Raw genomic sequence first — 55400 nt, 5'->3', positions numbered from 1 at the left:
GGGCTCGGCTTACATCGTCATGGAACTCGTTCCCGGCGAGCCGCTCTCGACCATTATCGAACGCGAGGGCAAGTTACCCCCCAACCGCGTTCTCGGCATCGTTGCCCAAACCGCGATGGCACTGCAGGCCGCGCACGATGCTGGCCTCGTGCACCGCGACATCAAACCCGGCAACCTGCTCATCACCCCAGACGGGCGAGTCAAGATCACCGACTTTGGTATCGCTCGCATCGCCGACCAGGTGCCACTGACCGCGACCGGTCAGGTCATGGGAACGGTACAGTATCTCGCTCCCGAGCAGGCAAGCGGTCACAACGCAACCGCGAAAACCGACGTGTACTCGCTCGGTATCGTCGCCTACGAGTGCCTGAACGGCAAGCGCCCCTTCACCGGCGACTCGCAGGTCGCGATCGCGATGGCACAGATCAATGACAAGCCACCCGCGCTCTCAGAAGAAATCGCCGAGCCCGTACGCAATCTTGTGTTCTCGTGCCTCGAGAAAGATCCTGACCTGCGCCCTGAGACAGCCGGAAAGCTCGCTCTCGCGGCCGCCGCGCTGCACAAGGGCGACATCCAGGCTGCCGCGGGCTACGTTCCCGCTGTTCTCGGTATCAAGCCGACCGAAGACGCTTCAACGACGCTCCTTCCCGCGACGACGGCGATGGATCCAACGACGCAGGTTCTCGGCCAAACCACCGTGCTCGACCCAACCCAGGTCATGCCCGAAGGCGAAGCTGCCGAAGACGTTCCCGAGGAAGAACTCGAAGAAAAGAAAAAGAGCCCGTGGAAGTGGCCCGTCATTATCATCGTGGTGATTCTGCTCATCGTCGGTGGTGGCACTGCATACGCCATTTGGTCTTCCAATCAGCCGAGCGTTGAAAAGGAAGAGAAACCTAAAGAAGAGAAGCCCAAAGAGGAAGAAAAGGAAGAGCCCGAAGAAGAGGCGAGCGCAACGATCTCGGCCAGTGAAATCGAGGGCACGAACATCGACGAGGCTTACGCCTACCTCGAGAGCCTCGGTTTTACGCGCATCCACAAGCAGCCCGGTGGCCCAAGCCCCGACGCCGTGGTCGGTCAGGTGACGAACGTGACTCCGACCGGCGAGAAGGTCAAGCTCACGCAAACGATCACGCTCACCTACAACGTCGCTTACGGCGACGCGACCGCGCCGAGCAACGGCCCTTCGGCTCCCTCTGAGGTCACCGTGGGTGACACCTTCACCGTGCAAGGCATCAGTGCAGGCTCGTGCCCCTCAGGTCTCGCCGAGAACTTCCAGCTCAATCTTGAGCCAAACAACGGCATGGCAATGCTCCTCGGAGCCGTCGACGGCGGATCAGCGCAGGTTCGTGCCGATAAAGCTGGCACCCTCAGTCTCAGCTATACCGTGACCTGTAAGCGCGAGGGTGTCGACCCCCGCATCGTCACGTCACCGGTGACCAGCGTTGTTATCAAGGAAGCTCCGAAACCCGACCCGGTTGATCCGCCAAAGCCAGAAAAGCCTGAAGAGAACACCGATACCGAAGACGATACCGAGTAACCCGATAACAACTCGGCAACACGGGCCAAGTATCGGGGTAACCACACCGACTCTAGAGCTTGCTGTCGCTAGAATTATCAGATGTATCGAAACGAGAGGAGATCGCCGTGACTGAGGCATCTGGCCGGCGTTTACTCGCGGGACGATACGAGGTTGGCGAGTTCATCGGCCAGGGTGGCATGTCGACGGTGTACCGCGGCGTTGATACCAAACTTGGACGCCCCGTCGCCATCAAGATCATGAAGGCGCAGCTCGCTCAGGACAGCGAGTTTCGCGACCGCTTTCGACAGGAAGCCCGGGCCGCCTCGCGCATGGCGCACCCCTCAATCGTGCGTGTCTTCGACGCCGGCGACGAGCTCATCAACCTTGGCACCGAAGTACAGCGTCTGCCGTTCATCGTCATGGAGTATGTGAAGGGGAAGAACCTTCGCGAGATCGTCCAGGAAAAGCCACTCTCGACCTCTGAGATCACTCGTGTTCTCGACGCGGTACTCACCGCGCTCGAGTACTCGCACCGAGCAGGCATCGTTCACCGTGACATCAAGCTCGCAAACATCATGGTGACCGATACCGGCCACGTCAAAGTCATGGACTTTGGTATTGCCAGGGCAGTCTCTGAGACCTCGTCGACGCTGCAACAGACAACCGCCATTCTTGGCACGGCGGCATACTTCTCGCCGGAGCAGGCGAAGGGTGAATCGGTCGACGCACGTACCGACCTGTACTCAGCCGGTGTCGTGCTGTACGAGTTGCTCGTCGGCGACGTGCCTTTTCGGGGTGACTCAGCCGTTGCGGTCGCGTACCAACACGTCAGTGAGCGCCCCGAGCTTCCCAGCACACGCAACCCCGCGATCACCCCTGAGTTCGACCGGGTCGTCATGCACGCCCTTGCGAAAGATCGCGCAAAACGCTTTCAAAATGCCGCCGAGTTTCGCGAGGCGCTGCGGCTCGCGGCAGATGGCAAGATGCCCGAGCTCGCGCTCACAACCGACTCCGGACCGATTCTTTTTTCTAGCGGCGACGAGATCTCAGAGTCTGAGCTCGCACTGCGCCAACTCACCGAATCATCGAGCTCGCCCAAGAGCCAGCCGCGGCCACCGGTCATGTGGACCTGGGCAGCGATTCTCACCGTCGTCGCCGTCGTTGTGGCCGTCATCTTCTGGCTGACACAGCTTGTACCGCCGAACACGTTGATTAACTCGGCTCGCGAGATACCCGACCTCGAGGGCACCACCGAGAAGGTCGCAATGCAAACGCTCGAAGACCTCGACCTCGTGGCCGTTCCCGTGAGCGAACCCAACGACGATATCGCTGCCGAATCAGTCTTCAAGACGTACCCGGCGGCCGGCGAGGTCGTCGAGGTGGGCACCACCGTCAAGGTGTACGTCTCATCAGGTCCTTTCATGGCCACGCTTCCTGATCTCTCGGGCAAGTCGATCGAAGACGCAACCGAAAAGCTCAACGACCTCGGCCTCACGGTCGGCCTCACGAACGAGCTCGACGACCCAAGCATCCCGGGCGGCTCCGTCATCAGTTCAAGCCCCGCCGAGGGCGAGCTCGTGCTCACCGGAAGCGCAGTAGACCTCACCGTTTCAAATGGCAAAGTCACGGTCCCTGATGTGAAGGGTATGTCGATGCCTACCGCGCAAGAGATGCTCGACCCAACGGGTGTGAACATCGAGCAAGAGGGCGACAGCTCATGCGGCCAGATCAACGACCTTCCGGTCATCAATCAGTCGGTCGTGGGCCAGGTTGAGCAGCGCTCGACAGTGACCCTCTTCTACTGCAGCGGTTAAGCAACAACCGGCCGGCTTTTCTTAGCCCTCGGGTGACCCCGTCAAACAGGTTCGCCCGAGAGGTCTTTCCATTGAGGCCGTACGAGCACAGCGTCAAGAAGACTCCGCGAGCGCTAGAGCCTAAGGCCGGCTAAAGGATTCACACGCTGTAGCGCTGAGGCATCATCAAGGGTCGATTCTGGCTCAGGAATCACCGTGTTGACCCACGGATAAATGAACATCATGAGCGCGTAGACGAGCGCGGCCAGGAGTGCAAAGAGCACGATCACGCGAAACCATGCAGGTCCGGGAAAAAATCGCCATACGATTGAAAACATTACTGAGCAGCCTCTCCGGTCTCGGCCAGCGCGGGGTTCAGAGCGAGAAGCTCTTTCGGAATGCCCTCTGAGGTTGGACTGAACGACTCAAACACCGAATAGGTAATCACGCGCTCTGAGATGCCAAGGTTCTTTGGGTGGCACGACGTCATCGTGAGAATGCGCTGCTCGGCAACTCTGCCCTCGATACGCGGGAACGGCGCTAGGACGTCGGTCTCGTTCGGCCAGACATACTCTGAAGACCGGTAGCGATAGGTGTACCAGCCCTCTGGCGTTTGAATAAAGATTGGGTCGCCAACGCGCAGGGCGTCGACCTCACGGAACGGGGCCGTGTAGGCACCCGAGCGGTGCGCTGCGAACGCTGTATTGCCGAGCTCGCCGAGCTCACTCGACTTCGAGTAGCGCCCGATACCCTTCTCGTCGAGGTTCAACACCTGGTGAGCATCGGTTCCCTCGCTGAGGGTGTTCTTGAAGTCGGTTGCGAACGCCGGAATGTAGACGACCGCGAAGTAGTCGCCTTCGGTTGGCTTTGCGACGATGGGCACGACGCCGGGCTCGGGTTCAGACTCTGGCTTCTCCCACTGCGAGACGAGACCCGATGCGAGCTCACGCTGTTCACCCTGCACCACAACGGTTGTGTACCAGGGCTGCCAGACGATATACCCGAGCATGGCAAGACCGAGCACAATGAAGGTCTCACCAATAACCGTGCTGACCCTCAAACGCTTACGTTTGCGCCTCGGTGTGTCGTTTCGTGCCATGGCTTCATTCTATTCAGCCCAGCGGCGTGAAACCTCAAGTAAGATGTGGGTTATGGCAAAGTCAAAAGATCTCAGCAAGAAACAACAGGCTGAAGTGACCTCACAGAACCGCGAGACCCCCTCGGGAGAGCCCGCACCGAACCCAGCATGGTTTAAGCCGGTCATGTTCGGCTTCATGCTCGTTGGCCTCGTGTGGATCGTTCTGTACTACATCACCGCGGCAACCCTCGCTCTGCCCATTCCTCAGCTGGGACAGAACAACATCTTTGTCGGCTTTGGGCTCATTCTCATTGGGTTCTTGATGACCACCAGGTGGCGTTAATAACCACCGCGCACTTATGCACAGGTGTGAATTACAACGGTGTAATTATCACCAGCTGTGTATAGAACTGTTGATAAGTTCCCGTCACTCGTTGCCAACAACGCACATCACGCAGATGAATGCCAGATCACGCAACAGGTAAAGGGAGCACCACAAAATACGATGCTGAGAGCACGACGAGCAGCGCCGCAAGACCAACGAGCATGCTGATACGTTTCGTGCGCTGCCTGGGCCCCTTAAAGTTCACCAGTACCCCCATGACCGCTGCACCGACGAGCATTCCGCCAAGGTGAGCCTGCCACGAGATCTGTGACCCGGGCTGCAATCCGATCGCAAAGTTGATCGCGAGCAGCACGCCGAGCGAGGTCACGTTGACATTCACTGATCTCAGCCCGACGAACATCGCACCCATCACACCGAAGATCGCACCGGAGGCGCCCACGGTAGGCGTCAAAATGGTTTCTGGGTTGACATAGACCCACAGTTGAACGGCCAGCGATCCGCCCCATCCGGCCATCGCGTAGAGCAGGATGTAATTGAGCTTGCCAACCGCGCGTTCAAGCTCTCGACCGAAGATCCACAGAGTGAACATGTTGCCGAGCAGGTGGTAATAGCTGCTCGTTGAGTGGGTAAACATGACCGTCAGCATGCGCCACGGTTCAAAGTACATGGGGGTCGAATACGCGGGCCGGTACCAGAGCGCGTTCGTGACGCTATCGCTCGTGAGCTGCGCGAGAAACACCAGCCCACACAGAATCATGATCGTGTACGTCACGGCCGGGATCTGAGGGTCGGTAAATGCCCGACCGATTTTCGTGCGTGAAGGTTTACTGCGCCGGGATACACCGGGCGAGGTTTCCTTCACGCACGAGGGGCACAACACACCAACGGCCGACTGCACCTGGCAATCAGGGCAAATGTTATTGCCACAACGCTGGCACAGCGTAAAAGTAGGCCGGTTCTTATGTCGGTAGCAAACGTCAGACGGGCCGTAGCTCGCCCGCTCGCCGAACTGCGGCACATTGTGTCCCATGGAGTATGACGAAACTTACTGCTTGATGGTGATCGAGGTGATCACAACGTCTTCAACTGGGCGATCCATAGCGCCGGTAGCAACGCCCTCAATCGCGTCAACGACCTTCTTCGACTCATCGTCGTTGACCTCACCGAAGATGGTGTGGTTGCCGTTGAGCCATGACGGAGCGATCGTGGTGATGAAGAACTGTGAGCCGTTCGTGCCCGCGAGGCGACCGGTGAGGTCGGGGCGCTTGCCAGCGTTCGCCATTGCGAGCTGGTAGGGGCGGTCGAAGGTGAGCTCGGGGTGAATCTCATCGTCGAAGGTATAGCCTGGGCCACCGGTGCCGGTGCCCTGTGGGCAGCCGCCCTGAATCATGAACTCTTTGATGATGCGGTGAAAAATGAGGTTGTCATAGAACCCCTTTTCAGCGAGGTCGATGAAGTTCTTCACGGTCTTCGGAGCCTGATCACCGAAGAGATCAAGGTTAATGTCACCGTGGTTTGTGTGAATGGTTGCTGTTGCCGATGGAATGGTCATGTTGCCCAGTCTACCGGGCACAAACTTGCCATTTGCTAGTAAATTCCAGGGCACTCGGTGTACCGTTGAAGCACAGCAACCAACATTCGGAGGCCAAGATGCAACTGTCTCGCAAACGCAGGCGCGAACTGAAGAAACTTCGTAACCAGGCAGAGGTTCTGCTTGACCACCAGCGCGAAGTGCTCGGTCACGCTGGGCATGTGCTCGGCGAAGCGAGCCGCCAGGCGAAGGAGCTTGGCAACGAACACGTCATGCCACGAGTAGAGTCGGCCGTCGACCAGGCCCGTCCATTCGTGCAGAAGAACGTCGCTTGCGCACGTCGTGCAGCGGATCGCGTGCGCGTTGCCGCAGCACCCGTTGTCGCAGCGGCTCTCGCTGGCACCGTTCGTTCACTCGAGCGCATGGAACAGACCGAAGCCTCACGCCAGCTACGTGGTTTCGGCGAACAGCACGGACTTATTGAGCCGGTCAAGAAGAAGCGCAAGGGTGGTCTCATCGCCCTCGGCGTTGGCATTGCCGCAGCAAGCGCTGTCGGCTACGCCCTCTGGCAGGCCTTCCGTGAAGACGATGATATGTGGGTCTCGGCAGACGACTTCTAAGCCGGCACTACCGCTCTTGCTGCTGGCGCGGCTGACCCGAATGGGAACGCCGTCGCCGGCGGCCTCGAGAGCGCCTCGACGATGAACCACGCAGGCCAGCCATGCGCAGCGCCGTGTTCACGAGCGAGAGCGTTCGCAGTTCCGCAATTTCAGCAAGTGGCACCCAACGTGCCTCGTCGCTTGAGCCGTCAACCTCATTGACTAGCGGGCCATCTTTGACCGTAGCTCGATAGATGATCCTGATCGTATGTAACTCTGGATCACTGCCCTCGGGAACGTCCTCTCGGCTAAACACACGAGAGTCGACACCAATGAGCTTGCCGATCTTGGCATCAAGCCCGGTCTCTTCTTTGACTTCCCGCTTTGCAGCGGCCTCTGGTGACTCACCGGATTCGATGCCGCCGCCTGGCAACGTCCATCCACTCATGCGGCCACGGCGCCAGTGAGTAAGCAGGATCTGTCCCTGCCTCTCAATAACCGCGTATGCCGCAACTCTCATATCCATAGGGTCTAAGCCTACTTGCTTTCAGGGGCGTGCCCCATGTTTCTTTCATTTGTGACCACCTGACAAGGGTTCATTTCTTTAGAGAGGCATGCTTGACAGGCATTCAAGAAGTTAGGGTAGCCTAAGTTTGACGAAGGAGACGAGAATTTATGCAGTTTACACGCGAACGGGTCATGCACGAGCTGAAGCGCAGAACCCTTCGAGTCACGAATGTGACGCAGGTTGCGCCAGACTATGCACGCATAACCGTGACGAGTCCCGAGCTCGAAGGCTTTGAAGCACCTGGACCGGCCGACCATATTAAGCTCATTTTCGGTGAAGCCCACGGCCGACCTATTATGCGCGACTACACTCCGCTTAACTTCCGTGAAACCGCAGAGGGCTACGAGCTTGATATCGACATGGTGCTTCACGAAACCGACGGCCCCGCGTCAGACTGGGCGAAGGAAGCTGCTCCAGGCCAGCTTATTCAGCAGGCAGGACCACGTGGATCGAAGCTTGCGCCCGCAGGTATCACCGAGATGGTACTTGTCGCCGACGAGACCGCCTTTCCCGCGGTAACCCGCTGGCTCGATGCCGTGAGCGATGACGTCACCGTACACAAGTTCTTCTTCACCGTCGACGAGCGCATGCGCGCATACTTTGACGATCAGGACGACATCACCTGGTTTGACATCGACGAGGCCCCCGAAGGCATCATGGCCGAGCTTCGCAAGCTAAACATCACAGACACCACGTTCGCTTTTCTCGCGGGCGAGGCAACCACCATCACGCCCCTACGCCGTTACCTGCGACGCGAAGCCGGTATTCGTCTCGACCAACTTGATGCACAGGGCTACTGGAAGCGTGGCGTCGCAGAGCTTGACCATCACGAGCCACTCGATCCCGAAGATCCCGACGAGTAGAACTGGGAGAGCTTCGCGAACACTGCTTGTAAGATCAGAGCAGTTGTCTGAACGAAGGGAGGCGCCTCATGTGCGTCAAAGTAACATGCTCTCACTGTGACCTCGCAACCTGGGAAGGTTGTGGCGAACACATTGAAACCGCACTCGAGGGCGTTGCAGCGGCTGACCGCTGCTCATGCCCCCGTTAAACGCGGTAAGCGTCGAGAGAAATCTCAAACATTTTTGCCGTCATGCGAGCCGACGGTGAACCGAGGTCGGGATCAGCACCGAGCGTAAGCAACGTGCTGATCACGGCCTCGTCTCGTTTAAAGACCGCACCAGCAAGAGGAGTCTGCCCACGCTCATTCGCCTGGTTAATGTTGGCGCCCTGAGCAGCGAGCTCGGCAACGAGACGAGCGTGCCCGTGGTAAGCCGCAAGCATCAGCAGCGTATTACCGCTCGCGTCACTGAGGTCAGGTGAGATGCCCTGCTTCACCGCTGAGAGCACAAAGGGTGCATCGCCGTTTCGCGCCGCATCAAAGAGCTGATGCGCGAAAGCGACAACCTCATCTGGAAGATCCATGAGCTCCAAACCTTTTCTTCTCGTCTCTCACTTCTCACTAATGTGAGAAGCCCTTACAACACAAAAGCCGCCCGAATAATCGGGCGGCTTTTCTTGTGTTTGGTGGACCCTGGGAGAATCGAACTCCCGACCTTCTGCTTGCAAAACAGACGCTCTACCAATTGAGCTAAGGGCCCGTAATTAGTCCATTTGTCCTGAACCTTGTATATCTTATCACAAGATTCTTACCCTGGCAACTACTTCTTGCTTGACTCGGTTTCCGTCTTCGGTTGCCGTGCCTGCTCGAATAACTATACCCGGCTCATTTCTCTCGCGCAAAACGAGCACGGGTGTCGTGCGAATTTCAGTATTGGCAGCGGCTTTGATCCGCCGCAATGAGAGTATCGACACCCATACGCCGCCCTGTGCGCCGTTCAGAGCTCCGGTGATACTCACACCCCACCTCGACCCTGAACGCCCCGCAGAACGCAGCCCACGTGCCCACATTCTTCGCTTCAAACGCCGGCGCGTTCAGCACACCCAAAACTCGGGTGATGCTCCCCCAGTCGGCCGTGAGAATGTTTCACGAACCAACGACAAAGGGCAGTCGATTTCTCGACTGCCCTTGCGATATTTGGTGGGGCTACCAGGACTTGAACCTGGGACCTCTTCATTATCAGTGAAGCGCTCTAACCACCTGAGCTATAGCCCCTTAACCAAGGTTTAACATTACTGCATGTCTGTCGATTTGGTCAAATCGACTTCCTTGGCCGCGCGTGTGCGCTTAGTTTCCGGTGAATCCGAGCTGGAAACCACCGAAGACTCGAACGAGCAGGTTGTACACGAACGCAGCAATTGCGCCGAGAACCGTGCCCACGATGAGACCTATCACCGAGACGGTTACCGCGAAGCCAATGACCTGCGGGTACCCGAGGAAGTTCATGAGGCTCGTCTCGTCTCCACCGACAACGTCCATGAACAGCTCATCGATCTTGCCGAGAGCACCGGTCTGAGCGAGAACAGCGTAGATGAGCACCGTAGCAATAGCGTTGACGACTGCCAGACACAGTGACAGCAAGAAACTGAACTTTACGGCAGACCAGAAGTCGACGTATACAAGCTTCAGACGAACCTGTTTTGATGGGGCTTTCTTGCGAGTCTTCTGCGCAAGCTTGTCAGCTACGGTGTTGGTCATGCGTTGCTATCCTCAGGTTGTGCTGCGTCAGCCGGGGCTTCTTCCCCGCCTTCTTCTTCAAGATTACGCTCGGTATTTTGCGCGACGCCAATAATACGGTCACTGTCTGGGAATCTCGCAAAAACAACACCCATGGTGTTGCGCCCCTTCGCAGGAACCTCAGCGACGTCGGTTCGAACCACCTTACCGCTCGCGAGCACCGCGAGAACCTCAGCATCTTCAGAAACGATGAGTGCGCCGACGATATCGCCACGGGTTTCATCGAGTTTCGCGACCTTGATGCCGTAGCCGCCACGATTCTGAACGCGGTATTCGCTCGCAGAGGTGCGTTTGGCATAGCCGCCCTCGGTGACGACGAGCACGAAGTCTTCATCATTGCGAATGTCACGTGCTGCCAGAAGCTCGTCGTCATCTCTGAAGTTCATGCCACGAACGCCACTCGTCGAACGCCCCATGGGTCGTAACGCGGTGTCGTTTGCCGTGAAACGCAGCGACATGCCGTGCTTCGAGACGAGCAGAATGTCATCTTCTGAACGGAGCACCATGGCCGAGACGAGCTCATCTTCGTCACGGAGTTTGATGGCGATAATGCCGCCCGTGCGGTTCGTGTCGTACTCGTTCAGCGGGGTCTTCTTTACCAGACCATTGCGCGTTGCAAGCACGAGCTGATCGTCGTCTTCGTCGAATGAACGAACATCGATGATCTGCGTGATCGTTTCGTCGGGGCCGAGCGCCAAGAGGTTTGCGAGGTGCTGTCCCTTCGCATCGCGGCCGCCCTCGGGTGCTTCATAGGTCTTCGCCCGGTACATACGGCCAGTGTTCGTGAAGAACAGCAGCCAATGGTGCGTCGTCGTAACAAAGAAGTGCTCGACAATATCGTCGGCTCGCAACGTTGCCCCGCGTACGCCCTTGCCACCGCGGTGCTGCGAACGGTAGTTATCAATACGCGTGCGCTTGATATACCCGCCACGCGTTACCGTAACGACCATGTCTTCCTCGGGAATGAGGTCTTCGACCGACATATCGCCGTCGTAACCGTACATGATCTCGGTGCGGCGGTCGTCGCCGTAGCGATCGACGATCTCATCGAGCTCGTCGATGATGATGCCGCGCTGGCGCTCGTCAGAGGCGAGAATCTCGTGGTACTCGGCGATCTGAAGCTCAAGCTTCTTCGCGAGATCCATGATCTTCTGACGCTCGAGGGCCGCCAGACGACGGAGCTGAAGGCCAAGAATAGCGTCAGCCTGGAGCTGATCAACCTGCAGCAGGCTCATAAGGCCCTCACGCGCTTCTTCAACGGTCGGTGAACGGCGAATAAGCGCAATAACCTCGTCGAGGGCATCGAGCGCCTTCAGGTAACCGCGCTGAATGTGAGCCTCTGCCTCAGCCTTATTCAGGCGGAACTGCGTACGGCGCACAATAACTTCAACCTGGTGCTTCACCCAGTACGTGATAAACCCGTCGACCGAGAGCGTGCGTGGCACACCATCAACGATCGCAAGCATGTTCGCACCAAAGTTCTCCTGAAGCTGTGTGTGCTTGTAGAGATTATTGAGAACAACCTTCGCAACCGCATCACGCTTGAGAACAATGATGAGGCGCTGGCCGGTACGGCCGCTCGTCTCATCGCGAATATCAGCGATGCCCTGAACTCTTCCCTCTTTCACGAGGTCAGCGATCTTCACCGCGAGGTTATCGGGGTTTACCTGGTACGGAAGCTCGGTAACGACGAGGCAGGTGCGACCCTGCAACTCTTCGATATTGACGACCGCACGCATCGTGATTGATCCGCGTCCCGTTTTCTGGGCTTCCTGAATGCCTCGGGTGCCGAGAATCTGGGCACCGGTCGGGAAATCGGGGCCCTTGATGCGCTGCATGAGGGCCTGTTGCAGCTCCTCTTTCGTCGCGTCAGGGTTTTCAAGATGCCATTTGGCACCGTCGGCAACCTCACGAAGGTTGTGCGGAGGAATGTTTGTGGCCATGCCAACGGCGATACCCACTGAACCGTTCACCAACAGGTTCGGGAAGCGGCTCGTGAGCACGGTGGGCTCCTGGGCACGCCCATCGTAGTTGTCTTGGAAATCGACGGTGTCTTCGTCGATATCACGCACCATCTCGAGCGACAGGGGCGACATCTTCGTCTCGGTGTACCTCGGGGCTGCCGCTCCATCGTTACCCGGTGAACCGAAGTTACCCTGACCAAGAGCCAGGGGGTACCGCATGCTCCAGGGCTGCACCAGGCGAACGAGCGCGTCGTAAATAGCGCTGTCACCGTGCGGGTGGTAGTGGCCCATAACGTCGCCGACCACACGGGCGCACTTTGAAAAGGCCCGGTCAGGGCGGTAACCGCCATCAAACATCGTATAAATCACACGGCGGTGTACCGGCTTCAGGCCGTCACGAACATCGGGAAGCGCACGTCCAACGATCACGCTCATCGCGTAGTCAAGGTACGAACGCTGCATCTCAACCTGGAGGTCGATCTGCGAGATGTTTCCCCCAGTCTGCTGCGGTTCGGTTTCTGGAGTCTCGTTAGATGTCAAGGAAACGCACGTCCTTCGCATTCTGTTGGATAAAGGTGCGACGCGCTTCAACGTCTTCACCCATGAGGGTTGCAAAAATTTCGTCGGCTGCCACAGCGTCTTCCATCGTCACCTGCAGAAGGCTGCGGGTTTCGGGGTTCATCGTGGTCTCCCAGAGCTCTTCGTAGTTCATCTCGCCGAGACCCTTGTAGCGCTGAATTCCGTTGTCTTTAGGAATTCGTCGGCCGGCTGCCTGGCCTGCAGCGAGCTGCTGGTCTCGCTCTTCGTCACTGTATACATATTCATGCTCAGCATTCGACCACTTCAGGCGGTACAGGGGCGGCTGTGCGAGATACACATACCCGAGTTCAATGAGCGGCTTCATGTATCTGAACAGCAACGTGAGGAGCAGCGTTGTAATGTGCTGACCGTCAACATCGGCATCGGCCATAAGCACGATCTTGTGGTAGCGAGCCTTCTCAGGATCAAATTCTTCACCAATGCCGGCACCGAATGCCGTGATCATTGCTTGAACCTCGGCGTTGTTCAGTGCACGGTCAAGACGCGCCTTTTCAACGTTCAGAATCTTTCCACGCAACGGCAAAATGGCCTGCGTGTCAGGGTTCCTTCCCTGCACCGCGGATCCACCTGCCGAGTCACCCTCAACGATGAAAATTTCTGAGATCGATGGGTCCTTCGACGAGCAGTCCTTCAGCTTTCCGGGCATGCCGCCCGACTCGAGCAGTCCTTTGCGGCGTGCAGTCTCACGCGCCTTTCGGGCAGCGAGTCGTGCCGTAGCGGCCTGAATCGCCTTGCGAATGATGTCTTTTGCTGCCGCGGGGTTGCGCTCAAACCAGTCTCCGAGCTGATCACCGACAAGCTTTTGAACGAACGCCTTGGCCTCGGTGTTGCCGAGCTTCGTCTTGGTCTGACCTTCGAACTGTGGCTCAGCAAGCTTGATTGAGACAACCGCGGTGAGGCCCTCTCGAACGTCATCACCCGAAAGATTTTCGTCTTTTTCGCGCAGCAGGTTCTTGTCACGCGCGTACCGGTTGATGAGCGTCGTCAAAGCCGCACGGAAACCCTCTTCGTGCGTTCCACCCTCGTGGGTGTTAATTGTATTGGCGTACGTGTGCACACTCTCTGAGAAAGCACTCGTCCACTGCATCGCTACCTCGAGCGAAATCGACTTGTCTTCTTTCTCCTGCTCAAACGAAATAATTTCTTCGTGAACAATCTCGGCACGCTTCGACTTGTTGATGTGCTGAACGTAGTCCTGAATACCGTTCTCGTACATGAACTCGTTGTGAGGCGCATCGGCCATGACTTCTTCGCCATCATCATTGATCACGAGTTCCTGGGGCCGCTCATCGCGCAGGCTAATACGGAGTCCCTTGTTCAAGAACGCCATCTGCTGAAAACGAGTGCGCAATGTCTCGTAATCGAATTCAACAGTCTCGAAAATATCAGCGCTCGGCCAGAACGTAATCGTTGTTCCGGTCTCATCGGTAGGCTCACCCTGCGCGAGCGGAGCATTGGGCACTCCCCCGGCAAACGACATGTTCCACGTGAAACCTTGGCGCTTCACCTCAACATCAAACCTCGTCGAAAGAGCGTTTACCACTGACGATCCCACGCCGTGCAAGCCACCCGAGACCGCGTAACCACCACCGCCGAACTTACCACCGGCGTGCAGAACCGTCAGAACGACCTCGACCGTTGAACGCCCCTCGGTCGGGTGCATGTCAACCGGAATACCGCGGCCGTTGTCTCGAACGCGCACAGCGCCGTCTTCGAGAATCGTTACCTCGATGAGGTCGCAGTACCCTGCAAGCGACTCATCAACTGAGTTATCGACGATCTCGTAGACCAGGTGGTGCAGCCCTCGTGGCCCTGTCGAACCAATGTACATGCCGGGGCGTTTGCGAACCGCTTCAAGACCCTCAAGCACCTGAATCGCGTCGGCACCGTACTCTGATAAGTTATTTCCAGTACCGTCTTCAGTAGCCATCTTGTGTTTTTTCTCCCAGCATTTCTTAGCGCCGATACGGCTTATTTGTAGCCTAGATGTCCATCTTACCAATTTTGGGCGATTTTAGGCGTATTACAGAGCCGTTTTAGCGCTTATTTTCAGCAGGGACACCCCCTGGTCAAGTGCCAGGTTAACCGTAGGTGTCTCGCGGGCCTCTTCCAGGCACACTTCTTGGCCCATGACGCCAGGAAGGCGTGTGAGGGCCACGGAAGAGAATGTCTTCTACCCCAGCTTCGGGATACTGCTCCAAAAGCTTCGTGACGATTTGGTGTCGCATTCGTCGAAGCTGCGTCGCCCATGCGGTCGAGTCGCATTGAATCTCGAGCTTTTTTCCGGTGATGCCAACAACTTCGGTGTGCTCGGCGATATCCTTGCCGACAAGGTTCGGCCATTCAACAATGAGCGTTGTTTGGCTGAGTTGCTCTCCCCACCCCATATCTTTGGTCATCGTCTCGAGAACCGCCGCGAGACTCTTCGGGTCTCTGCCCTTCGCATAAGGAATTGACGTCCCGTCGATCTTCCGACGCCTCGCGGCCATCGCGCTATATCGCTTACCGCTCCAGAGCGACTTCGCATGAATGTAGGCCTCGCTTGCAAACGAGATTTGCTCACTCATCAGTATCACTACTCTGATCAGGTGTTTCCTGGGTGACAACTGGTTCAATAGCAACGACTTCTCCGGCTTCGATGCGGATCGTGTGCCACTCATGCCCCTGCGGAACGTCACCTTCGACCGCAGTTGTTACGATCACCTGCTCATAACCAGAGACAGCAGCGTACAGCCGTTCACGACGACCAAGATCAAGCTCGGCAAAAACGTCGTCGAGAATCAAGACTGGATCACCCTCTACGGTGTCAGTGCTGAGAACGCTCGCAAGGGCAAGCTTCAGGGAGAGGACATAGGACCAAGTTTCTCCGTGGCTCGCATATCCTTTTACGGGCAGCGACTTCAGCTGAAGGACCGCGTCATCGCGATGTGGACCAACGAGAGTCTGCCCGCGTTCGAGCTCCCTCCCCCTCACGAGGCGCAATGCATCGCGAAACTCTTCGGCTATTGTTTCACGTGAAACACTCGCGCCCACATCTACTACGCCGCTTGTTTCACGTGAAACACCCAACGTTTCTTGTACGCTTTCCATGAGCGCGATGGTTGGCTGGTGATCCTGATCAACGAGTGAAAAATAGCCCTGGATCAGCGGATCTCGTAAATCCTCGATAAGCATTCGGCGGTGGCGTATAATCTGTGAACCCATTTCGACGAGCTGTTCATCCCAGACGTCAAGGAGGGTGTCGATCGAGTTCGCACTTCTGCCCGTATGCTTAAAATCTCTGAGCATCGTGTTTCTCTGCCGAAGGATCTTCTCATAATCAGCAATGGCACCAGCAGCGACTGGGTGCCGTGAGATAAGGGCATCGTCTAGAAACGATCTGCGAGTGGCTGGTTCCCCTCGAACGATCATGAGATCTTCTGGGGCGAACAGAACGGCCGAGATGAGCTGCGTAAGTTCACGAGTTTTGACGCTGTGACGGTTAATGAGCGCTTTATTCGCACTTCCGCGGTTGAGCTGCAACTCGAGAAGAGCCTCACGTTCGCCCTGGGCAAGCCTGCAGCGGACAATAGCGGAATCCTCCCCCGCTTTGATGAGTGCAGCATCCTGCGAAATGCGGTGCGAGCGAAGCGTCGCGAGATACATGAGCGCTTCTGCAACGTTCGTTTTGCCCTGACCATTGCGCCCAACCAGCATATTCATGCCTGGGGCGAACACTAGCTCAGCGTGGGCATAGTTTCGATAGTTTGCAAGACTGAGATGACGAACCTGCACTCAGGGTTGCCCCTATCGCAAGAGCAGGTTTGGCTGCAGAAGGTACTTAAAGCTTGCTGAAGTCTGCTCGTCTCGGCTGTGCTGCCCTGAGATGAGTACTGGCCCAGGCTTTGCAGGGTTATCGGTTCGCGTGAAGCCGATGCGCGCATACTCGGCATGAGCTGAGCGCAAACCATCCAGCAAGAATTGCGGCTTCAACGAGACGACCATTTCGTCACCGACGAGATGAGCATCGGCAGTCTCGTTTGCTCGTGCAGATTCAGATCCAGCACCTTCGAGCTGCACGCTGCCTTCGCTAAAGCTGAAGCGGAGTGCAGCTTCGCGTTCAAGAACGAGACCAACGCGGCCGACTGCCTCGATAATTTCATTCGTGCTCACGACTGCATAGTTATCAACGACCTCGGGAAAAAGGCGTTGAACGGGAGGGTAATTGCCCTTGATGAGCACTGAGGTGACCGTCTTTGAGCCGCCGCGGAATGCGATGAGCTCGCGGTCTTGTTCCTTGACGATCGTGATGTGAACAGTTGAGTCATTTCCAAAGGTCTTACCGACCTCGGTCACGATTTTTGCTGGAACGAGCGCATTGATTGCATCTGTTTCGCCCACTGGGGTCCAGTCGATGCCACGCGTGGCCACACGATAGCGGTCGGTGGCGGTGAGGGTCAGCGTTCCTTCTGCGATTTCAAACTGTACCCCTGTGATCACCGGGGTGACGTCTTCCTTCGAAGCTGCAAGCGAGACCTGAGCGATCGCTTCGGCAAATGTCGACGCGTCTACCGAACCACTTGCCTCTGCGATTTCAGGAATCTGTGGGTACTCTTCGACTGGCATCGAGGGGAGGCTGAACGAAGCTGATCCACAACGGATGAGGATGCGATCGTCTTCACGGGTAACCGTCACGTCTGAGTGAGGAAGTTTGCTCGCGATTTCAGCAAGTAGGCGACCCGAGACAAGCGCACGGCCTGGCTCGAGAATGTCAGCTTTCACTGAAGTTTTTGATGAGGTCTCGTAGTCGAACGTACCGAGCTCAACACTTTCTCCTTCAGCGACAAGAAGTACCCCACTCAAAATTGGCTGGGTAGGTCGCTGCGGGAGAAGTTTTGCAGTAAACGAAACAGCTTCGTTAAACACGTCCCTGTCGACGGTAAATCGCACTCGCTACTCCTCCTCAGAATGACAAACTATCGAACAACATCTTTGCATAGTTTTGTAACTCTTACGAAGCGTGTCACAGAAGCTCGCTCGATTTTCGGTTTTCACCTGGGTATTGGGTTTGCTCTCTATAAGTTGTAATTCTGTAATAGTCATAAGTCCTGTGGATATTGTGGATAACTCCCGATAGCCCGCTCTGCGACAAGGAACTACATCTTTGTCATTTGCGGAGAAGCGGTGGACGGGCTGGGAATGGCTTAAACATGCCGATCTCGTGAATGACAGGATCTCCACAGCAGCCCAGAACTTATCCACAGATTCGATGACTTATCAAGAGTTATTCACAAGCCTCCTGTGGATGTGGATAAATTTATGCCGAATTATGCTTCAATTTCGAGGTCAGTTCGGCCACTTGGTTGTATACCGAGCGACGTTCAGCAATGAGCTGTGTAATTTTTTTATGCGCGTAAATGACGGTGCTGTGATCGCGGCCGCCGAAGAGCTGCCCAATCTTGGGAAGTGAAAGCGGTGTCAGATCCCGGCACAGGTACATCGCGATTTGCCTGGCAAACGCAATTTCCTGGATGCGCGATTGCCCGTAAAGGTCATCGACGCTGAGATTGAAGTAATTGGCGACAACTCCAACGATGTCGGTCGGCAAGATTTCATTCTCATCGAGCGAAACAATGTCTTTGAGAACGGTTTGTGCGACGTGAAGATCGATGGGTTGGTCGTTGAGGCTCGCGTATGCCCGAACGCGATTCAGGCTTCCCTCAAGCTCTCGAATATTTGAGTTCAGCTTCGACGCGATGAGTTCGAGAATCTCAGGGTCAACAACGATGTTCTCACGCTGGCATTTTTTGCGAAGAATAGCGATGCGCGTCTCAAGGTCAGGAACCTGGATATCTGTGGTGAGGCCAGAACTAAAGCGCGAGAGCATGCGGTCTTCGAAGCCCTTGAGCTGCGCGGGTGAAACATCACTTGTGATAACGATTTGCTTGTTCTGACCGACAAGGCTGTTAAAGGTGTGGAAGAACGCCTCTTGCGTCTCGGCCTTGCCCTTCAAAAACTGAATATCGTCGACGAGCAAAATGTCGACACTGCGGTACCGCTGCTGAAACTGTGGGCCCTGGTTATTAGCAATTGAGTTAATAAAGTCGTTCGTGAAATCTTCTGAGCTGACGTAACGAACGCGAAGCCCATGAAACAACTCCATGGCGTAGTGGCCGATGGCATGCAAGAGGTGTGTTTTGCCAAGACCTGAATCGCCATAGATAAACAAAGGGTTGTATGACTTTGCCGGTGACTCGGCGACGGCAACCGCAGCGGCGTGAGCAAAACTGTTTGATTGCCCGATCACGAATGAATCAAAGCGGTATTGGTCGTTCAGATGGAACGATTCTTCAGATTTTGGAGCTGTTGTTGGCGGTGAAGCGTAATTTCGCTGCGTGGCTGCTCCCGAATGTGATGCCGCGCCCGAGGGAACGAAGCCGGCCTCAGCATGGGCGTCGGAATCGCGTTCTTGGTGAGCCGACTCTGCTGAATCTAAGGATGAAGCCGCGGCGCGTGATGACCCCGATGACCCTGTATGAAGATTTTCGTGCTGTTGTTCGCGAGCAGACTGTTGCTCGTAAGCTTGCGCCTCTGCCTCAAGCTCTTCACTGACATCGGTGTCGACGAGTACGGCGAAGTTATCAATAGAGCCGGCATTCGGGTGCTGTGCGATGGCTTGCATGATGACGGGGCGAAGCTGACTATCGAGAAGACGCTGCGTGAACTCGTGTTGCACCGCGAGGTAGAGCATGCCCGCGCCCATGCCTCGCGGCAGCGCGAGCGCCAATTGCGCGGCCATCGAAGGCGAAATTTCTGGGTCGTTCATCACTGAGAGAGTGATTTCACCCCACAGCTCACGCACTTGGGCGTCGTTCACGTAACCTCCAGATAAGTAGCTATTCACACCGTCTCACAGCTTCATCCCCAAAGCTATACACAGAAAATAGTAATGAAATAGCGGGAAACTTGGCGGAAACGATCCGACCTGTGGATAACTTTACAGGTGTCTGGGGAGAAGCGGAAATGTCGTGTCGTGAGGGTGATTTGCGACACGCCTTGGTCGCTCGTTGAACAATGCGGCAAAAGGGGGATAATCGCGAGGTTCAAAACATTTTTTGACGAATCACAGAAAAACGCGTAAAGTTAAGTGTTTGTGTGACTCAATAGCTCTGCTTAGTTGTCACAAATTCTTCCTCGGACCTCACGAACCGGTGTTCCGAGACAGTTCCGAAACCACGGAGAAATCATGAGCAAGCGTACTTTCCAGCCCAATAACCGCCGCCGCGCCAAGAAGCACGGCTTCCGCCTTCGCATGCGTACCCGCGCGGGCCGCAGCATCCTTGCTGCACGCCGGAGCAAGGGCCGCTCGAAGCTCTCAGCTTAAGTCATCGTGGCCTGAGCAGTGCCGAAACAGCTGCACCGTATTACTCAGGGCGATGATTATCGACGCGTGATGCGTCACGGACGCCGCGTGGGCGGGCCATTTGTGGTCGCCCACGCGGTTTTGCGTACCCAGGATGAACCAGCTCGCTTCGGTTACATCGTTTCGAAGAAAGTGGGTAATGCTGTTGTGCGCAATCGCATTACGCGAAGGCTGAAAGCAATTTCAGACGAGGTCTTACGTGACGGCTTCACCGGGTATGACGTTGTTTTTCGGGCTTCTCCAGCTGCAGCAACCGCTCCGTTTGTCGAGTTGCGAAGCGATGTCTTGAGAGAAATAGCCAAGCTTGATCGGGCGCGAGAGTAATCATGCGGTACCTCGTGGCCGTGTGGCTCCTGCCCCGGAATTTCGCAATCGCGTTCATGAAGGGGTATCGCAAGTTCATCTCACCGCTGTACGGCGAGGTGTGCCGCTACTGGCCGACATGCTCCCGGTACGCACTCGAGGTATTTCAGCAGCGTGGCTTCATCGAGGGAAGCGTGCGCACCATATGGCGCTTGCTTCGCTGTAACCCGTGGAGTTCGGGTGGTGTTGATGATCCGCCACCCCACAGGAATAGACAACTAGTATTGAACCGGTATGGATTCGTCGTTTGGCGCTCACCTGAAACGAACGAATCAATGATGCAGAAGGGCAAAACCCGTTAAATGAATTTCATCGAGACAATTCTGTGGCCGTTGCGTTGGCTCGTCGAGCTGGTGCTCGTAGCGTGGCACGGCTTGTTTACCACGCTCGGGCTCGACCCCGACAGCGGTGCCGCATGGGTACTGTCGATCATTGGCCTTGTGGTGGTTGTGCGATCAGCGCTGATTCCCGTCACCGTCAAGCAGATCAAGTCGCAGCGCAAGATGATGGAGATCGCGCCCGAGGTCAAGAAGATTCAGGCCAAGTACAAGGGCAAGACCGACCAGTTCTCGCGTGAGGCAATGAGCCGCGAGACGATGGCCCTGTACAAGAAGCACGGCACGAACCCCATGGCTTCGTGCTTGCCGATGCTGCTGCAGATGCCCATCTTCTTCTCGCTCTTCTATGTGCTCCGTACCGCATCAGGTGTGAGCAACACCGGTTCTTCGGGTACACCTCAGGCCGGTATTGGCCTCATGAGCCAGGAGCTCACCGACAGCTTTAACCAGGCCACCATCTGGGGCGCCCCGGTCAAGATGACCTTCACCCAGGCTTGGAACGACGGCCCGATTCAGGTCATGATTTTCCTCGGCATCATTATGGTGCTCATGATTGCCTCGCAGTTCTTTACGCAGAAGCAGATCATGTCGAAGAACATCTCTGACGAGACGAAGTCGAGCCCGATGTACCGCCAGCAGCAGATGCTCCTCTACATCATTCCTTTTGCGTTCCTCTTCTCAGGTCTTGTCTTCCCGCTCGCCCTGAACATCTACTGGTTCAGCTCGAACATGTGGACCATGGCGCAGCAGGCAATCGTGATTCGCAACATGCCTACCCCGGGCACCGAGGCCTTCCGCCTTCGTCAGGAGCGCTTGCGCAAGAAGGGCAAGCTCACCGAGGAAGAATTGCAGGTCATCGAAGCCGAAGAGGCACGCCAGCAGCAGGCTGGCCAGCGTCAGCAGCCCATCAGCGCAAAGCGCGCTAAGAAAAAGAAGAAGTAGCGACATGACGAATGCAACGAATCAGACCTCTGCCCTCTCGCTCGAAGAGCTCGAGGCGCAGGGCGATCACGCCGCTGATTACATCGAAGAGTTTCTCGATCTTGCCGATCTTGACGGTGACCTCGATCTCGAGGTGAAGAATAACCGCGCCTATGTCTCCATTAACGGTGGCGGTGCTGATCTCGAGAAGCTCGCGAACCCCGAGGTGGTTCAGGCGTTGCAGGAGCTCACTCGTCTCGCTGTTCAGCGCAAGACCGGAGATTTCTCTGGGCTCATTCTCGACGTTGCCGGTTCTCGCGAGGCGCGAGAGACTGAGCTGCGCGAGTTGGCGGATCACGCGATCGCACAGGTGGCCGCTGGCAAAGACGAGGTCGCTATGGATCCGCTGTCATCATATGAGCGCAAGCTGGTGCACGACTACGTTGCCGAGCGTGGTTACCACTCTGAGTCGCACGGTGAGGGACGCGGTCGTCGTCTCGTCATTAGTGCAGCAGCGTAAACCGCAAACGTTTCACGTGAAACTTCAGAGAGAGTGCAGCACGGTATGAGTGATGAGCAGCGCCTTGAGCTTGAGGCCGAGCCTGCCGCCGCAGGTGATCTTGCCGGTGAGCAGATTGAGGTCTTGCGCGCCTTCACGAACGTTCTCGCTGAGAGGGGCGAGTTGCTCGGGCTCATCGGGCCGCTAGAGCTCCCTCGGCTGTGGACGAGGCATGTGCTGAACTCTGCGATCATGGCGCCGCTGCTCCAGGAAGGGCAGCGGGTCGCCGACATTGGTACCGGGGGTGGGATGCCCGGCCTCGTGCTCGCGATTGTTCGACCTGATGTGCAGTTTCGACTCATCGAGCCGATGGAGCGCCGCTGTGCCTGGCTCAACGAGCAGATTGAAGAGCTCGGCCTCTCGAATGCGGAGGTGCTGCGAGGTCGCGCCGAGGAGTACCACGACGCGTTCGAGGTCGACGTGGTGACCGCGAGGGCCGTGACTGCGTTGCGCAAGCTTGTTCCCATCACCGCTCCCCTGCTGCGCGATGGTGGCGAGATGATCTTCCTGAAGGGAACCGGCGTTGACGCCGAGATCGAAGCCGCCAAAAAACAGCTTTCGAAGTTCAAGATGCGCAGGCCGAGCGTTGAGATTCTTGGCGAGGGCATTCTTGACGAGACCACACGAGTGTTTCGGGCTACAGTAGAACGTGTTCGTACGCAGAGCTAGAGGAGATCATGACGCAGCCAAAAAACGCGTTACTGGGCGATCAGCTCGTCGACAAGGTGCGGCGCAAACGCAGGCTTGAATCGATGACATCACCACTCCCCGACCACACGCGCGTCATGACCGTCTCGAACCAGAAGGGCGGCGTGGGTAAAACCACGACGACCGTGAACCTGGCATCTGGCCTCGCGAGGCGAGGCGCCCGGGTGCTCGTTATCGACCTTGATCCGCAGGGTAATGCCTCGACCGCGCTCGGGGTCGAGCACGACCCGACGATCACGAGCATTTACGAGGTACTGCTCGGTGAAGCGAAGCTTGGCGAGACGGTGCAGCAGACCACCGACCATGAGAACCTCATGTGCGTGCCCTCGACGATTAACCTCGCGGGAGCCGAAATTGAACTGGTTTCTCTCGTTGCGAGGGAGCAACGCCTGCGCAAGGCACTCGCCGAGTTCTTGAGCCAGAGCGACGAGATGTACCACTACGTGTTCATCGACTGCCCGCCCTCGCTTGGGCTACTCACGGTGAACGCCTTTGTTGCGGCGCAAGAAGTGCTCATTCCCATCCAGTGCGAATACTACGCGCTCGAGGGGCTCAGCCAGTTGCTCGGCAACATCGAGCTCATCGAACAACACCTGAACCCACAGCTGCACGTCTCAACGATTCTGCTCACGATGCACGACTCACGAACCAACCTCTCAAACGAGGTCGCTGAAGAGGTGCGCGGGTTCTTCCCCACGCAAACGCTCACGACCATGATTCCCCGCTCAGTTCGCATTTCAGAGGCTCCGAGCCACGGTGAGACCGTGCACGCCTATGATGGATCATCGGTGGGTGCGATTGCCTACCTCGAAGCTGCTGCAGAGATTGCTGAGCGGAGCGCTGCTGAATACGCCCGCTTATACCCGGAAGGAGCCTAAATGGCTGCGAAAAAGAAGTCAGGACTCGGTCGGGGTATCGGTGCGCTCATTCCGCAGCAGGATCCCAACGAGGAGCGTCCAGTCGACGTCTTTTTTGGCGAGGCTCCGGCGAAAGAAGATAAGGCAACCTCGGTTGCGCAGACCGTCGTTGACGAGCAGCAGTTGCGCGAGGTTCCTGGCGCACAGCTCACAACGCTCGACCTCAGCGATATCGTGCCCAACCGCGTACAGCCCCGTACCGAGTTCGACGAGGAGGCGCTTGAAGAGCTCACGCACTCGATTCGCGAGTTCGGTGTGTTCCAGCCCGTCGTCGTGCGAGAGATTCTCCCGGCACCGACGAAGAAGGGTGAGCCCCGCTACGAGCTCATCATGGGTGAGCGTCGCTTCAGGGCATCGAATCGCGCCGGCCTCAGCACGATCCCCGCGATCGTTCGTGGCACCGAAGACGAGCACATGCTGCGTGATGCGCTGCTCGAAAACCTGCACCGCGCACAGCTGAACCCCCTCGAAGAAGCGTCGGCGTACCAGCAGCTCTTGCAAGACTTCGGCACGACGCAGGAAGAGCTCGCGAAGCGCATTGGCCGCTCACGCCCGCAGATTTCGAACACGATTCGCCTCCTGAAGCTTCCTGAGCACGTGCAGACGAAGGTCGCGGCCGGGGTGCTCACGGCTGGTCACGCCCGTGCGATCCTCTCGCTCGACGGAGACGCCGAGGCGATGGAGAAGCTTTCAGACAAGATCATCAACGAGGGTCTTTCGGTGAGGCAGGCCGAGGAGGCCTCGTCGCAGGCTACTAAGCGTAAGCTTCCGAAGCCTCGCGCCGGCGGCGTGCAGGCGCAGCTCGACGACATCGCAGAGCGCCTCGGCGACCGCTTCAACACGACCGTCAGGGTGAAGCTGGGCGCCAAGAAGGGCCAGGTCACGATTGACTTCGCGACCATCGCCGATCTCAAGCGCATTCTCGACGAGCTGGGCGACCCCGGCTTCCAGTAAACGCCACACCACGACGCGAAGGAGCATCAGTGACCGAACAGCACATCATCACAGCAGAGGCGGTCATTGAGGCGCCAGCAGAGACGATCTTTGAGCTCATCGCCAACCCGTCGAGGCAGCCAGAGTGGGACGGGAACGACAACCTCGTTGCCGCAGAAGGCCAGGAGCGTGTGCGCCACGAGGGCGACGTCTTTGCCATGGAGATTCACAACGGTACGGTGCGAGACAACCTCGTTACCGAGTTCGTTGAGGGCGAGCGCATCGCGTGGGCCCCAGCAACCCAGGGAGAAGCCCCTGCGGGGCATCTTTGGCGCTGGGAACTCGAGCCCGTCTCTGAGCGAGAGAACGAGGCAACGCTCGTGCGGCACACCTACGACTGGACGAAGCTGCGCGACGAGCAGCGCATGCGCCGCGCGCGGGCCACGCAAGCAGAGAACTTGCTGGCGTCGATCCGCCGCCTCGGTGCGCTCGCAGAGCGCGAAGCGCAAGCGGGCAAATAGACGAAAGAGCGCCCTTCCCCGTGTGGGAAAGGGCGCTCTGTGCCTGCGTCGCTTAGGCGAGGTGCGGCTGAAGCTCGTTCTCGATCGAGGCCTTGGGCATTGCTCCGATGATCTCGTGAACCTCTTCGCCACCCTTGAACAGTTTCATCGCGGGAATCGACGTGATGCGGTACTTGCCCGCGATTTTCGGGTTCTCATCGACATTGACCTTGACGACGCGAACGTCGTCGCGCTCGCCTGCGATCTCTTCGAGTACGGGGCCCACCATGCGGCAGGGGCCGCACCAGGGTGCCCAGAAGTCGACGAGCACCGGGGTGTCGCTCGCGAGTACGACCGCGTCGAATGTGCTGTCGGTAACGTCTACCGTGTTTGCCATGTTGTTCTCCTTACTCAGGCGGTGCGGGCCGCTGTGCGACCCCGCCGTGGTGGTGGTTAGTTGTCGAGCGCCGAGAGGTAGTGTTCGGCGTCGAGGGCTGCTGCGGTGCCTGACGCTGCTGCGGTGATCGCCTGGCGGTAGGTCGGGTCGATGACATCGCCGGCGGCAAAGACGCCTGGCAGCGAGGTACGTGACGAGCGGCCTTCGACGGCGATGGTACCGTCGGCCGTGAGGTCGAGCTGGCCTTCGACGAGCGAGACGCGCGGATCATTGCCGATCGCGACGAAGAGGCCGTCGATCGCAAGTTCTGACTTTTCGCCGTTCACGGTGTTATTGAGGGTGACGCCGGTCAGCTGACCCTCGCCGTGAATCTCGTGTACCTCGGTGTTCCAGAGCACCTCGATCTTCTCGTGCTGCAGCGCGCGGTCGGCCATGATTTTCGAGGCACGAAACTCTTCGCGGCGGTGAATGATGGTGACCTTTGAGGCGAAGCGGGTGAGGAAGATGGCTTCTTCCATGGCAGAGTCGCCACCGCCGACGACCGCGATCTCGCGATCGCGGAAGAAGAAGCCGTCGCAGGTTGCGCACGACGAGATGCCGTGCCCCGTGAGCGCTTCTTCGTTCTCGAGGCCGAGCTTGCGGTAGGCCGAACCGGTCGAGAGAATCACGGTCTTCGCCTCGTGCACGGTGCCGTCGCTCGTCGTGACCTTCTTGACGTCGCCGGCGAGATCAACCGCGGTGACGTCGTCGAAGACGAGCTTCATACCGAACTTCTCGGCCTGCTCCTGCATCTTTTGCATGAGGTCGGGGCCCTGAATACCCTCGGGAAAACCGGGAAAGTTTTCGACCTCGGTCGTGTTCATGAGCTCGCCACCGGGAGCGACAGAGCTCGCAAACATGACGGGTTCAAGCCCTGCGCGTGCCGCGTAAATTGCGGCGGTGTAGCCCGCTGGTCCTGAACCAATAATGATCATCTGATGCATGCCGTCTCCTTGGCTTACTGCGTTGTTATTGCGCACGTTCTGTACAACAATCCTAGGCCGGGACTATTCCCGGGAGCTGGAGGTTGCGTCATTGAGCGCGAGGGTGGTTTGGTCGGGTTTGCCGCCGAGGTATGAGACCGCCGGGTCGACGACGAATCCCTGCTCGAGGGCCTCACGACCGATGAGCATGCGAAAGCCCATTTCGTCGCGGTTGGTGAGGGTCACCTCGGCCTCAATGACGCGGCCGACGAGCACGAGGCTCGTGACGACCGTGATGCGCTCTTCGGCGTGGCCTGAAGAGCTGCGCACGAGGCGGCGGTCGTGCACGGGGAGTTCGACCCTGAGTATGCCCGAATCGCCGTGTTGAAAAGGATGCACGGTAAAGCGCACCCAGGATTCCCCGTCGCGTGTAAACTCGGTGAGTTCGTACGCATGAAGCGCTGAGGTTCTGGCCCCGGTATCGATTTTTGCTTTGATCCAGGGAACCGAGATATTGGGCATTGAAACCCATTCCCTCCACCCGGTGAAGGTGCTTGAATGAGTATGGTTGGTCACACTTCTATTTTGGCAGGATACCCGTGAAGCTTGCACTCCTTTCTCGCGCTCCACAGTCGTACTCGACCGGCAGGTTGCGCCAAGCAGCCGAAGATCGCGGCCATGAGGTTCGCGTGCTCAACACCCTGCGCTTTGGCATTGATCTCGCGGGAGGGGTGCCAGATCTCAGATATCGCGGATCGCAGCTGAGCGACTACGACGCGATTCTGCCCCGTATCGGCAATTCGATTACCTACTTTGGCACGGCTGTGGTGCGGCAGTTTGAGCAGATGGACGTGTACACGCCCAACACGTCGAACGGCATCACGAATTCGCGCGACAAACTGCGCGCGAGCCAGATTCTTGCAAGACACGGCATTGGCATGCCCGAGACCGCGTTTGTGCGCAACCGCGCCGATGTGAAGCCGGCAATCGAGAGTGTTGGCGGAGCTCCCGTCGTGATCAAGCTGCTCGAGGGCACGCAGGGTGTCGGGGTTATTCTCGCGCCGCAGGTCAAAGTGGCCGAGGCGATCATTGAGACCCTGCACTCGACGAACCAGAACGTGCTCATTCAGCGCTTTGTGCAGGAGAGCGCCGGGCGCGATATTCGGGCGCTCGTCGTGGGCGATCGGGTGGTTGCGGCGATGCGTCGCACGGCAGCGGGTGATGAGTTTCGTTCGAACGTGCATCGCGGTGGCAGCGTCGAGGCTGTGAAGCTCGATGCGGCCTACGAAGAGGCCGCGGTGCGTTCGGCGCAGATCATGGGCCTCAGGATCGCTGGCGTCGATATGCTCGAGGGCGATGAGGGGCCGCTCGTGATGGAGGTGAACTCGTCGCCGGGGCTCGAGGGTATCGAGCGGGCGACGGGGCTTGACGTCGCGGGCGCGATCATCGACTTCATCTCGAATCAGGTGGCGTTTCCCGAGATCGACGTGCGGCAGCGCCTCTCGGTTTCGACGGGGTACGGCGTCGCTGAGCTGCAGGTGCACGCGGGAGCCGAGCTCATCGGTAAAACGCTCGGTGACTCGGGCCTCTGGGAGCGAGACATCACGGTGCTCACGCTGCACCGCGGCGTGCAGGTGATCCCGAACCCCCGCAAGCATGTGGTGCTAGAAGACGATGACCGCTTGTTGTGCTTTGGCAAGCTCGAAGAGATGCGTTCGCTCATTCCGGCACGGTCGGCGAGGCGGCAGCGCATTCGCAAGCTGCCGAAGGACGCGCTCGATGAGTATGGCGACGCCGCCTCATCGACCGAAGATTTGTGAGCCGCGCGATCGCTTAGTGTTTGGGGTCGGCCTGGCGCCCGGCGGGTTCGGCAGGCTTCTCTGCTGCTGCGGCCGCTGCAGCAGAGGGCTCGAGGGGCTCGTCGCCCGGGGTCGAACGCTTGCGGGTAATTGAGCGCCAGAGCCCGCCGACAAAGAGGGCAACGACGATGACACCGAGGGTCGTGAGCGCGATGGTTTCGGTCTGGCCGCTCAGGGTCACCTCAAAGGTCGTCGAGGCGATGTCTTCGCCTTTCGTGGTGTCACGCAGTTGCACCTTGAGGTCGACTTGCCCGCTCGAGGCACGGCTGGTTACTGGAACGAGGTGGTTCACGGTGCTCTCGGCCGGAATCACGGTGGGCTCAAGCTTTGGCTTCTGCACGATGAGTGCCGCCGAGCCGGTCGAGATGGTGCCGGCAACGCGAGCGTCGAATGGCAGGGTGTTGCGCAGTTGAATGGGCAGGTTTGAGGTGCTCCCGAGCAGTCGCGTGTGCTCGGTATCGACGATACGAACGCCCTGTTGCAAGCGTTCGTTGCCCGCGAGATGCACCCCGATACGATTTTCGAGCGCCTCTTGCGCGGGCTCCGATCCCGAGAGCGGGCCGCGCACGGCGAGCGTGCTCGCGAGTCGGTCGCGCTGGTAGTCAACGAGCAGCTGCGGTTCGGCAAGCACGCGTGAGTATTCGACGACGCGCTCTTCTGAGCGCACGGCCTCGGCCATCTGGTCGAGTGCCTTCTGCACGTCGGCCTCTTCTGTCAGCGTCACGGAGCCGGGCGTGAGGTTTTCGACGGGTGTGAAGCTCACCCACGGCAAACGGCCCATCTCGGTAAAGAGCGCCTCGAGTGACTCTGCGCCAGCAGCGGTGCTGCGGTCGACAGCGAGTAGCGCCTCTGCCGCTTTGCCCTCTTTGGCGCTTGACCCGAGCACTGCCGTGACCGAGGCGAGCAACGCTTCAGCCTCGGCGTTGTCGATGTCACTCTCGGCGGCAAGAAAGGCCCGGGCGGTTTTTTCGAGCGCGGGCTCAGAACGGTATAGGGTCGCTCCGTCGAGGGCTCCCCTCGCAGCCCCAGCGGCATCTTCACCGTTCACAACAATGTTCGTGAGCCCCTGCTTGACCAGAGCCTCGAGTGTTTTGGTGCTGAGGCTGGCGGCTGATGGCCAGGCGAAACCATCCATCGCTGTTTCCCATGTGACAAGTTCTTCGAGCAAGGGCGGCATCGATCCATCGGTCAGCGACGCGATTGAGTGGTCGTGGCTCTTGTGCGCAGAGTCTGACTCGGCCTGCTCGGTGAGTTCGGTGAAATGGCGCGCGAGAAATGAAAGGCCAGTGGGCTCGAGTACCCCGTCAGGCATGAGCAGCGCCGTCGCGACCGGGTCGGCGTCGGCGTACCCGAGCGCGGCGGTTGCGAGCGTTGGCGAGGTGATGCGATCGACGAGTTCGCGGGTGGCGGGCGAGGCACTCGCGCCAAGACTGCGAACGTAGCCGACAACGCGTGGATCGACGGCGACGAGCGACCCCGCCGTTTCTGCCGCGTCAAGCAGCCGTTCGATCGAGCGGTGGTCGCCGAGCGCAAGGTCGACCTCGGCTGGGGTCACGGGGGGCGCGTCGGTCTCTGGGTACACGAGGGGCACGATGGTTGCGAGATTGAGGCGGGCTTCGATGCCCGAGGCGTTCCACACGAATGGCGTACCGAGCTGGGTTCGAGTGATGCTCTCACTGAGCTGATCGTCGCTCGGGCTCATCTCGGCCGTCTCTGTCCAGCTCACCTGCGTTTGGTACACGCCGGCCTGGCTTTCGGCGTTAAGCGCGAACGACGACGATGCTGGGGTTGTCTTTGAAGCGAAGCGCTCCCCCGCTGCGATGATCGGGGTTTCGATGGTCGCGATGGTGATGCCAGCGGGTTCAGTCGTGACGGTTTCGCCCGTGATCTCGTCGAGTTTCGTGACCGGTTCGGTCAAGACTCGAACCTGCACAGAACCGGCGGGCAGTGGATCATCGCCGAGGTTTGCAACCTCGACGAGGAACGTGTGGTCGCCCGACTCGGTCATCGACGCAGACTCAGCCACGGCGCTGAGCGCGATGGTGGTCTCGGCCTGGTTGTCGCGCTCACGATTTGCGTCGGGGTCTGCTTCGGTATCGGCCTCGGTGTCGCTGTTAGCGTTGTCATCGGTCGCCGGGCGCACTTCGGTCTGAGCCTCGCGCTGCGACTCCCGCGGCTGCATCGAGGGTGCGGCTGATGCTGCGAAGACTCCGGGAAAGACGAGGAGAACCGCAGTGACGATCGTGGTGAGGGCCGCACGCATGCAATCAAGTCTAGGAGCCCACGCTGGACAAATGGGTTTTGACAGCGACGCCAAGTAAGCTGTGACGCATGCTTTCTCTCGCAGAATCGATGGCAACACTCACAGAAATTGCCGAGTCGAAACCGGTGAAGGCGCTTGCCGAAGCGTTTGCGGCGGCCGGTCACGAGTGTGCGCTCGTTGGCGGGCCCGTGCGCGATGCGCTCATAGGCAGGCCCGTCACCGATCTCGATTTCGCGACCTCAGCGAGGCCCGATGAGACGCGTGAGATTCTCGAGACCATCGCTCAAAAAACCTGGGATGTCGGCCGTGCCTTCGGCACGATCGCAGCGAGGGTGCACGGCGAACAGGTCGAGGTGACCACATACCGTTCAGACGTGTACCGCGAAGACTCGCGAAAGCCCGTCGTCGCCTTCGGCGACACCATCGAGGGCGATCTCGTGCGCCGTGACTTCACGATTAACGCGCTCGCGCTCATGCTGCCCGAAATGCGCCTCGTTGACGTTTCGGGTGGCGTCGAAGATCTTATCGCGGGCACGATCATGACTCCGGGGTCAGCCGAGCAGTCGTTTAGCGACGATCCGCTGCGAATGATGCGGGCTGCACGGTTTTCGTCGCAGCTTGGCTTCGCCGTCGACAAGCGGGTCACGAAGGCGATGACCGACATGGCCGACCGCCTCGACATTATCTCGGCGGAGCGAGTGCGCGACGAACTCGTGAAAACGCTCTCGACCGATGACCCGGTTGCCGGGCTGCGCATTCTCGTCGAGACGGGGCTGTGCGACCGATTCTTGCCTGAGTTCAGCGCGCTGCGCGAGATGCAAGACGACCACGGTCGCCACAAAGACGTGTACGAGCACACGCTCACGGTGCTTGAGCAGGCCATTGCGCTTGAGAAATCGCGGCAGTCGAGCCCAGACGGCCCCGACGTCACCCTGCGCCTCGCTGCCGTCATGCACGACATCGGCAAGCCAGCCACCAGACGCTACGAGCAGGGCCAGGTGACCTTTCGCCACCACGACGTGGTCGGCGCGAAGCTCACGAAGAAGCGACTGCGTGAACTGCGCTTCGACAACGACACAATCGCGCAGGTCGCGAAGCTCGTCGAACTGCACCTGCGCTTTTTCGGCTACAGCGACCAGGCCTGGAGCGATTCGGCCGTGCGCCGGTACGTGCGCGATGCGGGCAGCGAGCTTGAGCGATTGCACATCATCACGCGGGCTGACGTGACGACGCGCAACAAGCGTAAGGCCGACCGGCTTGAGTTCGCCTATGACGACATCGAGCGCCGCATCGACGAGCTTGCCGAGCAAGAAGCGCTCGACGCCGTGCGGCCAGAGCTTGACGGGCAGCAGATTATGCGGCTGCTCGGCATCGCACCCGGGCGCGAGGTCGGGCTGGCCTACAAGTTTTTGCTCGACCTACGGCTCGACGAGGGCCCCATCGGTGAAGAGGCCGCGGCCGAGCGGCTCGTTGCATGGTGGGCCGAGCAACAGGCGGGCGATGCCCAGAGCACCGAGACAGAAGGCGAAGCATCGTGAATCACAACCCTGAAACCTGGTTTGGTAGCGCCCAGCGCGTCGTATTCGTGCACGCCCACCCCGACGATGAGACGATCGCGACGGGTGGCACGATTGCTGCCCTTCGCGCGGCGGGAAAGCCCGCCGGCCTCGTGACCCTCACGCGCGGTGAGCGCGGCGAGGTGACCCCGGGCCCCTTCGCCTCGCTGCAGGGCACCCCACAGCTCGCGCCGCACCGCGAGCAGGAGCTGCAGGCCGCGATGCTTATGCTTGGCGTCGAGGGCCACGCCTTTCTTGGCGAGCCACCCGCGCGCCAGCCGGGCCTCGAACCCCGCGTGTACGAAGATTCAGGAATGGAGTGGGGCGATGACGGCATGGCCATGAGCGCGGCCGAGACCGGCGCCGAGGCGCTCACGAAAGCCCCAGCAGCCGAGCTCATCAACGACCTGCTCTACGGTGTGCTCACGCTCGAGTGCGACGCGATCGTGAGCTACAACGACGAGGGCGGCTACGGGCACCCCGATCACGTCCTTGCCCACCGTGCAGCACGCGCGGTCGCGGCGGCGATCGATGTTCCGTTCTGGGAGATCTCGAGCGACGAAGCAGCCGAGGCCTACGACGTCACCGAGAGTCTCGATCGCAAGATTGGCGCGCTCCGCATGCACGGGACGCAGCTCACCGTCATTGACGACGAGACGATCGAGCACGTCGGTGGGCAGCGCGAGCCGATCGCGAGCGTCGAGCGATTTATGCTTCGCGCAGCCCCGATACTGGGAGATGCGTGACTGCCCCGCGAGGGCTGTCGTATTACACTAAAAGGTGGCTTTCTTGATGAGAGTCACGAGCACAAGGAAAACTTGGGAGATGTCGATGGGTGTAAAGGTTGCTCTTGCGGGCATTGGAAACTGTGTGAGCTCACTGGTACAGGGTGTCGAGTATTACCGCGATGCGGCCGACGACGCTCAGGTTCCGGGCCTCATGCACGTTCGGCTCGGCGGCTACCACGTGAGCGACCTCCAGTTCGTTGCCGCGTTCGACGTTGACGCGCAGAAGGTGGGCAAAGACCTCTCTGAGGCCATCTGGTCAGGTCACAATAACACCGTGAAATTCTCTGAGGTGCCGAACCTCGGCCTCGAGGTGCTGCGTGGCCCCACGCTCGACGGCTTCGGCTCGTACTACCAGGACGTGTCGACCGAGTCAGAGGCCCCCGTCGTCGACGTGGTGCAGGCGCTCAAGGACTCGGGCGCTGACGTGCTCGCCTGCTACCTTCCCGTTGGCTCAGAAGAGGCCGTCAAGTTCTACGCGCAGGCCGCCCTCGACGCTGGCATCGCGTTCGTGAACGCCGTGCCCGTGTTCGTCGCTTCAGACCCCGTGTGGGCGAAGAAGTTCGTTGACGCTGGCTTGCCCATTGTCGGTGACGACATTAAGAGCCAGGTTGGCGCGACGATCACGCACCGCGTGCTCGCCCGCCTCATGGAGTCGCGCGGCATCGCGCTCGACCACACCTACCAGCTCAACGTTGGCGGCAACATGGACTTCATGAACATGCTCGAGCGCGACCGTCTCGAGTCGAAGAAGATTTCAAAGACCCAGGCCGTCACCTCGAACATTGACGTTGATCTCGACGCCGACGACGTGCACATCGGCCCGAGCGACCACGTGCCCTGGCTCAAAGACCGCAAGTTCGCTTTCGTGCGCCTCGAGGGCCGCGGCTTCGGCGACGTGCCCATGAGCCTCGAGTACAAGCTCGAGGTGTGGGATTCTCCCAACTCGGCGGGCACCATGATCGACGCGATCCGCTCGGCGAAGGTCGCGCTTGACCGCGGGCACAAGGGCCCCCTCGCTTCGGCGTCGGCGTACTTCATGAAGTCGCCCGCGGTGCAGCAGCCCGACGACGAGGCTCGCGCTGATCTTGAGGCGTTCCTCGCCCAGTAGTTTCGTACACAGGGCGCCATGGTTCGGGTATTCTCGCACCATGGCGCCTTTTGCATCTCGACGAGCCTCGCGTGCGCTGTACGTCGAGATCGACATTGCCGCGCCGATCGAGCTCGTGTGGCAGCTCACGCAAGACCCCGCCCAGCACACGCGGTGGGACGCGCGCTTTTCGCGCATCATCCCGACGACGCTTCGCGAAGATGGCGCGCAGCAGTTCCGGTACGAGCTCGACGCTCTCCCCCTCGTGACGATTCGCGGCACGGGGGTCTCGGCTGGCGAGCGCTTCGGCGCGGCCGGCTCTCGCACCTCGGCGCTCACGTTTGAGAGTGATGGCTGGTTCTCGCCGCTTCGCTCGGGGCGCGGCTACTGGCGCTACGTTCCCACCGCCGAGGGCGTGCGTTTTATCACCGGCTACGACTACACCCCCGGCTTTGGCGCCGTTGGGCGCGTGCTTGACCGGCTCATCGTGCGTCGCATGGTGTGGTGGATCACCGCCTGGAGCTTCGATCGCCTGAGACAGTGGGCTGAGGCTGGCACCCAGCCCGAGCGGATCGGCCCGCTGCGAGGCTGGTTCGGCGGGCCGCGGGCGCGAGCCTCGGCCTGCCGCAGTGCGCCAGAGGGCCGGGAGACTCGGCCCTCGATGCGCGAGGCGCCTGAGCTTCTCGCGAGGCTTGACGACGATCAAGGAGCAGCCCATGACTGAACAGCGCGGCGTGTTTGAGCGTGCCCTGGGAGATGACTTTGAGCGGCTGCACCCGATGATGCGACGGCGCTTCGGGGTGGGCCTTGCGGCGGGCTACGGGTGCGTCGGCGAGGGGACGATGCTTGAGATTCGCCGGGGTGCCCGGTGGGTGCGCCCCTTTCTGCGCTTCGGCGCGTTGCGAAACATCATGTTTCCCGAAGCCGGCAGCGATATTCCTTTTCGGATCGAGAACTACCCCTATGTCGATCACTTTGGCCGCGAGACCGTGACCTTCGTGCGCACGATGCAGGTTACGCCGAAGCGACAGCGCCGCTTTGACGCCACGATGATTTTTAGCGAGCGCGAACACCGCGTGATCGACTACCTCGGCACGCACCAGCACCTCGCGGTCGACCTCGATCTCGGGGTCGACGAGCGCGGTGGGCTGCGGCTCACGTCGGGGGCGCAGCGCTTCTATGAGGGGCCAGTGGCCTTCGCGTTTCCGATGCTGTTCAGCGGCAACGCCTCGCTCACCGAGTACTACGACGATGAGCGGCAGTGTTACGTGATCGACATGTCGGTGCGCAATCGCTTCTTGGGGCTGCTGTTCGGGTATCGGGGTGAGTTCACGTGCGAGTTTCCCGCCTGCGATGACGCTCCGGTGCGATTGAAGCCCGTGAGAGAGGAAGCGCGCGAGTGATGCGGCAGAGGCGTGAGCGCTCGGTATTCCTTGAGGCCATGGGGTCGCAAGCCGAGTTGCTGCACCCGAAGGTGCGGGAGTATGCCGAGGGGCCCGGTGGGGCCGAGGGCGAGCGTGGCGTGGTGGTTGGCGAGGGTGTCTTTCGGGTTGCCGGCAGCCGCTTTGGCCGGTTGAATCTCATCGCGAGGCCCTTCGTCGGGCCCGAGCTGCTCATGACCTGCTTTGGGCGAAACGTGCCGTTTCTCGTGCGCAACGAGCAGTCGCTCACGCCCGATGGGGCGACGAAGCTCACGGCGACGAGGGTGTTTTGCTTTGAGGGCGGCGAGCAGCGATTCGTTGACGAGCTTTTCGTGGGCCCCGACCGGGGCACGCTTACGAACGTTCTTGGGGGTGCCGGCAGGGTCGAGCTGAGGCTTCGCTGTTCGGCGACTGACCGGGGCGAGCTCGTCTTGTGGTCTGAACGGGCCTGGCTGCGGCTTGCGGGGATGCGTATCAGGCTTCCGTCGTTTGCCTCGGTGTCGGTTCACGTGCTGCACGGGTATGACGAGCGGGGCGGCCTGCAGACGGTTGCGGCCCGCGTGCGCAACCCGCTGCTCGGAACGGTGCTTGAGTACGAGGGATCATTTGATGCTTGGCCCGAGTAATACATTGCTCGGGCCAAGCGGGCGTTAGCAGGCCGTGTTAGCCGGCCGCGTTGGCCGGTTGTGTTGGTCGGGCGGCGTTGGCCGGGTGCGTGAGCGGTGCCGGGCTTTGGAGCGCCGGGCCGCGGAACGCTGGGCTTTAGAACGCTGGGGTGTTGCCCGACTCTTCGGTGACCTCGCGAACCTTGTCGCTCGTGAACGCCTTCTTGAGTGCGGCGATCTCGTCAGAATCTTCGAGCTCGGCACGGGTGACGAGCTGAATGGTGAAGGGACCGTCGGTCTCTGAGGCGATCGTGTCTTTCTCGGGGTCGAGGTCGATCATGCGGGCGAAGGCGTAGTACATGAACACCGCATCGGCCTCGGGGTATGCGGCCGGCAGCTCAGAGAAGCCGACCTGGGTGAACTGGACGTTCTTCGGGTTCTCGACGATGTCGTCGAGGTCAGCCTCGAAGCGCTCGACCTTCGGGTCAAGCTTCAGCACGCCGCCCTGTTCGAGTAGGTCAAGCGCGCGCCCCGTGTTTGAGGTGTCTTCGGGAATGAAGAGCTTTGCACCCTCTGGCAGCTCATCCCACGAGCGGAACTCGCGCGAGTAGAACGACACGATGGCGTCGTACACGGGCTGCACCGCGACGAGGTCGGCGCCGTTGGCCTCGTTGAACTCCTCCATGTACGGAATGTGCTGTGAGAAGCTCGCGTCGACCTCGCCCTCCTTGATCGCGTTGTTGACGATTGGATAGTCACCGAGCTCGACGAGCTCGATCTCGTACCCTTCTTCGATGGAGTCGGCTGCCGCGAGCACCACGTCGGTCATGGGTGTTGAAACCGCTGCGACCCGAATTGTGACGGACTCGTCGCCCGACTTCCCTGCCTCCGGTGACTCGGAGGCCCCACACGCCGTAACGCCGAGGCCGATGATGGCGGCCGAGGCTACGGTGAGCAGTCGTCTTGTGAACGTCATGGTTCTCCTTGTTTGGTGATGGTTGGGTGTTGTGAACGCCGGTAACCGGGTGGTGACCGGCTTTGGGGGCTGTAACTACTTCGCGGGGGTGAAGGCCGCGGGCTGGTCGAAGCTTTCGAGTGTCTCGAGTACCTTTTCTGAGGTGAAGGCGCGCTTCAGCGCCTCGATCTCTGGACTATCGACGTTGTCTTCGCGAGCGACGAGCGAAACAGCGAAGCGCTCATCTTGATCGGTTGCGAGCGCGTCGGTATCGGGAAAGAGCTCGAGCTGGCGGGCGTATGAGGCGAGCAGGTACGTGAGGTCGGCCTCGTCGTACGAGACGTTGGCGTTTGCGAGCTCGACAGCGATGAACTCGAGGTTCTTGGGGTTCTCGTCGATGTCTTCAACCATCGCATCAAACTTGTCGACCCCGTCTTTCAGAGTAATGAGGCCCTCGCTCTCGAGCAGTCCAAGCGCCCTACCCTGATTGCTGTCGTTGGGAATCGAGACCTTCGCACCGTCGGCGAGGTCGTCGAGCGACTTCAGGTCTTTCGCATAGAAGCCGCCGACGACGTAGTAGATGGGCTGTACGACGGCGAGGGTGCCATTGTTACCCTCGTTGAAGTCTTCCATGTGTGGCGGGTGCTGAATGAAGTTTGCGTCGACCTCGCCGTCGTTGAGAATGACGTTTGGGGTGAACACTCCCGAGGTCTCGACCAATTTCACCTCGTAGCCATCTTCAATGGCCTCAGCAGCGGCGAGCACAACGTCGGTCATGGGTGTCGACGATGAGGCAACCTGAATGACGACCGGGTCTTTCGACTGTGTGTCGTCGCTGCCGTTGGCGTCGTCAGACTGCGCGCATGCGCTCAACCCGAGGGCTGCGATCGCGATGACGCCCACAGCGGTGAGGCGGCGTGAGAACTTCAAGAGAATCTCCTTTATTGATGTGGTGTTGCGGGGTGGTTAAGGAGCGTCGCCGGGACCGGCTCTGCTAACGCTTGTCGAGTGCTGCTGAGATGCGGTTGCCCACGAACTGGATGATGAGTACGCAGGCGACGGTCACAATAACCGCCGTATACATGAGTGCCCAGTCCCAGCGTTGGTAGCCGTATCGAATGGCAAAGTCGCCCAGGCCGCCGGCTCCGACGACACCGAGCACTGTCGAGTACGAGACGAGGGTCACGGTCGCTGAGGTGAGAGCGTAGACGAGCCCGGGGCGGCCCTCAGAGAGGAGAAAGCGAGTGACGATTTGCAGGGTGCTCGCCCCCATCGCCTGCGCGGCGTGAAGAATGCCCGGGGGTATTTCTCGCAGAATCTGCTCGGTGAGTCTCGCGAAAATCGCGATGGCTACGAATAACAGCGGGAAGGTGCCCCCCGCCACTCCGAACGAGGTGCCGAGCACGAGGCGAGTGAACGGGATGAGGAAGATGATGAAGAGCAAGAAGGGGAAGGCGCGCACGACCGTGACGTACGAGTCGGCGATGAGCCACACGAAGCGGTTTTGTCTGATCCCCCCTTTCCCGGTGAGGAAGATGACCGTGCCGAGCGGCAGGCCGAGCAGCACTGCCGCGAGCAATGCAAAAAACACCATGATGCCGGTCTCGGCGAGCGCAGTGGCGAGCGCGGGCCAGTTACTCACAATGGCGTCAATCATGAACCGAGGTACCCTTTCGCGTAGTCGAGGTACGGCGGCTTCTCGTCATCGCCGTTAAACGAGGTCGCAACCTCTACGATCTCGCGCAGCTTGCCTTTCTCGAAGAGGGCTGCCCGCTGACAGATGGCTTTCACCGCGTCGAGCTCGTGTGAAACGAGCACGCAGGTGGTTGAAAACTCTTGGTTCGTTGCTCGAATGAGTCGCAGAATGTCGTCGCGCGTTGAGAGATCGAGCGCCGAGGTTGGCTCGTCAAAGAGCACGATGCTCGGCTGCGTCATGAGAGCCCGCGCGATCGCGACGCGTTGCCGCTCACCGCCTGAAAGGGCCCCTGGGTACTGCTTGGCGCGATGCGCGAGGCCCACGAACGAGAGCAGCTCGGCGACGCGCTTCGGGTTCTTGGCTCCCGTGAGCTTGAGCGGCAGCTCGATATTGTCTGCGACGGTCTCGTTGCTGAGCAGGTTGTTGCCCTGAAACACGACCCCGATGGTGCGGCGCAGCTCACGCAACGCACGGTCAGACAGGCCTGCGACGGGGGTTCCGAGCACCCGCACCGATCCACTCGTTGGTTGTAGGAGGCCAACGCACAGGTCAAGGAATGTCGATTTACCTGACCCAGACTCCCCCACGATGCCAAAGATCTCACCGGGGTTGATCTCAAGAGAAACGTTGTTTAAAGCCAGAACGGGCTCGGGGCCTTCGTACTGTTTGCTCACCTTCGTAAACGTGAGCGCCGCATCGCGGTCGGTCATGCGAACTTCCTGTGCTGTGGGTGCCCGCGCGCTCGGGTGTGATGCGCGGGTCGGTGATGCCCGGGGTGCTGGGCGCGGTTACGACGATACGCGATCTCATAAGCAATCGCACGCATATCTTCACAAAATGTCATACGTTACGCTTTCGTTGCACGGAGACGATTTCAGTGAAGTACGCTTCAAGGGACTGTGCGTGCGCGTGCCAGTCGTGCCTCTGTGCGTATGCGCGCGCAGAGCGGCCAAGCGCATCAAGCGCCGCGGTGTCGTGCACCGTGTGGGCCATCGCCTGAGCCCAGTGAAGCGCATCTCGCCCGCTCACGAGTACACCGCTCACACCTTCACGTACCGATTCGACGAGACCGGTGGTGTGAGCGGCGATCACGGGGGTGCCCGACGCCGCCGATTCGAGCGCGACGAGACCAAAGGTTTCAGAGTGCGAGGGAATGAGGGTCACGGTGCTCTCGCGCATGAGGCGAGCTGCGCCCTCCCTGGACTGGGCCGGTAAAAACTGAATGTCGAGCCCCGCGACGCTCGCCCGCTCTTGAAGCGCTGCCAAAAAAGACTCCTGCCCCGGCGTCGCCTGCCCCGCGATCGTGAGACGCGCTCCCTGCGCAAGCCCCGGCGCGAGCTGAGTAAAGGCAATGAAGGCCTCGACGGCAAGATCTTGTCCCTTGAGGGGCTGCACCCGCCCGATCACGAGAAATGCCGCACCGCGAGCGGCTTCGCCTCGGGGCCTCGGCTCTGTGTCTGTGTCTCGGGTCGCTGCTGCCACAGTTCCCGCTCCCTGCCCCGGCTGTTGGTGGGGTTCGGGAGGTGTCTGGCTCTCGGGTGCGAAGAGGCGTGTGTCGACGCCGGGGTGAATGATCCGCGATGTGATTGGCGCCCCGCCAGGGCTGCCGTAAGCCTCGGTGATCGCCGTGAGCTCGCTCTTGCTGCCGGCGACGAGCGCGGTTTCGGCGACGAGCCGGCGTTCAGCGTTGAGCCGGGCGTCAGGCTCGGGAGCATCGGCGGCCGCACGGTGAGCGTTCTTCTGCGCGCCAACCGTGTGCAGCGTAGTGACGACGGGGGCATGCCCCGCCTCGAGTGCCGCGATGCCGCTCAGCCAGTAGTGTGCGTGCAGCACATCGACCTTGGCGAGCAGCGGGTGCGCGGTAAGTGCGCGGCCAAACTCACGGGTATGCGCAGGGAGCGCTTCTTTCTCGAGGTCGGGGTCGCCCACCTCAAGCGCGACAACCGTTACTCGCGAATCGCCGGAGAGTGGAAAGGTGCCCGCCGGCTGTCTGAGCGATGCCCTGGTCGCGATCGTGACCTCGTGGCCGAGCGCTTCGAGCGCGAGGGCGGCCTCGCGCACAACAACGTTGAGACCGCCAGCGTCGCCCTCACCCGGGGTTTCGAGGGGCGAGGTGTGCAGAGATACGAGCCCGATGCGCATATCTCAAGTGTAGGCAAGTGCAGGAGGCCCGTGGTCGACCGGAGTCTATACAGTAAACCGCCCAAGAGCTACAGTGAATACGTAAGAACCATTTTTGGAACGAGTAATTAGGGGGAACGCGATGACGTATGTAACGCCGTCAGAAGAACAGCGTATTCATGAGACATCGAGGTTTTTGTTCGGGACCGCCGGGCTCATCGCGATCGTGATGGGCCTGCTCATCCTTATCTGGCCAGACAAGAGCGGCAAAACCGTCATGACGGCGGTCGCCGCGATTCTCGGCTTTTGGGTGCTCGTCAACGGCGCGATCAACATTGGCGTCGGCTTCTTCTCGAAGAGCCGCGGCGGCTGGGCGCGCACCGGCTACACCCTGCTCGGCGTGCTCTTCATTATCGGTGGCATCGCCATCCTTTCGAACCTCATGTTCGCCGCACTCACGGTCACCGTCTTCATTGCGATTACCGTAGGCGTGCTGTGGATCATGGAAGCGTTCGTCTCATTTGCGTTCGTCGGCAAGACCGATCACAAGGCAATCACCATCATCTCGGGCATCTTGAGCCTCATCGCCGGTATCGTGCTCGTGATGAGCCCGCTCTACAGCGCGGTTATTCTGTGGTGGGTTCTCGGGGTCTCACTCGTTGTGCTCGGCCTCATTCAGGTCGTTCGCGCGATGCGCGCCAAGACGCTTGATGCGCACGTGCTCTAGTCACGTAGCATTCGCCAGCATCGCCTCGGTCCCGTTCCTGTGAAAAGGTGCGGGGTCGAGGCGTTTTTCTGCTAGAATCGACGTTTGTTCGTCTGTTTTTATGGGCGAGCACTGCATATATACCCTCCTGCTACAGAAATGCTGTAGCCGAAGAGTCCGAAGGAGGTGGGTCAATAATGCATCCATACGAACTCATGGTGATCCTTGATCCCGGAGTTGATGAGCGCACCGTCGCTCCGACGATGGAGAAGTTTCTCACGGTCATCACCGCTGATGGTGGCGTCATCGAGAACACCGATATCTGGGGCAAGCGTCGCCTGGCCTACGAGATCGATAAGAAGAACGAAGGCATCTACGTCGTCGTGAACTTCACGGCAACCCCCGCAGCAACCGCTGAGCTTGATCGTCAGCTTGGCCTTGCAGAGTCAATCATGCGCACGAAGGTTCTCCGTGCAGACGAGCTCATCGCTCAGCGCGGCGCCCAGGCGGCACGTGACGCAGCGAAGGCAGCTCGCGCAGCAGCGAAGAGCGCCTAACCATGGCAGGCGAGACCGTTATCACGGTGATTGGCAACCTCACTGCCGATCCCGAGCTGCGTTGGACCAACAATGGCGTCGCTCTCGCATCGTTCTCAGTAGCATCAACCCCCCGCGTGTTCGACCGCAAGGCGAACGAGTGGCGTGACGGCGAGGCATTGTTCCTGCGCTGCACGGTGTGGCGCGAAGCTGCAGAAAACGTTGCAAACACTCTGACGAAGGGCACCCGCGTTATCGTGACCGGTTCACTTCGCCAGCGTAACTACGAGGTTGAAGGCCAGCGCCGCACCTCGTACGAGCTCGACGTTGACGAAATTGGTCCTTCGCTCCGGTACGCGACCGCACAGGTCACGCGTACCCCGCCCCGCGGTGGCGCGGGCGGCGGAGGCGGTTTCGGTGGCGGTCAGCAGCAGCAGGGCGGCGACAACATGTCGGCGCCTCAGCAGCAGCAGACTCAGTCAGACCAGCCCTGGGGGCGCGGAGCTTCATCGAACGACGGTTGGGCAAACCCCGGCCAGTCATTCGACAACGAAGCACCTTTTTAAGCATTGTTTTGGGGGCTCGTCCCCTGAATTCTCACGAAAGAAAAGTACATGGCAGGCAAGGCAAGCGGCGCAGGCCGCAAGGGTCGTGGCAAGAACGTAAAGCCCGTCGCACCCGCAAAATCAATTACCGTCGGTGTTATCGACTACAAGGACATTGCGACTCTTCGCAAGTTCGTTTCAGAGCGTGGCAAGATTCGCTCACGTCGCATCACTGGTGTTTCAGTCCAGGAGCAGCGTCTCATCGCAAAGGCAGTTAAGAACGCCCGCGAGATGGCCCTTCTCCCTTACTCCGGCTCAGGCCGCTAGGGGGCACTCACATGGCAAAGGTTATTCTTACCAATGAAGTTCAGGGTCTCGGCTCAGCCGGCGACGTCGTAGAGGTCAAGAACGGTTACGCACGTAACTACCTTGTTCCCCGCGGATTCGCTGTTGCTTGGACCCGTGGCGGCGCATCGCAGGTTGCTGACATTCGTGCAGCACGCGAGGCACGTGCCATCGCAAACCACGAAGACGCAGTAGCGCTCAAGCAGAAGCTCGAGGGCGAGAAGATTCGTCTCATCGTCAAGGCTGGCGTTGGCGGCCGTCTCTTCGGCTCGGTCAAGCCCGTAGCTGTTGCAGACGCTGTACAGTCGCAGGGTCTCGGCGAGATCGACAAGCGCAAGGTGACGCTTCCCGTCATCAAGACGACTGGCGAGTACAAGGCCGTCGCACACCTTCACGATGGTGTCGACGCGAAGCTCACGCTTCAGGTCATCAGCCAGCGCTAAAGCGCGCATCGCACGCACACAGCGGCCGGTTCCCCTCGGGGGCCGGCCGCTGTGGCGTTTCGGGCTGGTTCTGGATCTACTTGACGAAAAGCAGGGTGTTTTCACCGAAACACCCTGCTTTCTGTCAAGTAAACCCCGAAAACGCGTGCACGAGCCCCGGGCCGGCCACAGCCGAACCGCGACAGCCCGATCGAGCCGCAGCCGAACTGCGGCAGCCTCCCCCTACCGCATCCCACCGGCGTACCGCGGCACTCCCGCCTACCGCGCCCCCACCTCAAGGTGTTCGCCGTTCACAGGTAGCGCAGTGAGTGGCGCAAACGTCATAGGCACTCCCTCGGCGAGCATCGCCCGCGGGTGGTCCTGCAACTGCGCGTGCACGTGCGGCTCGGAGCTGTTACCGGTGTTGCCACACGAGGCGATGCGCTGCCCGGCAGCAACGCGCTCGCCCGGCCGCACGAGCACAGACCCGTGCTGCAGGTGCGCGACGGTCGCATACACGCTCCGATCGCCCACTCCCTCGGCGCGTATCGTCACGTAATTACCGAGCAGCCAGCGTGTACCGCCCAGCTGCCGCACAAAGCCCTCCGCCATGAGCCAAAGCAACGCAAGGTGCGAAGATCGAGCGCGGTGATCGCGCCTGGCCCTGTGCACGGCCACAACCTCACCGCTCGCCATCGCATACACAGGTTGGCCGAATGCCGGGTAGGCCTTCGCATCGCGAAAGGCCGTCGACCCGAACTCGGGGCGAGTCGCCGCGGGCTCTGGAGTGGGTGAAGAGGGCAGCGGATCCGCCACGAGATCGACCGCATAGGCCTGCCCCCAGAGCCGAACCCCGTGGCTCGGCACGGCCGACGAGGGGCCGTTGAGCACGAGCCAGCGGCCCGCGACGGGCGAGGTAACCGACAGTGCCTCGCCGGCTGGGGCTGTAATGAAGCGGCGAAGGGCAGTGATTGCGAGCGCGAGCGCGAGAGCAGCCATGCCAGTAAACGCGATAATCGTTCGGGCAGGGCGTGGAACGAGCGATGCTGGCGCGAATGCGAGCCCGAGCAGGAGGGCGCAGGCGAACAGCATCAGGGGGTAGCGCCAGCGGTACAGTGCGCGCGCGGTGGGCCTCATGAGCTAGGCCTCTGCGATCAGCGCGAGTAGAGGAACGACCTTGGCTGGCGGCACCTCGTAGTGCGCCCGACCGGTCTGCTGCACCCAGCCCGCTGCAACGAGCTGGCGTAGGTGGTGGTGGAGTTGGCCGGTCGTTCCGAGCGCCTCGAGTTCGGCGAGTTCGCTGGTGAGGCGTGATCCGCTCAGTATTGCCCTGAGTATTTCGAGACGAACGGGGTTGCCGAGGGCCGCGAGGGCGCTTGCTCGGTGTGACCAGTCGAGCTCGAAGAGTTGCGCGGTTCCGCTTGTGACCTGCCAGGCAATGGGTTCGCCTGTGGGGAGCGAGAGTGAACCAGCCACGAGTACAGCGCCCTGTTCGGTGAGCGGGTGCTCGGTGCGGCTAGCGGCGAGGGTGTTGAGGGCCCAGAACGTGTCTGCGTCGTGAGCTCGGGCATGCACCCCGTCGTGCGCCGAAGCGGGGGGAGTCGGCGCCGCAGTTTCGAGGGCATCGAGGCGTTCGAGTACCGAGTGCAGCGTTGCTGTGAGGTCGGCGATTGAGGGCGTCGAGGTTACCGGGCTTGTGGCTTTGGTGTCGTTCGGGGCCGATGAATTACTCGCGTTCGTCATGAGTACGATAGTACGTAATAACGTAGATGAGTGCAAGGGTCTTCTGCGGTTGTCGGTGGCATGCGCTATACCTAGAGATATGCATCCCTCAGAATATCCCGGCAAGGCAACGACAAGCAGGCGAGTGCTCGCACCCGATTTGGCGCGAGGAATGATGCTTCTTTTCATCGCTTTGGCCAATGTTTCAGGACATATATGGGGGCGTGAGCTCAGCGCTTATTCGCTTCACCCCGCGGCAGAGGGCGGGATCGACCGGGCGCTCTCGTCGTTCGCGCTACTCTTCATCGACGGCCACGTCTACCCGATGTTTGCGTTTCTGTTTGGGTACGGAATTACGCAGTTTGCTCAATCGCGCATCGCGCGAAACATTTCACCGAACGAGGTTGGCGCGATGTTGCTGCGCCGTCATCTGTGGCTCTTCGTCTTTGGTGCGGTGCACGCACTGCTCCTGTTCTCGGGCGATATTCTGGGCGCATACGCACTCACGGGGCTTATCGTCGCACCGCTGCTCTTGCAGGGCAGTGAGAAAACGCTCCGCGTGCTGCTCATCGTGAGCGGCAGCATCATTGCTGGCCTCATGCTTCTTCTCGCGGGTGTGTTCACCATGGTTTCGTTCGCCGCTCCCGGCGTCTTTGATTTCACGCAGGGCGGCCAACTCGAAGCCGACTTTGAAACATTGGCTGGTACGAGCCATGGCTACGGCGCGACGATGCTGGTGCGGTTGGGCGTCTGGCTTATGGCAACGTTCTTCTCGGTCGTCAGTCTTATCGTTCCTTTTGCGGTGTTGCTCGGCGGCTATGCGGCACGCTATCGCTTTCTTGAGGGACACACACGGCGTTTCACCATGCAGCGCGTAGCACTCTGGGGCATCGCCATTGCGACAGTGCTCTCGCTACCAGCGGCGCTCATGCATCTCGGTGTGCTCGATCCCGGAACCATGGGCGGTGCAGCGCTCATGCTCCTTGCGCAGCTCGGCGGCATCGCGGGCGGGCTAGGGTACGTGGCGCTCTGCGGGGTCATTGGCGCGAAGCTGCAGGCAAAGCCGCACGGTCACGTGACGGCCGCAATTGCAGCCGTCGGCAAGCGCTCACTCAGCTGCTACCTGTGGCAGTCGCTCATCTTTGCACCGCTCCTGGCGCCGTGGGGCTTGGGGCTCGGAGCGACGGTCAGTGCAAGCGACGCATTCGCGATCGCACTTTTCGTGTGGATCACGTCGCTTATCGCCGCGATAATCCTTGAGCGTCGTCAGCTTCGAGGCCCGGCTGAGGCGATTCTGCGCAGGCTGACCTACGGTCGTGTTGAAAAGGCGTGATGGGAGCGGGCGAACGAGTGTGTGGTTACCGCAGCCGCTCGCCCGCCGTGACGGCTACGTCGAGGGTATTCTCAGCGATGGGCACCGGGCACGACACGTAAGGGGTCAGTGAGCAGGGCATGCTGTAGGCGTAGTTCCAGTCGACAATGATGTCGGCGGGCTCAGCAACATCGGCGATATCGAGCTCGATCATTCGGCCATTGCCGTGCGTCTCGGCTCCACTGGTGGCGTCACGAAAGTGCGTGAAGGCGCGGTCGGGCGTGCCAAACACGACAAGCTGGTGAGGTGCCAGGCCTTCACCGAGCGTGAAGCTCAGGGTGCCGATGCTTCGTACGATGTCAATGACGCCCTCGGCGAGTGTTTCACGCACCACCTCAGTGGCCGCGTGGGGCTCGAAGTGGGCCGGGGTGCGCCAGGCGGTGTCGTACTCGTAGCTCGTGATGGGCAACGTCTCTGCCGTTGCGGCCGATCTGGGATCGCGCACGCGCACGGCATAAATGTTGCCGCCGGAAGGCGTGCGGCGAACGATCGTCTCGACTTCCCGTTCGCCGGAGAGAATGAGCTGTGCCTCGGGGTGGCCGCTCATGAGGTAGCGGCCACTCTCGATGACGGTGGGCCTGGTGATCGCGGCTCCCTGCACTGTGAGCGGTTGGGCCGTGGCGGCGTCGAGGGGTCCGTTTGCCGAGAGCGCGACGGTGTCGGGTGTGTGCGTTACTTCGCCATTCAGTGCGCTCCACAGCCCCGGCAGGTCGGGCAGGGTGACATCGACCGAGCCATCGGGCAGCCAGTGTTGAGCAATTGGCGCACTCCAGCCGTACGGGTGTGTCAGCTCGGCGTGTCGGGCGTGGCGCCACACCCTCCAGTGTGCGTGAAGATGTTCATCGAATGACATTGAACGTTCCCTTCTGCGTTACCTCTCTACCCTACGCGGGAGTGGGATCGGGGGTGTTTATGTCACGAAAAAAGACGTGGAAAACCCCTTCGAAAAAGGGTCTAAAACTGCCTCTTACCCCCTCTTTTCTCCACAGTCAAGTCAGCTGTTTAAGGTTGAACCTGTGGTTAAAGGTTCTTGTTGTGCACAGTATAAAAATATGAAAACCGCAGGTCAGGACATTAAAGATTTTTCGAACAAAAAACTTATACACAGTTACTAACAGCTTGTGTGAATAAAGTCCCCACTGTATTGGTGCCTTATGCACATAGTTATCCACAGGTGGGAAAACGGCGAGTTGATCAACCGCCTGAAAGTGCCTACGGTTGTGTCAGTAGTTTCGGCAATACTCGTGATTGTCGTTCACGAAGCATTCACTGTTCGGAGGCCCCATGTCACTCGCGCACATCAGCGCTACAGACCCATCGCAAGGCGCCTTCGAACAGGGGGCAGAGCGCACACCGCCGCACGATTTGCTCGCTGAGCAGAGTGTTCTCGGCGGCATGATGCTTTCGAAAGACGCCGTTGCCGACGTGTACGGCTTGCTGCGCGGTGCTGACTTTTACGTGCCAAAGCACGAGGTGATCTATGACGCGATTATGGATCTCTACGCGCACGGTGAGCCAACTGATGAGATCGCGGTCTCAGATCAGCTGACCAAGCTCGGCAATCTGCAGCGCGCCGGTGGTGTCGCGTACCTGCACTCGCTCACCGCAGTTGTGCCTACCGCGGCAAACGCGGGGTACTACGCCGAGATCGTCGGCGACAAGGCACTCTTGCGCAGGCTCGTTGACGCGGGTACCCGCATTGCTCAGATGGGCTACTCGGGCGAGGGCGAGGCTGTCGACCTGCTGAATAACGCGCAGGCCGAGGTCTACAACGTTGCCGGTGGTAGCGCCGGCGAAGACTACGTGCCGCTGTCGCTTGCCATGGATGATGCCGTGGCCGAGATCGAACGCGCTGGCACGCTCGAAGACGGCATGACCGGTGTTCCCACCGGGTTCCAGGAGCTCGACGAGCTCACGAACGGTTTTGGTGGCGGCCAGATGATCATCATTGCCGCTCGTCCCGCGATGGGTAAGTCGACGCTTGCTCTTGACGTGGCGAGGGCCGCATCGGTGGGTCACGGCGCCGCGACGGTGTTCTTCTCACTCGAGATGGGCCGCGCCGAGATCGCGACGCGTATGCTCGCCGCTGAGGCCTCGATTCCTATGCAGGTGTTGCGCAAGGGCAATCTTGAGCCGCGTGACTGGACGAAGCTTGCTGCGACGCAGAGCCGCATTCACGACGCGCCGCTGTTCATCGACGACAGCGCGAATATGACGCTCGCTGAGATCCGCGCGAAATGTCGCCGGCTGAAGCAGACCGATAACCTGCGCATGATCGTCATTGACTACCTGCAGCTGCTGACAAGCGGTAAGAAGGTTGAAAGCCGTCAGCAAGAGGTCAGTGAGTTCTCGCGTGCGCTCAAGCTGTTGTCGAAAGAGCTCGATGTGCCGGTCGTGGCCCTGTCGCAGCTGAACCGTGCCTCTGAGCAGCGTGCCGATAAGCTTCCCGCGATCAGTGACCTGCGTGAGTCTGGCTCACTGGAGCAGGACGCCGATATGGTGATCTTGCTGCACCGTGAGGCGGTTCACGAGAAAGATCACCCGCGCGCTGGCGAGGCAGACTTTATTCTTGCGAAGCAGCGTAACGGCCCCACGGGCACCGTCACGGTCGCCTTTCAAGGCCACTTCTCGCGCTTTCAAGATATGCCGAGCGGCATCTAGCCGAGCGCCTCAGCGCCCAGCCGCGAGTTCGGTGAGGCCGAAACCCTGGCCGTGCAGAATGAGGGTCAGGACCTGGCGGTCTTCGCTGTGCATGACGCCCGAGACGAAGCGTGAGAGCGCGTGGTCGAGGGTGAGCGCACCTGCGCTGCGCGAGACCTTGCGCACGATCGACACGAGCGTGCGGGGCGCAATGACTGACTCTTCGAGCCCCGGGCGCCCGTCGACGGCGTGCTCGGTACTCACGTAGTCTCTGAACCCCTCGGCCTGCGATCCGGCAAAGACCTGCTGGCTCACGAAAGCTACGCGGGCAACTCGCTCAAGGAGCTCAGACGACATGCCTGGCAGCAGACGCCCATCGGGTCCACTCGCCGCGGTCGAGGCCAGCAGCAGGTTTTCGGTGGGTGTCTCGTGGAAGCTGCGCTGCGCGTCGGGGTAGAGCACCCTGAACGTGTTGGCGCCGAAGCGGTTCACGAGCTCTGCGCTCAGCTGCTCAATGCCGCGGTAGCGTCTGCGTGACTGCTCATTGGCTGTGGCCAGAATAACGAAGCCCTCGGCGATGCGAACCTGAGCGCCTGCGTTTTCTTGCACGCTGAAGAGGTCGCCGGGCCCGAGCTGCAGAATACGGTTGAGTCGCTTTAAGAACTCGGGTGGCATTGCGTTGATCTCGTCGAGAATAATCGGCTTTCCGAGCGTCATTGCCCGCACAAGCGGCCCGGGAACGAACTCGGTGAGCGTTGCCCCGTCGACCGCTCGCAGTTCGTGCGTGCCAATGACCTGGGCGCTCGTGATGTCGCCGTAGCCCGACACGAACTCTGGCTCGCCGGCCACTACTGTACGGGCGAGGTGCTCGGCAAGTGCGGTTTTTGCCCCGCCCGTTTCGCCGATGAGCAGTAGCGGATCGCCCCTGTGCAGCACGGGCACAGCCTCGGTGATGATGTCTCGCATCTGGTCGGTGACGAGTAGCCCTTGACTGAGTTCGTTGGCCGCCCGCTTGAGCGTGATCTGGCCGAGTGCGCGTGCGACGGCCTCGGGGTTGGCGGCCTCAGCGATGAGCGTGTGAGCTGATTCGCTTGCTTTGGGCAGCGATGTTGCACGTGGAACATCGCTTGCGAGTCGGTGCCGTTCGGCGGGCGTGAGTACTCGGTCGCTCGCGGCCGCGAGCTGGCGTACCTCGTCTTGGCCTTGTGAGCGCGCGCGCGAAGCGTCTTCGAGCTTGTGTAGGGCGATGGCTTGGCGAAGAGCGGCGAGGTGCGCGTCGAATGCGGGAGCCAGCATGCCGTGGTGATCGCGCCACAACGTGTTCCAGCGTGCGGCGGTATCGGCGAGCTCGCGGAGGTGCTCACGTACCGGCTCAGCAAACGGTGCGTGGGGCACTTCGGTGGCTTGAGTGTGGCTTATCGCTTCGGTGGTTTTGAGTGCAGAAGCGATCGCGGTTCGAAGCTGCGCGGAGTGCTCAGGGGTCTCGGTATGGCCAGAGAGGGTGCGGTGATCGCGCACCGCAGCTCGTCGAATGACCCGAAGAGCCTCGGCGAGTTCGAGGGCTTCGAGAAGAACCGGGTTGGCTTGATCTGACACCATGCGGTCACGTTAGCACGGGGCACCGACAGAGAGAGGCTGGCGGGGAATGACTGTGTCGGTGCGCCTGCGATGTCGGTGGCTCTCGATACAGTGTGATCATGACAGAGGGTGTTCACGCAAGGGTTACAGCGGCTGCGAAGCTGCTCGGGGTCTCGGTTCAGGTGACCGAGGCCGATGCTTGGGGTGTTCACGAGGGCGCAGTCGTGGTGGGTACGAGAGCGTACGGCGCTCTGGGGGCCGAGCTGAGCGACGATGCGCTCACAGCGCTCATCATGCTCGACCTCTGGGTCGTGGGGCGGCGGCCGGCCGGCTCAGAGCGCAGAACGCAGCAGCGCTTGACGCTCGAAGCAACGCGCCCCGAGCTTGAGCCGTTGCTCGTGACACTCGACCGGCTTCAGGCGGCGGGTGAAATGCTGACTGCCTTTCCTGGCTTTCGGGCAGGTCTTGAAGCCAGTACGGCAGTCATGCTCGCACGCGATCTGCGCGAGGCGACGCCCGAGCTGCAGTGGCTTGTGATGCTGCTCGGTGATGCGCTTGCGTCAAACGCGACCTTCGTGGTGAGCGGCGATGTGCTCGAGCATCGCATTGGTGCTGAGACATTGTGGGTCGCGATAACCCCACTCGCCGAACCTCATCCCGAACAGACCTTTGCGAGGCTGCTCGCCCTGACGCTCGAGCCGTTCGAGCAGTTGCTCGTCTCACGCTCGCGAGGCCTTGCGACCCACGGTGAGCACGCCGAGCGACAGGCATCTGAAGGCGACATTGGCAGTGAAGGGCTGGAGCAGGGCGGTGAGGGTGACGATGCCGACGCCGTGCAGGGTGACGCAGGCTCGGCCTCAGAAGACGCGAGCGCGCAAGAGGGCAACGAGCAGGCGAGGGCCGGCGAAGGCCCAGAACAGGCCGAGGGTGCCGACCTCTTCGAGGCGCAGAAGGCGGGTGAGGTGAAAGCGATGCTCGACACCCCAATGTCGTTGTCGAGCGAAGCCGCGAGAGCGCTTTCTGAGTGGGAGGCGAGCGGCGCAGAGGCGCAAAGCCAGGGCGGGCAACGAGAGTCTGTCGCTGCTGCGAGGGCGCTCGGCCAAGTGCGGCTTGCGACCTACCGAGAACGCGTCGCGTCGCGTGAAAGCGATATTGAAGCACTCCGCGCGGTGTTTGAGCAGCTGATCGCCGAGCGAAAAACGCCGCTCAGGCGCGAGAGCCGGGTTGCTGAGACGCAGGGTGAGACGCTCATGCGGCAGGCGCTCCCCGGCGCCGTCGCCGAAGCGCTCTCGGGCGTTGCGAGGCCCAGAGCCTATGCCCGCAGGGAGCGCGTCATTCGACGCCGTGAAGAGCCCGGCAACCTCGACATCGTGCTGCTCATCGACCGTTCGGGCTCAATGCGTCATGTGGCTCCGGTCGCCGCCGACGCCGCTCTCGTCGTCATTGAGGCGCTCGCCGCGGTAGCGAGAGACGTTGAGACCGAAGAACGCCGCCTCGGTATCGACCTCGATATGCGGCTTCGCACCGCGCTCATCGTGTTCGACGCTGAGCCCGTGCTCGTCAAGCCACTCGCGGCAGCAAACGACGATGCTTCGCGCGCGAGGCTCCTCGGCGAGGCTCTGAGTTCAAGCGGCGGCACGAACGATGCACGAGCTCTCGAACTCGCAATGCGTGAGCTCGGCATCGAGCGGGCTACGGGTGATACCGAGCGCCAGCGCCTCATCATCGTCATCTCTGACGGCGGCTCAGACGACGAACCCGCGGCCAGGGCACTCCTGCAACACATGCGAGCGCGCGGGGTCACGGTCTTCGGGCTCGGCATGCGCTCAGACGAGCTCGTCGCCAGGTATGCCCCGACCGCCCAGCGGGTTGATGACGCTCGAGACCTCGCGGGGGCCCTCGAACGCCTCATCATCGACGCGGCGACGTGACCGTGGCAGGCAGAGGGCAAGTCTGGCAACGGGCAAGAGATGAGGCGGCAGTGAGAAGATGGTAGGCATGGTGGTTGAAGAACGCGTGCTCTCAGAGCCCGAGCGGCACCGAGACGGCGTGCGCCTCGCCGGGCTCCTCGGCGGCCCGATGACACAGGCGCTCCTCGCGGCAGATCGCGAGGGCGTTACGAATCCCGCAGCCCGCATCGCCGAACGGCTCGACGCGAAGGCCGAAACCCTGACCGCTCCGGGCGGGGCGCTCGAGGCGCTCGGCCTTGACGATCTGGCCGAGCCGATCCGCCAACGGGTGTGGCGCGCATTCGCCGACGCCGAGGCGCTCTGGCCCGAACTCCAAACGCCAACGGTCGCGCACTGGACCGAGCAGGGCCTCGACCTCGGCGCCCTTGCGGCGAGGCTCGAAGCCGATGAGCAGCTCGAGGTCGTACTCGCGCCGCTCGGGCAGGGAAGTGAGCAGTGGATCGCGGCCTTCGATCGGTGCGGTGGAGCCCCCAAGCTCACCCTCTCGAGCGAGATCGTCGCAGAGTTTCAGCTGCTCGAGTGGCCCATCGCGGTCGACGCTGCCGAGGGCAGCGGGGCCGAACGCTCGGCAAATACTCGTGTCAGTGTTGCGGCAACCTTCTGGTCACTCGCGGTGGTGCCAGGAGGGCAAGCTCCGCCAATGCTAGGCCAAAACCATCGGCATGGGCCGCACCCGAGGCTCGCCGAAATGCTCACCCTGCAGCTCATGCGGGCCAGGCGCGGCGGCGAGTACGTCGACGCCCGCACCTTCACGTGGATCGCCGGGCGGCTCGGTGAGGGGCGCCTCGCGGCGAGGCACGTGTACGACGAACACGAGCATTCCATTCGGGTGAGCACGCGCGAGTGGGCGCAACAGGGCCCGCACCAGGGCGCGAGGCCGCCGCTCCTGCCCCCAAATTTCGCCGAAACCGTGCACAAAAACCGGTGACGTTGCGCACAGGCGCCAGTACGGTGAAGCGGCTACAATAAGAAGTTGGAATTCAAGCAGTGTCTCTGTAGGGAGGTGGCTAGACATGGCAGGAAGCAATATCGCAGACCTCGCGGTGGCTAAGCAGCGCACGACCGTTCGCAATAATCTTTTCGTACCGGCAATTGTCTTGCTGCTCACCGGCTTCGCGGTGACCTTCACGCAAGAGATGCACGATCAGCTGGCATTTAACCGGTGGATCGTCGCGGTCTTCGGTATCGTCTACGGTGTCGCACTGGCAGCCACGAGCAAGGCCGCGGCCGAAACCGTACAGCGGCCGCTCACCCTGGCACTCGCAGCGCTCGCGGTCGTCACCGGTATTGCTGCGCCATTCATGCCAAGCACCGCGGCACTCTCGATGCTCCTGCTCGTGTGGGCATCACTCACCACCATCGCCTCAGTGTGGCAGTGGGTACAAACACGCGAGGGCGAGTTTCTCACCGTCGCGCTCGTTGCCGGTCTGCTCGCAATCATTCTCGCGTTTGCTGCGCGAGGCCTTCCCGCAGTGATGGGCTTTTTTGCCGCCTACTGCATCATCGTTGGGGTGTACCTCGGTATCGCCGCCTTCGATCGCACTGCCAAAGCAGCTGCGCCTGAAGTGCTCTAAGCACTCCTACGCACGCACTCTCACGGAAAACGGATCATGACGCACGAAGAACAGCACCAGCCCAACTCACCATCGAAGAAAGATCGCTTGCGCCCAGCCGAGCTGCTCGGTCTCTCGGCGGTTCTCTCGGTGTTTGCGACCCTCGTGATTCTCATGGCGACCCGAGACATCAAGCTCGCGCTCATCTGCTTCGTCATCGCGTTCATCGTCTGCCTCGTGGTCTTCGCACTCGCGGGCCTCGGAATGAAGCCAAATCCCGAAGATATTGAGGCGCGCAAGAGCATCGACGACGCACACGAGTAACGAGCCGGTGCATGCACCGCGTTTATCGCTAGCGCACCCTCCGACTGTGTGAAAAAGGGAGCCTTCCATGAGTGGAAGGCTCCCTTTTCGTTGTGCCCACAACGAACACCGCGGCATGGGCTGTAACTCGTGCCACGGCCCTGATCCACGAGAAACATCGCCAACCCGCCCGCCCGGGCATTTGGTAGCTTGTGAGGGAGCACTGGCCGGGGTTAGAGTAGTACCGAGCGAGTGATCGGTCGGCATACTGTTTGCCGATTGATCGGCCTCTCACAGGCCGCCTGCTCGAACGCGTAACGGACACGCGGCCGCGGCGCACGAGCAAGAAGATGCACCCTCAACGACGATGGAGTTTCACATGACACACAGTACCCACAGGCCATTGGAAGGCAAAGTGGCAATTGTAACCGGAGCGAGCCGTGGCATTGGCCGCGCCATCGCCGAGCGGCTCGTCGCCGATGGCGCGAAGGTGTGCATCACCGCCCGCACCGAAGAGACGCTCACCGAGGTGGCGAGTGCCTTGCCCGAGGGCAGCGTCATGGTCGTGGCAGGCAAGTCAGACGATGCCGAGCACCGCGAGGCCGTGATGCAGCAGATCGCCGCGAAGTGGGGCAGGCTCGATATTCTCGTCAACAACGCGGGCATCAACCCCGTTTACGGCAAGCTCATCGACATCGACCTCGGCGCCGTGCGCAAGCTC

At 60.4% G+C, this 55400-nt stretch carries 60 protein-coding genes and 2 tRNA genes (2 of these 62 running past the window's edge); 34 read left to right on the top strand and 28 right to left on the bottom strand.

Annotated features, from left to right (window positions below):
- Positions 1 to 1537, top strand: partial view of a serine/threonine-protein kinase gene (locus KTJ78_RS05040; protein WP_217133205.1) — the 3' portion only. 248 nt of this gene lie to the left of the window's left edge; the window shows 1537 of its 1785 coding nt (coding positions 249–1785); the start codon falls outside the window, past its left edge; its stop codon occupies positions 1535 to 1537.
- A 107-nt stretch (positions 1538 to 1644) separates the two neighbouring features.
- Positions 1645 to 3333 carry a Stk1 family PASTA domain-containing Ser/Thr kinase gene (gene pknB, locus KTJ78_RS05035; protein WP_369807983.1) on the top strand — a complete coding sequence of 563 codons (1689 nt, stop codon included), beginning with the start codon at positions 1645 to 1647 and terminating at the stop codon, positions 3331 to 3333.
- Positions 3334 to 3446: 113 nt separating this feature from the next.
- Here the strand turns inward: pknB and KTJ78_RS05030 are convergent, their stop codons facing one another.
- Positions 3447 to 3650: a hypothetical protein gene (locus tag KTJ78_RS05030; protein ID WP_217133203.1), complete on the bottom strand. Its 204-nt coding sequence runs from the start codon at positions 3648 to 3650 to the stop codon at positions 3447 to 3449.
- The gene (locus KTJ78_RS05025; RefSeq protein WP_217133201.1) at positions 3650 to 4411 is read right to left on the bottom strand and encodes a class E sortase; all 762 of its coding nucleotides are present in this window, start codon (positions 4409 to 4411) and stop codon (positions 3650 to 3652) included. The genes KTJ78_RS05030 and KTJ78_RS05025 overlap by 1 nt, the downstream gene beginning before the upstream one ends.
- Before the next feature lie 52 nt (positions 4412 to 4463).
- Here KTJ78_RS05025 and KTJ78_RS05020 point away from each other — a divergent pair, with 52 nt between their 5' ends.
- Positions 4464 to 4733 (top strand): cell division protein CrgA, encoded by a 270-nt coding sequence (locus KTJ78_RS05020; RefSeq protein ID WP_217133199.1) that lies wholly within the window; start codon positions 4464 to 4466, stop codon positions 4731 to 4733.
- Between the two features lie 127 nt (positions 4734 to 4860).
- Here KTJ78_RS05020 and KTJ78_RS13525 read toward each other — a convergent pair whose 3' ends face one another.
- On the bottom strand, positions 4861 to 5508 hold the full coding sequence (locus KTJ78_RS13525) for a rhomboid family intramembrane serine protease (protein ID WP_369807982.1): 648 nt from the start codon (positions 5506 to 5508) through the stop codon (positions 4861 to 4863).
- 273 nt (positions 5509 to 5781) lie between these two features.
- A complete protein-coding gene (locus KTJ78_RS05010) occupies positions 5782 to 6288 on the bottom strand; it encodes a peptidylprolyl isomerase (protein WP_217133195.1) in 507 nt (168 codons plus the stop codon).
- 98 nt (positions 6289 to 6386) lie between these two features.
- Between KTJ78_RS05010 and KTJ78_RS05005 the strand changes: the two genes are divergently transcribed.
- Positions 6387 to 6887, top strand: coding sequence for a DNA/RNA helicase (locus KTJ78_RS05005; protein WP_217133193.1), 501 nt, complete (start codon positions 6387 to 6389; stop codon positions 6885 to 6887).
- Positions 6888 to 6894: 7 nt separating this feature from the next.
- Here KTJ78_RS05005 and KTJ78_RS05000 read toward each other — a convergent pair whose 3' ends face one another.
- Positions 6895 to 7392 (bottom strand): NUDIX hydrolase, encoded by a 498-nt coding sequence (locus KTJ78_RS05000; RefSeq protein WP_217133191.1) that lies wholly within the window; start codon positions 7390 to 7392, stop codon positions 6895 to 6897.
- Positions 7393 to 7541: 149 nt separating this feature from the next.
- On the opposite strand from KTJ78_RS05000, the gene KTJ78_RS04995 reads away from it, so the two are divergent.
- On the top strand, positions 7542 to 8297 hold the full coding sequence (locus KTJ78_RS04995; protein WP_217133189.1) for a siderophore-interacting protein: 756 nt from the start codon (positions 7542 to 7544) through the stop codon (positions 8295 to 8297).
- A 68-nt stretch (positions 8298 to 8365) separates the two neighbouring features.
- The gene (locus tag KTJ78_RS14080) at positions 8366 to 8485 is read left to right on the top strand and encodes a DUF8730 family Cys-rich protein (RefSeq protein ID WP_501993652.1); all 120 of its coding nucleotides are present in this window, start codon (positions 8366 to 8368) and stop codon (positions 8483 to 8485) included.
- On the opposite strand, the gene KTJ78_RS04990 is transcribed toward KTJ78_RS14080, so the two are convergent.
- The 10 genes from KTJ78_RS04990 to dnaA all read right to left on the bottom strand — a co-directional run bounded on the left by KTJ78_RS04990 (position 8482) and on the right by dnaA (position 19441).
- Complete coding sequence (locus KTJ78_RS04990; RefSeq protein WP_217133187.1) at positions 8482 to 8859, bottom strand: ankyrin repeat domain-containing protein; 378 nt, start codon at positions 8857 to 8859, stop codon at positions 8482 to 8484. The two genes, KTJ78_RS14080 and KTJ78_RS04990, sit on opposite strands and share 4 nt — an antisense overlap.
- A 100-nt stretch (positions 8860 to 8959) precedes the next feature.
- A tRNA-Ala gene (locus KTJ78_RS04985) sits at positions 8960 to 9035 on the bottom strand.
- 438 nt (positions 9036 to 9473) lie between these two features.
- Positions 9474 to 9550, bottom strand: a tRNA-Ile gene (locus KTJ78_RS04980).
- A 72-nt stretch (positions 9551 to 9622) separates the two neighbouring features.
- Positions 9623 to 10033: a DUF3566 domain-containing protein gene (locus KTJ78_RS04975; protein ID WP_217133185.1), complete on the bottom strand. Its 411-nt coding sequence runs from the start codon at positions 10031 to 10033 to the stop codon at positions 9623 to 9625.
- Positions 10030 to 12576 (bottom strand): DNA gyrase subunit A, encoded by a 2547-nt coding sequence (gyrA, locus tag KTJ78_RS04970; RefSeq protein ID WP_254259378.1) that lies wholly within the window; start codon positions 12574 to 12576, stop codon positions 10030 to 10032. The genes KTJ78_RS04975 and gyrA overlap by 4 nt, the downstream gene beginning before the upstream one ends.
- Complete coding sequence (gene gyrB / locus KTJ78_RS04965; RefSeq protein ID WP_217133181.1) at positions 12566 to 14566, bottom strand: DNA topoisomerase (ATP-hydrolyzing) subunit B; 2001 nt, start codon at positions 14564 to 14566, stop codon at positions 12566 to 12568. The genes gyrA and gyrB overlap by 11 nt, the downstream gene beginning before the upstream one ends.
- A gap of 151 nt (positions 14567 to 14717) precedes the next feature.
- The gene (locus KTJ78_RS04960) at positions 14718 to 15203 is read right to left on the bottom strand and encodes a DciA family protein (RefSeq protein ID WP_254259377.1); all 486 of its coding nucleotides are present in this window, start codon (positions 15201 to 15203) and stop codon (positions 14718 to 14720) included.
- Positions 15196 to 16410: a DNA replication/repair protein RecF gene (gene recF / locus KTJ78_RS04955; protein ID WP_217133180.1), complete on the bottom strand. Its 1215-nt coding sequence runs from the start codon at positions 16408 to 16410 to the stop codon at positions 15196 to 15198. Before recF ends, KTJ78_RS04960 begins: the two co-directional genes overlap by 8 nt.
- Positions 16411 to 16422: 12 nt before the next feature.
- Complete coding sequence (gene dnaN / locus KTJ78_RS04950) at positions 16423 to 17565, bottom strand: DNA polymerase III subunit beta (RefSeq protein ID WP_217133179.1); 1143 nt, start codon at positions 17563 to 17565, stop codon at positions 16423 to 16425.
- A gap of 367 nt (positions 17566 to 17932) precedes the next feature.
- Positions 17933 to 19441, bottom strand: coding sequence for a chromosomal replication initiator protein DnaA (dnaA, locus tag KTJ78_RS04945; protein ID WP_254259414.1), 1509 nt, complete (start codon positions 19439 to 19441; stop codon positions 17933 to 17935).
- Between the two features lie 420 nt (positions 19442 to 19861).
- Here dnaA and rpmH point away from each other — a divergent pair, with 420 nt between their 5' ends.
- Genes rpmH through KTJ78_RS04900 form a run of 9 tightly spaced genes read left to right on the top strand, consistent with a single transcriptional unit; the run spans position 19862 to position 25298 of the window.
- Complete coding sequence (gene rpmH, locus KTJ78_RS04940) at positions 19862 to 19999, top strand: 50S ribosomal protein L34 (RefSeq protein WP_217133178.1); 138 nt, start codon at positions 19862 to 19864, stop codon at positions 19997 to 19999.
- An 18-nt stretch (positions 20000 to 20017) separates the two neighbouring features.
- The gene (rnpA, locus tag KTJ78_RS04935; protein WP_369807981.1) at positions 20018 to 20362 is read left to right on the top strand and encodes a ribonuclease P protein component; all 345 of its coding nucleotides are present in this window, start codon (positions 20018 to 20020) and stop codon (positions 20360 to 20362) included.
- A gap of 2 nt (positions 20363 to 20364) precedes the next feature.
- On the top strand, positions 20365 to 20703 hold the full coding sequence (gene yidD, locus KTJ78_RS04930; protein WP_217133176.1) for a membrane protein insertion efficiency factor YidD: 339 nt from the start codon (positions 20365 to 20367) through the stop codon (positions 20701 to 20703).
- The gene (gene yidC, locus KTJ78_RS04925; protein WP_217133175.1) at positions 20704 to 21681 is read left to right on the top strand and encodes a membrane protein insertase YidC; all 978 of its coding nucleotides are present in this window, start codon (positions 20704 to 20706) and stop codon (positions 21679 to 21681) included. It begins immediately after the preceding gene.
- 4 nt (positions 21682 to 21685) lie between these two features.
- Entirely contained in the window at positions 21686 to 22180 is a 495-nt protein-coding gene (locus KTJ78_RS04920; RefSeq protein ID WP_217133174.1) for a Jag family protein, read from the top strand.
- A 45-nt stretch (positions 22181 to 22225) separates the two neighbouring features.
- On the top strand, positions 22226 to 22888 hold the full coding sequence (rsmG, locus tag KTJ78_RS04915; RefSeq protein ID WP_217133173.1) for a 16S rRNA (guanine(527)-N(7))-methyltransferase RsmG: 663 nt from the start codon (positions 22226 to 22228) through the stop codon (positions 22886 to 22888).
- A gap of 8 nt (positions 22889 to 22896) precedes the next feature.
- Entirely contained in the window at positions 22897 to 23805 is a 909-nt protein-coding gene (locus KTJ78_RS04910) for a ParA family protein (protein ID WP_217133171.1), read from the top strand.
- Positions 23806 to 24798: a ParB/RepB/Spo0J family partition protein gene (locus tag KTJ78_RS04905; protein ID WP_217133169.1), complete on the top strand. Its 993-nt coding sequence runs from the start codon at positions 23806 to 23808 to the stop codon at positions 24796 to 24798. It abuts the gene before it with no gap.
- A 29-nt stretch (positions 24799 to 24827) separates the two neighbouring features.
- Complete coding sequence (locus KTJ78_RS04900; RefSeq protein WP_217133167.1) at positions 24828 to 25298, top strand: SRPBCC family protein; 471 nt, start codon at positions 24828 to 24830, stop codon at positions 25296 to 25298.
- A gap of 52 nt (positions 25299 to 25350) precedes the next feature.
- Here the strand turns inward: KTJ78_RS04900 and trxA are convergent, their stop codons facing one another.
- From trxA to KTJ78_RS04885, 3 genes are all read right to left on the bottom strand, one after another.
- Positions 25351 to 25674 carry a thioredoxin gene (trxA, locus tag KTJ78_RS04895; RefSeq protein WP_217133165.1) on the bottom strand — a complete coding sequence of 108 codons (324 nt, stop codon included), beginning with the start codon at positions 25672 to 25674 and terminating at the stop codon, positions 25351 to 25353.
- Between the two features lie 56 nt (positions 25675 to 25730).
- Positions 25731 to 26657 carry a thioredoxin-disulfide reductase gene (gene trxB, locus KTJ78_RS04890; RefSeq protein WP_217133163.1) on the bottom strand — a complete coding sequence of 309 codons (927 nt, stop codon included), beginning with the start codon at positions 26655 to 26657 and terminating at the stop codon, positions 25731 to 25733.
- 63 nt (positions 26658 to 26720) lie between these two features.
- Positions 26721 to 27212, bottom strand: coding sequence for an ATP-dependent zinc protease family protein (locus tag KTJ78_RS04885; RefSeq protein WP_217133161.1), 492 nt, complete (start codon positions 27210 to 27212; stop codon positions 26721 to 26723).
- 23 nt (positions 27213 to 27235) lie between these two features.
- Between KTJ78_RS04885 and KTJ78_RS04880 the strand changes: the two genes are divergently transcribed.
- Positions 27236 to 28456, top strand: coding sequence for a RimK family alpha-L-glutamate ligase (locus KTJ78_RS04880; RefSeq protein ID WP_217133159.1), 1221 nt, complete (start codon positions 27236 to 27238; stop codon positions 28454 to 28456).
- A gap of 13 nt (positions 28457 to 28469) precedes the next feature.
- Here the strand turns inward: KTJ78_RS04880 and KTJ78_RS04875 are convergent, their stop codons facing one another.
- Positions 28470 to 30758, bottom strand: coding sequence for a DUF6049 family protein (locus KTJ78_RS04875; RefSeq protein ID WP_217133156.1), 2289 nt, complete (start codon positions 30756 to 30758; stop codon positions 28470 to 28472).
- 68 nt (positions 30759 to 30826) lie between these two features.
- Between KTJ78_RS04875 and KTJ78_RS04870 the strand changes: the two genes are divergently transcribed.
- From KTJ78_RS04870 to KTJ78_RS04845, 6 genes are all read left to right on the top strand, one after another.
- Positions 30827 to 32296, top strand: coding sequence for a CCA tRNA nucleotidyltransferase (locus KTJ78_RS04870; protein WP_217133155.1), 1470 nt, complete (start codon positions 30827 to 30829; stop codon positions 32294 to 32296).
- Positions 32293 to 33060 (top strand): PIG-L deacetylase family protein, encoded by a 768-nt coding sequence (locus tag KTJ78_RS04865; protein WP_369807980.1) that lies wholly within the window; start codon positions 32293 to 32295, stop codon positions 33058 to 33060. Before KTJ78_RS04870 ends, KTJ78_RS04865 begins: the two co-directional genes overlap by 4 nt.
- 85 nt (positions 33061 to 33145) lie before the next feature.
- Positions 33146 to 34210: an inositol-3-phosphate synthase gene (locus KTJ78_RS04860; protein WP_369807979.1), complete on the top strand. Its 1065-nt coding sequence runs from the start codon at positions 33146 to 33148 to the stop codon at positions 34208 to 34210.
- Positions 34211 to 34250: 40 nt separating this feature from the next.
- Positions 34251 to 34913: an SRPBCC family protein gene (locus tag KTJ78_RS04855; protein WP_217133149.1), complete on the top strand. Its 663-nt coding sequence runs from the start codon at positions 34251 to 34253 to the stop codon at positions 34911 to 34913.
- The gene (locus KTJ78_RS04850) at positions 34906 to 35592 is read left to right on the top strand and encodes a DUF4166 domain-containing protein (protein ID WP_217133147.1); all 687 of its coding nucleotides are present in this window, start codon (positions 34906 to 34908) and stop codon (positions 35590 to 35592) included. The genes KTJ78_RS04855 and KTJ78_RS04850 overlap by 8 nt, the downstream gene beginning before the upstream one ends.
- Entirely contained in the window at positions 35592 to 36236 is a 645-nt protein-coding gene (locus KTJ78_RS04845; RefSeq protein WP_217133145.1) for a DUF4166 domain-containing protein, read from the top strand. Before KTJ78_RS04850 ends, KTJ78_RS04845 begins: the two co-directional genes overlap by 1 nt.
- Before the next feature lie 136 nt (positions 36237 to 36372).
- Here KTJ78_RS04845 and KTJ78_RS04840 read toward each other — a convergent pair whose 3' ends face one another.
- From KTJ78_RS04840 to KTJ78_RS04820, 5 genes are all read right to left on the bottom strand, one after another.
- Complete coding sequence (locus KTJ78_RS04840; RefSeq protein WP_217133144.1) at positions 36373 to 37191, bottom strand: MetQ/NlpA family ABC transporter substrate-binding protein; 819 nt, start codon at positions 37189 to 37191, stop codon at positions 36373 to 36375.
- 75 nt (positions 37192 to 37266) lie between these two features.
- Complete coding sequence (locus KTJ78_RS04835; RefSeq protein WP_217133142.1) at positions 37267 to 38100, bottom strand: MetQ/NlpA family ABC transporter substrate-binding protein; 834 nt, start codon at positions 38098 to 38100, stop codon at positions 37267 to 37269.
- A 64-nt stretch (positions 38101 to 38164) separates the two neighbouring features.
- Positions 38165 to 38827: a methionine ABC transporter permease gene (locus KTJ78_RS04830; RefSeq protein WP_217133140.1), complete on the bottom strand. Its 663-nt coding sequence runs from the start codon at positions 38825 to 38827 to the stop codon at positions 38165 to 38167.
- Positions 38824 to 39576 carry a methionine ABC transporter ATP-binding protein gene (locus tag KTJ78_RS04825; RefSeq protein WP_217133139.1) on the bottom strand — a complete coding sequence of 251 codons (753 nt, stop codon included), beginning with the start codon at positions 39574 to 39576 and terminating at the stop codon, positions 38824 to 38826. Before KTJ78_RS04825 ends, KTJ78_RS04830 begins: the two co-directional genes overlap by 4 nt.
- Positions 39577 to 39706: 130 nt before the next feature.
- Positions 39707 to 41008: a glycosyltransferase gene (locus KTJ78_RS04820; protein WP_217133137.1), complete on the bottom strand. Its 1302-nt coding sequence runs from the start codon at positions 41006 to 41008 to the stop codon at positions 39707 to 39709.
- Positions 41009 to 41129: 121 nt separating this feature from the next.
- On the opposite strand from KTJ78_RS04820, the gene KTJ78_RS04815 reads away from it, so the two are divergent.
- The 5 genes from KTJ78_RS04815 to rplI all read left to right on the top strand — a co-directional run bounded on the left by KTJ78_RS04815 (position 41130) and on the right by rplI (position 43562).
- On the top strand, positions 41130 to 41714 hold the full coding sequence (locus KTJ78_RS04815; RefSeq protein ID WP_217133136.1) for an HdeD family acid-resistance protein: 585 nt from the start codon (positions 41130 to 41132) through the stop codon (positions 41712 to 41714).
- 176 nt (positions 41715 to 41890) lie between these two features.
- Positions 41891 to 42250: a 30S ribosomal protein S6 gene (gene rpsF / locus KTJ78_RS04810; RefSeq protein ID WP_217133134.1), complete on the top strand. Its 360-nt coding sequence runs from the start codon at positions 41891 to 41893 to the stop codon at positions 42248 to 42250.
- A 2-nt stretch (positions 42251 to 42252) separates the two neighbouring features.
- The gene (locus KTJ78_RS04805) at positions 42253 to 42795 is read left to right on the top strand and encodes a single-stranded DNA-binding protein (protein WP_217133131.1); all 543 of its coding nucleotides are present in this window, start codon (positions 42253 to 42255) and stop codon (positions 42793 to 42795) included.
- A 48-nt stretch (positions 42796 to 42843) separates the two neighbouring features.
- On the top strand, positions 42844 to 43101 hold the full coding sequence (rpsR, locus tag KTJ78_RS04800; RefSeq protein WP_217133125.1) for a 30S ribosomal protein S18: 258 nt from the start codon (positions 42844 to 42846) through the stop codon (positions 43099 to 43101).
- Positions 43102 to 43112: 11 nt separating this feature from the next.
- Positions 43113 to 43562, top strand: coding sequence for a 50S ribosomal protein L9 (gene rplI / locus KTJ78_RS04795; protein WP_217133123.1), 450 nt, complete (start codon positions 43113 to 43115; stop codon positions 43560 to 43562).
- Positions 43563 to 43820: 258 nt separating this feature from the next.
- On the opposite strand, the gene KTJ78_RS04790 is transcribed toward rplI, so the two are convergent.
- Both KTJ78_RS04790 and KTJ78_RS04785 read right to left on the bottom strand, forming a co-directional pair.
- Complete coding sequence (locus KTJ78_RS04790) at positions 43821 to 44678, bottom strand: M23 family metallopeptidase (RefSeq protein WP_217133122.1); 858 nt, start codon at positions 44676 to 44678, stop codon at positions 43821 to 43823.
- A gap of 3 nt (positions 44679 to 44681) precedes the next feature.
- On the bottom strand, positions 44682 to 45284 hold the full coding sequence (locus KTJ78_RS04785) for an ArsR/SmtB family transcription factor (protein WP_217133121.1): 603 nt from the start codon (positions 45282 to 45284) through the stop codon (positions 44682 to 44684).
- Positions 45285 to 45363: 79 nt separating this feature from the next.
- Between KTJ78_RS04785 and KTJ78_RS04780 the strand changes: the two genes are divergently transcribed.
- The gene (locus KTJ78_RS04780) at positions 45364 to 46596 is read left to right on the top strand and encodes a DUF418 domain-containing protein (protein WP_254259375.1); all 1233 of its coding nucleotides are present in this window, start codon (positions 45364 to 45366) and stop codon (positions 46594 to 46596) included.
- A gap of 25 nt (positions 46597 to 46621) precedes the next feature.
- Here KTJ78_RS04780 and KTJ78_RS04775 read toward each other — a convergent pair whose 3' ends face one another.
- A complete protein-coding gene (locus tag KTJ78_RS04775) occupies positions 46622 to 47488 on the bottom strand; it encodes a DUF1684 domain-containing protein (protein ID WP_217133120.1) in 867 nt (288 codons plus the stop codon).
- Positions 47489 to 47919: 431 nt separating this feature from the next.
- On the opposite strand from KTJ78_RS04775, the gene dnaB reads away from it, so the two are divergent.
- Entirely contained in the window at positions 47920 to 49296 is a 1377-nt protein-coding gene (dnaB, locus tag KTJ78_RS04770; protein WP_217133118.1) for a replicative DNA helicase, read from the top strand.
- A 9-nt stretch (positions 49297 to 49305) separates the two neighbouring features.
- Here the strand turns inward: dnaB and KTJ78_RS04765 are convergent, their stop codons facing one another.
- Positions 49306 to 50874: an AAA family ATPase gene (locus KTJ78_RS04765; RefSeq protein WP_254259374.1), complete on the bottom strand. Its 1569-nt coding sequence runs from the start codon at positions 50872 to 50874 to the stop codon at positions 49306 to 49308.
- A gap of 98 nt (positions 50875 to 50972) precedes the next feature.
- Here KTJ78_RS04765 and KTJ78_RS04760 point away from each other — a divergent pair, with 98 nt between their 5' ends.
- The 5 genes from KTJ78_RS04760 to KTJ78_RS04740 form a co-directional block, all read left to right on the top strand.
- Positions 50973 to 52784: a vWA domain-containing protein gene (locus KTJ78_RS04760; RefSeq protein WP_217133117.1), complete on the top strand. Its 1812-nt coding sequence runs from the start codon at positions 50973 to 50975 to the stop codon at positions 52782 to 52784.
- Positions 52785 to 52851: 67 nt separating this feature from the next.
- Positions 52852 to 53751, top strand: coding sequence for a hypothetical protein (locus tag KTJ78_RS04755; protein WP_217133115.1), 900 nt, complete (start codon positions 52852 to 52854; stop codon positions 53749 to 53751).
- A gap of 85 nt (positions 53752 to 53836) precedes the next feature.
- The gene (locus tag KTJ78_RS04750) at positions 53837 to 54397 is read left to right on the top strand and encodes a hypothetical protein (RefSeq protein WP_217133114.1); all 561 of its coding nucleotides are present in this window, start codon (positions 53837 to 53839) and stop codon (positions 54395 to 54397) included.
- Between the two features lie 36 nt (positions 54398 to 54433).
- Positions 54434 to 54700 carry an ABC transporter ATP-binding protein gene (locus KTJ78_RS04745; protein ID WP_217133112.1) on the top strand — a complete coding sequence of 89 codons (267 nt, stop codon included), beginning with the start codon at positions 54434 to 54436 and terminating at the stop codon, positions 54698 to 54700.
- 394 nt (positions 54701 to 55094) lie between these two features.
- Positions 55095 to 55400, top strand: partial view of an SDR family oxidoreductase gene (locus KTJ78_RS04740; protein WP_369807978.1) — the 5' end (the start) only. Its footprint extends 435 nt past the window's final position; only the first 306 of its 741 coding nucleotides appear in the window; the start codon lies at positions 55095 to 55097; its stop codon lies off the right edge, out of view.

The sequence above is a fragment of the Leucobacter chinensis genome (assembly GCF_019049105.1).
GTDB lineage: Bacteria > Actinomycetota > Actinomycetes > Actinomycetales > Microbacteriaceae > Leucobacter_A > Leucobacter_A chinensis.
This window is presented reverse-complemented; position numbering and strand designations above follow the sequence as displayed.

Bases quoted from the DNA above. Each gene is read 5' to 3' on its own strand.
- KTJ78_RS05030 (WP_217133203.1), bottom strand. From the start codon at position 3,650: ATGTTTTCAATCGTATGGCGATTTTTTCCCGGACCTGCATGGTTTCGC.
- KTJ78_RS05025 (WP_217133201.1), bottom strand. From the start codon at position 4,411: ATGGCACGAAACGACACACCGAGGCGCAAACGTAAGCGTTTGAGGGTC.
- KTJ78_RS05020 (WP_217133199.1), top strand. From the start codon at position 4,464: ATGGCAAAGTCAAAAGATCTCAGCAAGAAACAACAGGCTGAAGTGACC.
- KTJ78_RS05010 (WP_217133195.1), bottom strand. From the start codon at position 6,288: ATGACCATTCCATCGGCAACAGCAACCATTCACACAAACCACGGTGAC.
- KTJ78_RS05005 (WP_217133193.1), top strand. From the start codon at position 6,387: ATGCAACTGTCTCGCAAACGCAGGCGCGAACTGAAGAAACTTCGTAAC.
- KTJ78_RS05000 (WP_217133191.1), bottom strand. From the start codon at position 7,392: ATGGATATGAGAGTTGCGGCATACGCGGTTATTGAGAGGCAGGGACAG.
- KTJ78_RS04995 (WP_217133189.1), top strand. From the start codon at position 7,542: ATGCAGTTTACACGCGAACGGGTCATGCACGAGCTGAAGCGCAGAACC.
- KTJ78_RS14080 (WP_501993652.1), top strand. From the start codon at position 8,366: ATGTGCGTCAAAGTAACATGCTCTCACTGTGACCTCGCAACCTGGGAA.
- KTJ78_RS04990 (WP_217133187.1), bottom strand. From the start codon at position 8,859: ATGGATCTTCCAGATGAGGTTGTCGCTTTCGCGCATCAGCTCTTTGAT.
- KTJ78_RS04975 (WP_217133185.1), bottom strand. From the start codon at position 10,033: ATGACCAACACCGTAGCTGACAAGCTTGCGCAGAAGACTCGCAAGAAA.
- gyrB (WP_217133181.1), bottom strand. From the start codon at position 14,566: ATGGCTACTGAAGACGGTACTGGAAATAACTTATCAGAGTACGGTGCC.
- KTJ78_RS04960 (WP_254259377.1), bottom strand. From the start codon at position 15,203: ATGAGTGAGCAAATCTCGTTTGCAAGCGAGGCCTACATTCATGCGAAG.
- dnaA (WP_254259414.1), bottom strand. From the start codon at position 19,441: ATGAACGACCCAGAAATTTCGCCTTCGATGGCCGCGCAATTGGCGCTC.
- rpmH (WP_217133178.1), top strand. From the start codon at position 19,862: ATGAGCAAGCGTACTTTCCAGCCCAATAACCGCCGCCGCGCCAAGAAG.
- yidD (WP_217133176.1), top strand. From the start codon at position 20,365: ATGCGGTACCTCGTGGCCGTGTGGCTCCTGCCCCGGAATTTCGCAATC.
- yidC (WP_217133175.1), top strand. From the start codon at position 20,704: ATGAATTTCATCGAGACAATTCTGTGGCCGTTGCGTTGGCTCGTCGAG.
- KTJ78_RS04920 (WP_217133174.1), top strand. From the start codon at position 21,686: ATGACGAATGCAACGAATCAGACCTCTGCCCTCTCGCTCGAAGAGCTC.
- rsmG (WP_217133173.1), top strand. From the start codon at position 22,226: ATGAGTGATGAGCAGCGCCTTGAGCTTGAGGCCGAGCCTGCCGCCGCA.
- KTJ78_RS04910 (WP_217133171.1), top strand. From the start codon at position 22,897: ATGACGCAGCCAAAAAACGCGTTACTGGGCGATCAGCTCGTCGACAAG.
- KTJ78_RS04905 (WP_217133169.1), top strand. From the start codon at position 23,806: ATGGCTGCGAAAAAGAAGTCAGGACTCGGTCGGGGTATCGGTGCGCTC.
- trxA (WP_217133165.1), bottom strand. From the start codon at position 25,674: ATGGCAAACACGGTAGACGTTACCGACAGCACATTCGACGCGGTCGTA.
- trxB (WP_217133163.1), bottom strand. From the start codon at position 26,657: ATGCATCAGATGATCATTATTGGTTCAGGACCAGCGGGCTACACCGCC.
- KTJ78_RS04875 (WP_217133156.1), bottom strand. From the start codon at position 30,758: ATGCGTGCGGCCCTCACCACGATCGTCACTGCGGTTCTCCTCGTCTTT.
- KTJ78_RS04870 (WP_217133155.1), top strand. From the start codon at position 30,827: ATGCTTTCTCTCGCAGAATCGATGGCAACACTCACAGAAATTGCCGAG.
- KTJ78_RS04860 (WP_369807979.1), top strand. From the start codon at position 33,146: ATGGGTGTAAAGGTTGCTCTTGCGGGCATTGGAAACTGTGTGAGCTCA.
- KTJ78_RS04855 (WP_217133149.1), top strand. From the start codon at position 34,251: ATGGCGCCTTTTGCATCTCGACGAGCCTCGCGTGCGCTGTACGTCGAG.
- KTJ78_RS04850 (WP_217133147.1), top strand. From the start codon at position 34,906: ATGACTGAACAGCGCGGCGTGTTTGAGCGTGCCCTGGGAGATGACTTT.
- KTJ78_RS04845 (WP_217133145.1), top strand. From the start codon at position 35,592: ATGCGGCAGAGGCGTGAGCGCTCGGTATTCCTTGAGGCCATGGGGTCG.
- KTJ78_RS04840 (WP_217133144.1), bottom strand. From the start codon at position 37,191: ATGACGTTCACAAGACGACTGCTCACCGTAGCCTCGGCCGCCATCATC.
- KTJ78_RS04830 (WP_217133140.1), bottom strand. From the start codon at position 38,827: ATGATTGACGCCATTGTGAGTAACTGGCCCGCGCTCGCCACTGCGCTC.
- KTJ78_RS04825 (WP_217133139.1), bottom strand. From the start codon at position 39,576: ATGACCGACCGCGATGCGGCGCTCACGTTTACGAAGGTGAGCAAACAG.
- KTJ78_RS04820 (WP_217133137.1), bottom strand. From the start codon at position 41,008: ATGCGCATCGGGCTCGTATCTCTGCACACCTCGCCCCTCGAAACCCCG.
- KTJ78_RS04815 (WP_217133136.1), top strand. From the start codon at position 41,130: ATGACGTATGTAACGCCGTCAGAAGAACAGCGTATTCATGAGACATCG.
- rpsF (WP_217133134.1), top strand. From the start codon at position 41,891: ATGCATCCATACGAACTCATGGTGATCCTTGATCCCGGAGTTGATGAG.
- KTJ78_RS04805 (WP_217133131.1), top strand. From the start codon at position 42,253: ATGGCAGGCGAGACCGTTATCACGGTGATTGGCAACCTCACTGCCGAT.
- rpsR (WP_217133125.1), top strand. From the start codon at position 42,844: ATGGCAGGCAAGGCAAGCGGCGCAGGCCGCAAGGGTCGTGGCAAGAAC.
- rplI (WP_217133123.1), top strand. From the start codon at position 43,113: ATGGCAAAGGTTATTCTTACCAATGAAGTTCAGGGTCTCGGCTCAGCC.
- KTJ78_RS04790 (WP_217133122.1), bottom strand. From the start codon at position 44,678: ATGAGGCCCACCGCGCGCGCACTGTACCGCTGGCGCTACCCCCTGATG.
- KTJ78_RS04785 (WP_217133121.1), bottom strand. From the start codon at position 45,284: ATGACGAACGCGAGTAATTCATCGGCCCCGAACGACACCAAAGCCACA.
- KTJ78_RS04780 (WP_254259375.1), top strand. From the start codon at position 45,364: ATGCATCCCTCAGAATATCCCGGCAAGGCAACGACAAGCAGGCGAGTG.
- KTJ78_RS04775 (WP_217133120.1), bottom strand. From the start codon at position 47,488: ATGTCATTCGATGAACATCTTCACGCACACTGGAGGGTGTGGCGCCAC.
- dnaB (WP_217133118.1), top strand. From the start codon at position 47,920: ATGTCACTCGCGCACATCAGCGCTACAGACCCATCGCAAGGCGCCTTC.
- KTJ78_RS04765 (WP_254259374.1), bottom strand. From the start codon at position 50,874: ATGGTGTCAGATCAAGCCAACCCGGTTCTTCTCGAAGCCCTCGAACTC.
- KTJ78_RS04760 (WP_217133117.1), top strand. From the start codon at position 50,973: ATGACAGAGGGTGTTCACGCAAGGGTTACAGCGGCTGCGAAGCTGCTC.
- KTJ78_RS04755 (WP_217133115.1), top strand. From the start codon at position 52,852: ATGGTGGTTGAAGAACGCGTGCTCTCAGAGCCCGAGCGGCACCGAGAC.
- KTJ78_RS04750 (WP_217133114.1), top strand. From the start codon at position 53,837: ATGGCAGGAAGCAATATCGCAGACCTCGCGGTGGCTAAGCAGCGCACG.
- KTJ78_RS04745 (WP_217133112.1), top strand. From the start codon at position 54,434: ATGACGCACGAAGAACAGCACCAGCCCAACTCACCATCGAAGAAAGAT.